A 57,671-nucleotide genomic window follows, 5' to 3' on the forward strand; every position below is an offset into this window, starting at 1 on the left:
ACAAAGACCAGCGAGAAATCGCCGGACTATCGTATCCTGTCAAACCGTGCCGAAGTAGGTGCTGCCTGGATCCGAACAGTCAAATCAACAGGTAACACCTATATCGCGCTGATGATCGATACACCTGAGCTCGCCCGCCGCATCCACGCCAATCTTGGACCGACTACCGGCCAGGATGATCCCAATACCTTCACCATCATCTGGAACCGCCCAGGAACCATACGGTAAACACTTAAGCCCGCCGAAAGGCGGGCTACACATTTCAGCATTCGTCCAGTTGCGGATTTGATCGCTCAAGCCCGCCGCGATGTTTAAATTCCGCAATGAGCATCGCGAGAAGGCCGGGGAAGCGCGCTTCAATATCTTCTTTTCGGAGCGAAGATGCGCGGCGGTTCCCGTAGTCCACCTGGCTGATCAACCCCGCGTCACGAAGTACTTTGAAGTGATGGGTGAGAGAGGCTTTAGCAACAGGAAAACCGAACGACGAACAATTTCGCTCGCTGCCATCTGGTAATGTGGCAAGCGTAGCGATTACGGTCCGACGCAGTGGGTCGGATAAAGCCGAAAACACGACACTCAGATCAAGTTCGTCACGCGAGGGTTGGGCAAGAAGCTCAGGCATTGTACACTCATATGAAAACCATAACGACTATGCAAGTCTAAGGTATGGATTGACCTGTACCTTTGCCCGCGTTAGTTAAGGTGGGCTTTGTGTCGATCTATATTACTGAAGCCTTCGCATTTTGTCCGTACGCTTGCGCTCGTCAGCGTAAGATAAAAGCGGGCAGATTATGACATCCATAACTCGTCGTTAAAGTGAGCCCTATGCCAGCACCGCAGCTCTTCACGCCATTCAAGATTCGTAATCTAGAACTTGAAAACCGCATCACTATTGCACCGATGTGCACCTATTCAGCAGTGGATGGTTGCATGACCGAATGGCATCTCATCCATTTGGGGCAACTTGCATTATCAGGGGCTGGATTGCTCACGATTGAAGCAACAGCGGTCGTTCCCGAGGGACGTATCAGCTATGCCGATGTTGGTCTTTACGACGATGCTACTGAGGCAGCCATGCGGAAAATTCTGGATGGGATCCGGAAGTGGTCGACGACCCCAATCGCAATTCAGCTTGCCCATGCTGGTCGCAAGGCCTCAACTGATCTTCCTTGGCGAGGCGGAAAGCAGATTGCAGCTGGCGCCGAGAATGGATGGCGAACCGAAGCCCCGTCAGCGGTACCGTTCAATGTAGCAGATTCTGTCCCTACTGAACTTAGCCGCGATCGTATGAGCGAGATCCGGGATGCGTTCGCTGCAGCCGCTGTCCGATCAGCGCGTATTGGAATTGATGCGGTACAGATCCATGCTGCGCACGGCTATCTTCTGCATTCGTTCCTGTCACCGCTATCTAACCAACGGACTGATGAATACGGCGGGAGCTTGGAAAACCGCATGCGTTTCCCGCTTGAAGTATTTGATGCTGTTCGAGCCGCCTTTCCGGCAGAAAAAGCAGTTTCTGTTCGCGTTTCAGCAACCGACTGGGTTGATGGTGGATGGGATATTGATGGGACGATCGCGTTTGCGAAGGAGCTCGAGTTGCGAGGTTGCGACGCCATCAATGTGTCGAGTGGAGGATTGCATGTCGAGCAGACGATCCCAGTTTCTCCGAGTTACCAGGTACCATTTGCACGCGCGTTGAAAGCGGCGGTAAAAATGCCCGTTGTTGCAGTCGGCCTGATTACTGAGCCATCTCAGGCAGAAGCAATCATTGCCACGGGTGACGCTGATCTTATCGGATTGGCACGCACTATCCTTTACGATCCACGTTGGCCTTGGCACGCAGCCGCGCTCCTTGGTGGCGAAGTCACCGCTGCACCGCAATATCTTCGGAGCCAGCCGGCAACATTAAAGTCTCTGTTCAAGAAATAAGCTGCGTTCCCCCGATCGTTCCGGCACAATGGGTGCCGGAACAAACTGATACACACTTCAAAGCACATCGAGCAGCGTCCTTAGGTCGGGGTCTGCATAATAGGACAGCTTTTGAGCTATGACTGGGCGCTGACCGGCTAGGAATAGTAGTTGCAGATGTGAGGGCAGATTGCGGACCTCATCGGGAGTAAGCAATGATCGGGCCGTGTGATGGGCTGAATAAGAAATCCCGGTCTCTTCGGCATCCAACGATCGGTTCTTGGTCTCAAATATAATTGTCTGCTGGCCAAGAAGGTCAGAGATGTGTCGCGCGCTGTCGTGGTCGTTAACGCCGAAGACCTGTAGCAGAGCAGTGTTTGAAAGAAAAGTGCCGGCGCGTTTCCCATATGTGGCGCGCAATTGATGTATATCCTGAAGAATCGGCCAGAGTTGAACACCATAGCCTGCCATAAGCCCCATCGCTCGTTCGACGGGTGCCAGATTTCCCAGGGCCGCAAATTCATCCAGCATGTAAAGCACCGGCGTCGTCGGCGTCGAGAGATCGCGCGCCATGTCTGTTAGGCTTTGTGCAATTAACAGGCGAAGCCATCTGGAATATGTAGACAATCGGTCGGGCGGAAGAACGAGAAACACCGATGCCGGCGTATCCTTCAAATCGATGAAGCTGAAATCGTTTCGATCAAGCACTGACGCCATGCGAGGACTGTCGAGAAAATGTGTGTGGCGCTGCGCAGCAGATAGTACTCCGGCTGCTTCTCGATCAGATTTTGAAAGATGACGATTTGCAGCACGAGCGATCAGTCCGTGCGCGCTGTGAGATTGCTGCATCTGCCGCAGCATTTCGAGAAAAGTATCGGGAGCTGAAGTGAGGCGTGAACGCACATTTGTGAGGGTACGCTCCCCGGCGACCGCATGACAAACCACGTAGAGAATAATGCCAGCAATCAGTGCCTTTGCTTCCTCATTCCAGTGCGGTTCCACCGATACTCCTGGCTCTTCGAAGACGAGTGCATCGGCAAGTGTGCTTGCGTCTTCTGCGAGATCGGGGCCGGTAGAATCCAGCATAGAAAGGGGATTGAATGCGGCTGAAGGCCGATCGGTAATTCCAAATGGATCAAGGACGTAAACCGCTCCGAATTTTTGCCGGGTTTGGTAGCTGATTTTGGCATTCTCACCTTTGGGATCTACGCAGATGATCGAGCGATTGGCAGTCAGCAGGTTGGGAATGACGGTACCGACGCCTTTTCCGGTCCGTGTTGGAGCGATCGTCAGAAGATGCCCGGGACCATCGTAGCGAAGCTTTTTTCCGCTTTTGACATCGCGCCCGATCAACAAGCCAGAATTGATTTGAGAAAGAGCAGCGATTTCTTTCGTACTGGCGAAACGAGCCGTACCGTGCGTTTTGCCGTTCAGACTTCCGAAATGGGTGATCAACGGATTGGTCAATAGACGGAATGCGACAGCAAGCAGAATTGCTGTCACACCGAAAACGACGATCGCGTTGGCGATTGGGTTATTTTCCAGATGGGTAACAAAAAGCAGACCGGTGGAAATGCTCCAGCAAAACAGTCCAACGATCCCAAGGAGAACGATACCGCCGATCAGTGCTTTGATGGCACGAATAGGCAGAAAAGCGAGTTGAGTGATCGCCCAGATGGGATCGCGCCGTGCCTCGTTGAGCATGGTCCTGAAAGCTACGGATGCCTGCCGAATCTGGCTCATTTCGCTAATTCTCCTGGGGTCTGGAGTGATTGCAAGTCGGGTGCTGTTCCGATCAAATCTTGAAACAGGGATCGGTCTATTTCTCGCCGCAAAAAATTGGGTAGCTCCCGGCGCAACCACTCACGCAGTCTGCGCGAGAATTCAGGATCGTCATTGCTCTCCAGTCGTTGTAGAACGAATGTTCCAATCAGCACTTTGCGGCGAGTTTCATTCGCGCGTTCCTGTTTTGAAAGCCGCAATTTGAGGGCGCTTCGCTGAGCATCAAGTTGTGCCAGTCGCTCTTCAATCGTTTTGTGCGTCATCGTGATCCTCCTGTTGCCTTTATCAGAGCGCGGAAACGGGACCGTTGTCACTCCCAAGAGTGTGGCTTTGAAAATGGCAGGCAAAAACGTCACACTGATGCGCAGGTTTGATTGAGAAGGACGACAAACGTGTCGGTATTGGGAAAGCCAGGCCAGAGGGAGAATTTTGCTAAGGGCGCACTTACGAGTTGGTCTCCACCTCGGATTAAGATCAGATGTAGCCTAAAAGCCGGGAAGAGGAAGTTCGCGTGGCGATCTATCACTTCAGCATGAAGCCGGTATCACGTGGAAAGGGTCGCAGTGCGGTTGCAGCGATCGCCTACCGCGCCGCTGCGAAGCTCTTAAATGAACGGGATGGTGTCACTCATGATTTCTCACGCAAAGAGGGTGTGCTTCATTCGCAGATCGTTCTGCCGGAACACGTGAAAGCGCCTTGGGCATACAATCGTGAAAAGCTTTGGAATAACGCAGAGTTTGCTGAGAAGCGCAAAGATGCTCGAGTCGCACGCGAATTTGAGATTGCATTGCCACACGAATTAACGGCTGCCCAACGTTTGGATGCTGCTCAGGCTATCGCGCAGGTCCTGGCAAACCGTTATGAATCTGCCGTGGATTTTGCCGTTCACGAGCCTCATCGGGAAGGCGACGTGCGCAATCACCATGTTCACCTAATGATGACCGTAAGAAAAGTTACAGCCACAGGCTTGGGTGAGAAGACTCTAATTGAACGCGAAAATAAGTGGTTGATGGCTCGCAATCGTCCAACAACCGACGTGCAAATTGCCGACCTCAGGCGTTGTTGGGAAAACATTGCAAACACACATCTTGCGGTGTCCGGATGCGGTCGGACCATTGATCATCGCTCGCACTGGGACCGCGGATACCGGATTGAGCCGACAGTTCATATTGGCGTGCACGCAACGCAGATTGAGCGCCGCGGATCTGACTTGGAACGGGCACGGCTGAGTGCAGCGTCCGTCGCACAGAATGCAACCTTGATTCGCGAACACCCCGCGCAAGTCTTGTCGATTATTACTGATGAGAAATCTGTGTTTAATCGCCAGGATATTGCAAGAACGCTGCATCGCTATCTTAATGGGGATACTAGTGAGTTTCAAAACGCGTTTGCACGCGTGTTGTCTTCGCGTGAACTTGTCGAACTTGAAGACAAATGCAGTGATCCTGATCACAGGAAATCGGCGTCGGCCGGCTACACGACGCGCGAGATGATGGACCTTGAGTCTCGCATGTTGAAAGCTTCGATGCTTATGCGTGAGTCATGCTCCTATGATGCGGAGTGGCATTCTTCGGAAGATCAAAAGGAATGTCGCGAAACGATACAGCTGTCACTGGAGCAAATGGCGGCGGTTGAACACGTCACTGGGCCTGAACAGATCGCCGTCGTGGTTGGATATGCGGGTGCGGGGAAATCGACCATGCTTGCGCAAGCGCGACGAGCTTGGGAAGGAAAGGGCTACGCAGTTCATGGGGCGGCCCTGTCTGGAAAAGCGGCTGAAGGGCTGGAGGCAGCGACTGGAATACCAAGCCGAACGCTTGCCTCCTGGGAGTACGGATGGCAGCAAGAAAGTTGCAATCTGAACCGTCGTGACGTGTTTGTCCTCGATGAGGCGGGCATGATCGGAACACGGCAAATGAGCCGTGTGATATTTGAGGCTGAATCGCGGGGTGCCAAGATCGTTCTCGTGGGAGACCACGAACAGTTACAGGCAATCGGTGCCGGTGCTCCGTTCCGAGCCATTGCTGAGGAAACGGGTTATGCGAAACTGACTGAGATCCGACGGCAGCGAGCAGACTGGCAGAAGGAAGCTTCAGTTGCATTTGCGACGCATGATACATCTACAGCGCTTGCAGCCTATAGAGATCAGGGTGCAGTTCATTTCTTTGCTGACCAAGAGACAGCCTGTAAATCAATTGTCTTGGATTATCTTGCTGATCGGTTTGAACGACCGCTAGGAACGCGCGTGGTCATGGCGCATCGGCGCGTGGATGTACGCGCAATAAACGAAGCAATCCGCTCGGCGCTGATGGAGCGTGGTGAGCTGTCGCGCGTTGAGTACTCTAGCGAAATAAAGGTCGGGAAAAAAGGCTTGTCCGAGACAGCAGAACGCAGCGAGGCGGTTGTCGAAACAAGCCTTGGCAAAAGGGGTTTTGCAGCGGGAGACAGATTTGTCTTTCTTAAGAACGACCGAAATCTCGGTGTCAGAAACGGGATGCTCGGGACCGTCTCGAGTATTCAAGCAGACCGGGCGGGAAATATTTCCGCTATGTGCGTCACCTTGGATGATCGAGCTGGCGAAATGGTTCGATTTTCTACGAAGAACTATTGCTCATTTGACCATGGCTACGCAACAACGATCCACAAAAATCAGGGTGCGACCGTAGACCGAAGTTTTGTGCTGGCTTCAGCTACGATGGATCGGCATTTGACCTATGTCGCCATGACCCGCCATCGTGAGGACGTTAAGTTATATGCTGCATTGGACGCATTCCATCGTCCAGATATGTCGCGGAAAATCGGACGCCTTGTAGAGCATGGTAAAGCTCCTTTCGAACATCGCGCGAGCGAGGAGCTCAGTTACTTCGTCACACTGGAAGAGGAGGGGATCGGACGGAATACGGTATGGGGTGTTGATCTTGAAAGGGCTATGAAACTCGTTGCACCAAAAATAGGAGATACGATTGGTCTCAAGCACCAGGGTTCTGATCCGTTGGTGCTGTCAAACGGAACGCCGACGCACCGTAATAAGTGGAAAGTGGTTACCGAGGAGGAAATGGCTTTCGATCACATGGCGCGTCGGCTGTCTCGGTCAGGCATCAAACAAAATGTTATCGACTATAACCCCGCAATTGTTGGATCCCGCCACCCGATACACCGAACTACTGCCGCAATGGCCTTGGAAATATTTGAGCGGGTGGAGCAAGCCAATCTTACGCAGACCATCCCCGCCCTACGGCATAGTCGCGAGAAAGAGCGAACTGAAAAAAAGGCGCTCTGTACACCTTCCGTGACTGGTAAAACACCTCTCGGAATGTTTGATGGCCTTAAGCTCAAAGTTCAGACAGAACCTGCTCAGGTGGACTTAATCCATTACGAGTCTTCACTGCATCAGATGGTTACTGGCGCCGACGCACGATACGTTAGCTCTCGAAAAAGCAATGATGCTTTGGCTGAACGTACGCGGCGCCTGCTGCCGCTTGAGGTAGCGGTTGATCGCTACGCACGAGCCTATAGCTCAATCGAACGTCACATCAACGAAGGTCTTCCTGTTCTCTCCACGCAAAGGCGAGAACTGCGGGATGCAGGAAATAAGCTGGACGAGTTGGGGACCGGCAAGCGAGTGCTTTTAGAGTCCGCTTTGCAGCATGATCCTGAAGCAGCGCGCAGCCTAACTGAGCTCAGTGGTCGGGAGCGCGTTACGGGCCTCGTTGCGAGTATGCGACGTGAAAACTTAGCGCGAATTGATCCGGAGATAGGGGCGCAACGCTTTATTGAGCGCTGGCAAACATTAGAAATCCAACATAGCCACCTCTGTGATTGGAGGTCGCGCGATGATCGCCGAAAGGTCGAGCGGCAGATGCATGCACTAGTGAAGAGCCTCTCTGAAAACCCTCTGATTGAGGCGGAGTTACGCACTCAAAGGCAAGCTCTGGGATTTCATTATGTCCTGGGAGGACACGAGAGCCTTTCTCAGGAGCTTCGTCAACGAATTCGTCATGTGCGAGAGCATGATCGCGATTTGGGTCTTAAGCTGTAGAGGGATTATCATGGCCGTATCAAAAGAAATAACCGCCTCGACGCAGGCCGCACCAGAGACTGGTTCAACAGATCCCGCCTTGGCCTTCGATAGTTTGCGATATACTGTGGATGCAGTTGCGCGTGATCTCAGCCGTGAAATGACAATCATCCGGAAAGGCGTCGAGGCTGCTTTCGAAGAATTCGACCGACATGGCGGTGTTCACGATTACAATACTGAAATTGCGCAGATATTAAAGCAACTGGCCCAGATTGCGAAAATCCTTCACAAGATTGAACGCATGCCTGTTCTGCACCAGGATCCGCAGACCATGGCAACTCTCATAGAGCAACGCGCCGTCAGTTTGGTTCGCAGCACAGTTTTTCAGCTAGAGCGGGAGACGGCGGATTTGAAGCAATTAAGACAAATGTTGAACTCTCAACTTATGAGCGCCCGTCATCGCGACCGCCAAAACCGAATGCTCACAGGCTTCAGTGGTATAGGCGTTATCGTTGGGATATTACTCGTTTTATTTGGTCCACAGATCGTTCCCGGAGATTTCGACGAGACGGTTGCTACAATTGTACTCAAAGAGAATGGTTGGACAGCTGGATCTCGGCTTATGCAAGCGTTTAGTCCATCAGGTTGGAGTAGCTTGGTCCGCTCGGATAAACTTGTAAGAGCTAATCACGCTTTACTTGCCGCCTGTGCCAAAACTGCTGCAAAGACCAACAAAGATCAAAAATGTATGATTAACGTTTCTGCGGGATCTATTGGTCTTTGATGCAACAATAGCGAATTCTGGTGCTAATGCTTTACTGTCCTAAAAATTGTAACAACATGGAAAACCGAGCGAGGCACAAGGCTTGAAACTTTCAACGATATTTCTCCAAGAGAAGCTCGAGTGCCCTCTGTTGTAGCATGAGCCGGTGCAACTGTTGCAAAAATGCTTCTGTGTTCTTTCTGATGTCTTAATCTTGTTGATGCCAGCGCTTTGACGATTGCGCCAACCGGCAAATGATATAATGACCAATTTACTCAACTTTAGCCAGCAAGTCCCGATAGGCAAGCCAGCGATCATGCAACGCCTATTTCGGGGACATTATGCTGGGGACTCCATCTTTCCAAAATACGATCAACCAGCGCTGGTTGAAAGCTCTTTCCGCCTCCGTCGCTCTGTTGGCTGCGATTCCAGCTCATGCGCAGACTGCGCCTGAAAAGAATGCTATAAGCCAGAACACCGTGGGCGGAACCGCTGAAGTCATAAGGTTGCAGACAATCACACTTTCAGCGGAGCGCGCGGCCAAAAACCTGCTCGATGTTCCGATGTCCATCAGTGTGATTGATCGTGATACGCTCGACCGTCATCAGGTACGTGATATCCAGGATATGGTGCGGTATGAGCCGGGTGTAAGCGTTGATCGTCAGACGTCGCTCACCAATCCTTTCGGACAGCTCAACAGTTTCAATATTCGCGGTGTTGGCGGCAACCGTGTGCAAATTCTGGTCGATGGCGCGCGCGTTCAGGAGCGCACCACCGATGGTAGCCGCGACTTTGTCGATCCGTTTAATATGAAATCGGTTGAGATCACGCGCGGGCCGAACTCTGTTCTGTGGGGTGCTGACGCATTGGGCGGCGTCGTGTTTTTCAGGACGCTTGATGCCGACGATCTTCTGGATGGTACCAAGCCATGGGCCGTCGAAACCAAGTTCAGCTATGACAGTTTCGATAAATCGTTCCGAAAGCAGATTACCGGTGCTGCCGAAGCCGGAGACTTCAAGGTTATCGGTAGTTTCGGACATATGAGCTCGTCTGAACCAGATATGGGTAAGGCACGTGCAGATGGTGGTATTTGGGGATGCCCACGTGAGTCTATTTGGCCTTGCAACAAGGCATTTCCAATGGATACCGACGCTTATAATGGCTTAATGAAACTGCAGTGGAATCCATCTGCCGATCATGAATTCAAGCTGACGGGCGAGTGGTTTGAGCGGAATACCGATGTCGATCAGAAATATGATTCGGGTGCTGCCAACCCGCTTTATGCAAGCATGCCCGCTTACTACAGTTTTTATTATCAAAACGAGAGTTGGGATCGTTCGCTGAAAATGCAGCGCGCTCGCTTTGCTTTGGATCATCGCTGGACCGTCGGTTCCTCCTGGCTGGATGAGGTGAAGTGGAACATTTCCTATTCACCGCAAAAACGCGATACTACCAGCACTCAGATCCGCAACTACTCCCTTCTGGCAACGCCGCGACGGGAAAAGCGTATTCAGATTCGCAATTATAGCGAAGACTTTCTACAGGCAGATGTTCAGCTGACATCGTCATTTGATCTTGGTCAGACAAGCCATAAATTCATCTATGGTTTTGCGGGCGATATCACCAAAAGCAATTATGATGGTGATAATATCACCACCAATCTCAACACGGGTATAACGACGGTTACGCCGCGGCAGGGTTTCAATTTCCCGAAAGTCGATACAATTCGTGCGGACTTTTATGTTCAGGACGAAATCAAGCTGCTGGATGAACGTTTGACACTGACACCCGGCTTGCGTCTGGCAACCTATTCCCTCGATCCGACCAAGGATGATGGCTATGTGTCACTCGATGGGTTTGAGCCGGAGAAGATGGATGAAACCCGTCTGATCAAGCGCCTCGGTGCGATCTATAAGCTCGACGACACCTATTCGGTATTCGCCTCCTATGGCGAGGGCTTCAAAATGCCAACTGCTCAGCAGCTCTTTGTTTCGTCCACCTCTATCGGCGCAACGAGCATGGTTGAGGTCATTCCAAACCCGAACCTGAAGCCGGAATTTGTTCGCAGTTATGAAGCTGGTCTACGCGGAGAATTTAATCGAGGCTATTTCAGCGCTTCCACATTCTATTCGGATTACAAGGACTTTATCCGTGGCTTGCAGCGGGTTCCGGGAGAAGCAGATAAATACACATCCGACAACGTGGAAAGCGTGAAGGTTTGGGGTATCGAGTTCGGCGGAGAGTACGAGGTTTACAACAATGTTTTCGCCAACGCGGCGCTTTCTTATATGCGTGGCGATCAGCGTGTGGACGCCGGGTCTCAGAAGACGCCGTTTGATGGTGCGTCGCCACTTACAACCGTTCTCGGCCTGCGTTACATCATTCCAGACTGGAAACTTGAAACCGAGTTTGTTGGAACTTTTGCATCGGGTGTGAAGCGCCGTGCCGACGAAGATGCCTTCAAACCTGCGAGCTACACGGTGTTTGATGCCTATGCGAAATGGTCTCCAACCAAGCATATTGATGTGAATTTCGGTGTCGAGAACATCTTCGACAAGCGCTATTTCCCAAATACGCTGACAGGTTATGCCAATTCGCCGGAGACGTCCTCCGTTGCCAATGTCAATCCGCTTGAGATGCAGGTTGCGCCAGGCCGTACCTTCAAGGTTGGCGCCACGATGCGTTTTTGATCGCCATTGATGATCACATGCCGGGGCAGGTTTAAAGCTGCTCCGGCTTTCTCATGTCAGTATCGGTTGATTATGTTCACTGTGCTTAAACAATTTTGGCAGCTGCTCAAATATTGCAATTCTGGCGAGGGGAAAGTCCTCGGCTGGCTGCTTCTGGCTTTGATATTCGCACTGGAGCTGGTTGGTATCTATACAGGTCTCTGGCTCATCAAATGGACCGCAGATTTTTATAATGCTCTTGAGCAACGCAATGTTTCGGATGCCGTCAATCAAATCGGGGTTTTCTGGCTCATCGTCCTGACTAATACGTGTCTTGGCCTTAGTGGCGAATATCTTCAGGGCACATTGAAAATCCGCTGGCGTGAGAAGCTTACGGAGACAGTTATTTCTGCTTGGATGGTGAACAAAGCTTATTGGCATCTGGCGATCCGCAAAGACGGACAGAAGCCTGATAATCCGGATCAGCGTATTGCCGAGGATTGCGAGCTGTTTGTTAAGCACATATTGACGGAAGGTATGGGGCTTATCACCACAATAATAGCCCTGTTTTCTTATGTTGCCGTGCTCTGGGGACTCTCAACTTATGTGCTAAGCTTTAGTGTCTTCGGCATAGATATGGCCATTTCACGTTACATGCTCTGGGCAGCCTTTCTCTATGTTTTCATTTCATCATTTGTAACTCACTTCTGTGGGCGTCGTTTGAAAGCAACCTTCGTTCAGCAACAGAAGAAAGAAGCTGACTTTCGCTTTGCTATGGCGCATGTGCGGCAGCATGCTGGCGACATTGCTATCATGAATGGCGAAGGCCGTGAGAAGCAGATCCTGGCAGATAAATTTTCTTCTGTCCGTGAGAACTGGTACCGATTGGTCTTCCGTCAGGTGCAGCTCGGCGTGTTCACATTTCCCTATCGCCACAGCATTTTCCGAATTCCAACCTTCCTTGGTTTACCGGCATATTTTGCGGGCACAGTAACATTTGGCGGACTGATGCAGCTCGGGCAAGCCTTCTCGCATGTTTCTACCAACCTCTCGTGGTTCATATTCAAGTATAAAACATTGGCCGAACTCGTATCGGCAGTCTCCCGACTGTCTGGATTCCTAAATGCGATTCAGACTGTTGGTAGTGAAGGACAATTATCAGTTGCAAGGTCTGCACATTCATCGCTGCAGTTGCGTGATGTCGCGCTGAAGACACCAGAGGGGCAGGATCTGTTGAAAATCTCGGATCTCGATATCGAACCGGGTAAAACTGTCTGGTTGCGAGGTCGTTCGGGGTTGGGAAAGACGACATTGCTTCGGCTTATTGCCGGCGCGTGGAATTTTGCGAGCGGCACTCTCCACCGCCCTGACGCGACAATGCTGGTGCTTTCACAAAAGCCCTATATGCCGAATGCACCTCTCCATGATGCCGTAGCCTATCCGCTTTTTGCGGAAAAGTTTGACCAAGCCGAAATTGCGACGGCCCTGGAAAAGGTTGGCTTGTCGAAACTCTCACTTCCCGCAGCATCGACGCAGCAGATTGCGCCGGGAACGCTCTCTGGCGGCGAGATGCAAAGGCTTGCCCTTGCTCGCGCCTTGTTAATGAAGCCAGAATGGCTCTTTCTCGATGAGGCGACGAGTGCGCTGGATAAGCTTTCTGAAACCGAGTTGCTCGATCTCCTGCGACGTGAGCTTCCCAATTCAACCATCGTTATTCTGGCTCACCGGGAGCCGGGCAATCTTTCAATCGACAGCGTGATCGATCTTGAAGCGTTTGGCGCGGCCCAAACGCGCAAGCAAGCACCTGTCCCACAAACTGCATGAGGAAATTATGAGCGAACAACCGATCCGCTTGAAACTTTTGGCCGATGCGGCTGATGTTCTGAAGACGCTGCCCTCAATGGGCAAGCTTATGATCAACTCCAAAAGTGGCGGCGCGACGCATGAGCGTATCGGTGTCGTCGAGCAGGTTGAGGTTCGTGACGGCTGGATTTATTTCTCAGGTAGCGAGCATCATTCGCGCATCGATCTTTCGGCAATTGCCTCGCTGATTGCTGATCGTAGCAGTGTAATGCAGGAGAAGGTCTATCCCCGTATCGATCTTCTTGCTGAAGATGAGAGTGTGGTCGGCAGCGTGATCGGCTTTGATGGTGCGGAACCGTTCGATCAGGCTCTGAATGGCTTTGAGTTCTCGGCTCTTCCACCCAAAGACAAAGATCGCGGTACCGGCGAAGCGCTGGAAGTCGGTGATGACGAACCCGGTTTGAAGCCTTTTGCGGCAGCTCAGCGCAATAAGGCAGAGGTGCGCATTGGGCTCGACTTGCCAGCCTTCAAGCAGGAATGGTCGGGCGAAATGCCCGACGTGCGTCCGTCCCGCGGCTTTATCAATGTGATGAAACCGGATTTTCATCTGCATCTCAAAGCGGGCCACGTTGCTTCTTGGCATGAGGTAGAAGAAGGGGATGAGTATCGCTTCTATGCTCTCAATGAGGCGGGTCAGCAAACGGGTCTCGTCGTGTCGGGCAAAAAGGATGCGTTTCGATGAGCTTAGAGCCTTTATCGGTACAAGCCGGGGCAATGGATTGATTCAATATCGCCAGAAGTTCGCACGCATCAATCGGTTATGCATGAAATGGCCAAGAAGCGCGTTGTGCTTCTCGGCGAACAGCATGATCGGCACGATATTCATCGCTGGCAGGTGAATGTTTCTGCGTCTCTTCTTGCTCTTCGCGATGAGCTTGCCGTCGGCTTTGAGATGTTTCCGAGAAGACTTCAGCCAGTGCTTGATGAGTGGGTGGCAGGCAAGCTTGAGGCCGAGCAGTTTCTGGAGAAAGCTGAATGGGGCAAGGTCTGGGGCTTTGATGCAGATCTTTATTGGCCGCTTTTCCACTTCTGCCGCGAGTTTAACGTCAAGATGCTGGCGCTTAATTGTCGCCGCGATCTCGTGACCCGTGTGGGCAAAGAAGGCTGGGAAGCGATTGCGGAAGAAGATCGTGATGGCCTGACCCCGGCACGTCCGGCGAGCCTTGCGCATCGCGAACATCTTTTGCGTCTGACCAATGGCGGGCCGCCGAGCATGCAGGGAAAACCTGCCGACGCACCTGAGTTTGACCGCTTTGTTCGTGCGCAGCAAACCTGGGATCGGGCCTTTGCCTGCAACATCGCGGCATATCTCAAAGAAAAGCCCGAAGCGCTTGTCGTCGGCATCATTGGGCGTGGGCATATGGAATATGGCTTCGGCACACCAGATCAGCTTGATGATCTGGGTATCGGAGAAGTTGGCGTTCTCTTGACCGAATATATTGGTGAGAAGTTTGAAAAGGTAAGCCAATCCGATATTGCTGACGCGGTTTTTGGATTGCAGGGATAGTAATAACGTCTTTCCCGGTCACGTGGCTGATAAGAATGATCGGTGCTTTCAAGGGTAAAAGACCAAACATTGAGGATCATGAAAATGAAAAATCAAACGAGTTGGCGCCTGTTCATGATGTTTGGTTCTTTGCTGACCGTGACGTCCTACAGTTTGCCATCTGTTGCGCAGACAGGGCCTCGCGTTACGGCACCGGCCGCACCATCTGAGGCGGAAATGCCTCAGATCACCAATCAGACTGAATGGCAAAGCGCTGTCATCCGCATCCTCCGACGCTATGGGGTTCTTCTGTCGCGCGAACTCCGCCCTCTTGAACTGGATGGTGTTTTCAAACCGAAGATCAGCTTTTATCTGGCGCCGGATGGAGCTGTCTCTGATGTCGAGCTCGTGGAAAGTTCAGGCGACGATCTCGTCGATGCTGCAGCATTGAAAGTTCCGACCGCTGGTGCAGCTTTTCCACCTTTCACGCCAGATATGCCAAGCGATAAGCCCAAGAAGCTCATTGCTCCATTTGAAGTGCATCTGAGCAAGCCAGAACCCGAAGAGCCTAAAACCAGTGATCCGGCTAAGCCGCAATAAGCGTCAGGCCACCTTTAATTCTCCAATTGGCAGACCGGTGTCGGTCATTTTGTTATCGACACCATTTTCATCGAGAAACTGCTTCATTTCGGCATAGGTCTCAAACCAGGCGCGGTTGTATTTGTCGAATAATGACTGGTCCCAGTAATCTTCCAAACGGAATTGCTTGTCACTGAAAACATCATAACTTGGGATTTTATAGGTTTCGGCAAATTCCGCAGTGCGGCTGTCATAAGTGAAATAGATCGATGGAATGCCGTTAGCGAGCGCCATCAGATTTCCGTGCAGGCGATAGCCCAGGACCAATTGCTGCTTGCGCACCAATTCCTCGTAGTCGGCAACAACATCCGAATAGAACATGCGATGCCGATAAAGGTTTTCGATTGTGTCATCGAAATACCAGTCAGCGGTCCAGCGATGCGCTTTGAGGGCGGCGATAGCCTCTTCCTTTTGTTCAGCCGTGCCGAACACCATCTTTTTTTCTTCAATTTCGCCCTGTGCCGTGAGCGTTACGTCAAAGCGTGCGGCCATTGTGCGGATCAGATCGCGATGCCGGGTCAGATACTGTTCAATATCCTGCGCGTAAGCCGGTGAAACCTCGCGCCGCACCGTAACACCAACCTGGCTCACTTCCTCAAGCGGTGGCAGTTTGATGCGCAGATGCTGATTGTTACGGCGAAACGCCGTCGGGCAACCGATGATACGGACATTCTGAATTCCGATATCGTTGAGTACCTGAGCCGTATAAGCCCCACGCACGCCAACAGAGACGGTTGAATCTGCAATCATGCGCAGAACCGCCTTTGTTTCCTCTGATAGCTGGATTTCACCGCGCACCGGCGCTTGTGCGCCAACACCAAAAGCGATGACGGGCAACTTCAATCGCTGCAAAACAGGGATCGTATCGCGCCAGTTCATATCCTTGTTTATGTAGTTTGAGCCACGCAGGATCACATAATCATATTCTTCCCGCAGCTGATCGATTTTCTCCGGTGAGAAATTGGTGATCGGCAGCTCGGAAGCTTTTTCATAATTCATCAGCTTCAGCGAAGATTCAAAAACAAAGGCGTCGCCGATATTGTGATAGTGATTGATGCTGCCCTGCACGTCGGTATGACGATACCAGCGGACATTGTCGTGATCGTACACTTCTCCTGCGGGGATCATGACGAGGGCGCGTGCCATAGGCTATTCCTTCTTTTGTAACAGATACAGGCGAGCCAGGCTCAGCTGGCCTGTGAAAGTACGGTTGTATCCACGGCAGGCTTTAGCCTGCGCGGATAGGCTTCCCGTAACTGGTGATAGAGATCGAGGTGCTCTCTTGCACAATCGACATAATGAACAGGCTTGCGAATGGATTGATGAAGACGGTTCCAGATATTCGGATCGCTCAGCACTTCAGTAAAACGATCAGCCAGATCTTCGGCGCTTCGCACGCGGAAATGCAGGCCGTCCTCGCCGTCACGAATTTTTTCGGCCATGCCGCCAATGTTCGAGCAAATGACAGGACGGCGATGATGCAATGCTTCCTGAATGACGATAGGTGAATTTTCCCACCAGATCGAAGGCATCACAACCCAGTCCACCGACTGCATAAGCCGCGGCATTTCAGCATTCTGATAGGCGCCGTAAAAGCGGACACGCGGTCCTGCTTCTTCAATGAGCTTCTGCATTCGTGCCTGAAATGCCGGCGGTTGCTTTTCGAGATTACCGCCAAAGATCATAAGGCGGGAATCCTCGCCCCATACCTGTTCGGGAACGCGTGACACCGCATCGACAAGCACGTCAATGCCCTTAAACGGGTTGATCTGCCCGAAAAAGGCAAAGCGACTGCGCCGTGGGTCCGGTCCCGTAAGCTCGCGCGGCGGCGTTGTCTGTGTGATCGCGATCCCGTTTTCGATCACTGCCATTTTCTGAGGATTTATACCCCATTCGCGATAGCGGTTTGCCAGAAACTCGCTGGGCGACACGAAAGCGTCTGCCAGTTCCAGCATCCCGCGCACGAAACGCTCGCGCTTTAAAAAGCGGGCAGGCGGTATCTGCGGGAAGCAGGCGTGACAATCAATTGGTGACGCTTCATTGCAGAGCTTCGAGGTGCCTGCTTTTACCATCTGCCCGTCATTGTTGCAGATCGAGAGGAACTCGTGAAACGTCACCAAAATGATGCGATCCGGCAATGTCTCGCGAATAGCATAAAGCGTTTCTAGGCCGAGGCCGAGTACGTGGTGAAAGTGAATTATATCCGGGTCGAAATCGCGCACAAACCGCAGCAGATCGCGGCGGATTTCGTCGGTGTTTTTGTTTGAAAGATAGAAGTGATCATACTCGTCAGCATGAAAGAGAATTTCGTCACTTGCGCGACGCATACTCATCAGTGCAGTCGTCCCATGCCGGGGGATGGGGTGTGCCGCGCGTGCCAGATAGACTGACTGCACGTCGGGAATGGTGTTTAAGCCCCTGTGCAGATTATAGGATGCAATTTCACCACCGCCGAGTGAGATCGACGGATGGGCGTGGGAAATGACCAGAACGCGGAGCTTCTCGCTCATACGGGTTCCTCCATTTGTATTTTGCGCTTGCCAGCGAGAATGGCCGACCACCGGGCGTCGAAAACCTGGCGGTCGATCCGTTCAATTAAAGCAATCGTTGAGGCCTTGTCGGTGACAGAAGTATCATCCGCACCGAGCATCTGTGCTGATGGCAGCCAATAGGAACGCAGGCCCGATTGTTTGAGCTTGAGCCCAAGGTCCAAGCCCTTTTCATGCGTGCCGAGGTAGCCTCGTGTGAAGCCTCCGGCTGAAAACAATGCTTCGCGCGGCATGATGCAGCATTCAAAAGTTGCCGTTGCCACTTCGGTCAGCGACATGCCGGATATGGCGTCGATCGGATAGCCCGCATAGCGACTGATGAGGGCGCGATCCGATTGTGGTCCTGCGACCCACGTCCCTGCCCAGCGGATTGAATCATCTTCATAGGCAAGGGTCGGAGAGAGCACACAGTCTTTATGGGTTTCATATGCATTGACCAGCTTGTTGAGCCAGCCAGCCTTTCGTGGCAGCAGGGAGCCTGCCAGAAAGACAACCTGATCGGTGGTAACAGTGCGCGCGCCGACTTCCAGCGCGTCATAAAGATCTTCCGAGCCATTGGCCGAAACAAGTCGAATGCGCAGGCGATAGAAATCAGCGAGCCGTCTGATCTGAACGCCGACGCGGTCTATGATTTCGGTTGCTGCTGCGATCACAATCGGTGCTATTCGCGTTTCAGGATCAAGAGCAAGCAGCGCAAGCAATGGCTCGATCTCTTCGACGCGCTCGTCAATCCCGATGATGATTGCTGGCCCTATTGCGTCTTCAAACGGTCCCAAATCAACCACACCGAATACTTCAGGTGCCGGGCGGGTAACGCCACGCAGCAGCGGCACCAGCTGCTGATCGACGATGTGGCGTAATGCCCAGGCGTTGGGGTCCGTTGCGCGAAGCTGCCGCACGATTGCATCGCGCGAGGTCACGCGCGTCGGCGTTAGCGGAAAGAAGGCACGCCGCCCGTCGCTGATGGATAATTCTAGGTAGAAGGGTGACGTACTGTCACCATCAAGTTCCGCAGCAAATGCCACAAAGCCATGAGCATGTCTGCTTGGATCAAGACCAGCATTGAACGGTGGTTGATTGTCAAATTCACGCGTCACATCCGGACGATCAATGCGCGTCCATGTTGTGTCGATCTGGATTTCTCCACGATGACGACGCAGTTTTACACCTTCGACGTGGCTGTCGGGATCGAGCAACCAGCCTGCAACAAGAAGGCCACTGCCTTCAACGCGGAAAACATTGTCGATGCCAATCCGGACCGGAAACGGGAGGGCCGAAACAGTGTCGGTGCCGTCAAAGCGATTGGCTGCCGAACGCAGCCTTAACAAAATATCTGTTGAGCTTCTAACGCGCGGCAGGATTGCGCGGATATGGGCCGGCGTCTCGCGGGAGCCGGACAAAAGTCTGCGATCATACACTTCTGTAAACCGCCAGCCGCGCCTGCCGCGAAACAGAATTCGCTCAATATCATTGGCTTCAACCGGCTCATTGGAGAGCAGCAGTCCGGCAAAACCGGATGCTTGTTCGTTGAGGTCAGGGCGGGCGAAAACACTGATCGCACATTCGGCGAGCGACGAATTTTTGCCGCTGATAAGCAGTCGCGTGACACTGGGTATCAAATCCTGTGCCCAGCCCTGAACGAAAATCTCGCCTTCATCGCTAGCGCCGATCAATTCGATACAGCCATCCGAACGCGCTCCTGCTTGTAAGAGAACAGTGATCGCTGAAAGCTTCTTCCGGCTGATTGGTCCTGAAATCAGGCCTTCGACGAGCTCGTCAATGACGCCGGGCAGAGCCGAACCCGACAGATCAGCAATCATTGCAACAAAATCCGCAATGGAGGCGGATCGTGAGGCAAAGTTATAGCGCCCTACCTTGGCCCGGTGCTGGAACATGATTGTTTTGAGCACGCCTCGACGCAGTACATTGGTCGGAACAATTGCCACAAAACCGTGCGTTCCGGCAGACGAAGGTTCTTTTAGCGGCCAGGTAATGAGGTTTGTTTTCACACTCATTGCCGGGTCGCCGTTCAGAAAGGCCGTAACCTGATCATTGGTCGCACTGCCAATACCCAGCACTAAAACCAGCGTGTCCTCAATCACGCTGCCGACCACCATTTCACCCTCCATCATCATGGGTGGGCGGTCTGGTGTTCTGGGCTGTTTTGGGGCTGAATTCGGACGTTCGTCTTGCACCATACGGCTTGTCCTTACGGCATCACTGCAAGCGTCAGAAGTGCGCCTGCGACAAAGCCGGTCAAAACGGCAGCCAGCACGAAAAGTACCTTGATGTCACCGCTGCTTCTCTTGCGCACGTCTTCCATGCGCTGTTCAAGGCCCGCCACCACGCCATCCATGCGCATGATATGAACATCAAGCTCGGTCATGCGCTGGTGAAGATCGGTGCGCAGCGCATCAACCGAACCGGCGATATCGAGAAGCTCTGCTGGTGCCGCATTGCCGGAACTGTCGATGGTGGGTGCCGCGCGCTGCAATGACCGCTGGTTGACCTGCAATTGCCGCTGTGCAGCCATCAGCATATCGAGTTTATCGAGAATGCGGGTCATCGGTGCTGCGATGAGCGCTTCGGCCGCTTGCTCATCAGGCTTTGGAACGCGCAGCTTTTGCTCATTGCCTGCGGCATTGGCTGCCACGACCACCAGATCGCCAGCGCGGGCTGCAGCAAATTGCGGCAGCATCACTTCGAAAGCGTGGAGCCCATCGCCAATGCCATTGCGCTTGAGGTCTGGTCGCTCTTTGTCGGCGGGTGCTTCGGCAATAGGCTTGTCGTCCAACAGAACGCGAATGATAAGCCGCTCAGTCGGATAGGACGGATCAAAGGCCCAGCCGTAAAGACGTCCTTCTTCAATAGCGTCAACGCGCCCTTTCATGGCTTCAGCCCTTTGAGCTGTCGGCGAAGCGCTCTGTGCTTCAACCGGCTTTTGTGCCACTTCGGATGGAATTTTGGTCGCGATGTTCATGATCTACCTCTCATGCTGCCTCGACACGGGCCGCGCGCAGGGATCCAATCAGATCGAGATAGCGTGCTGCGGTGGTGTCGATGGTGTCCGGGTGCCGCGCGTTTTCGCCAAGTGACTGGCGCAGGTCCGGGTTTTCCGCCATGCGTCGCATTGCTTGGGCGAGCGCCAGCGGATCATTGGGCGGAACAGTGAGACCATTGATGCCATCAGTGATCATCTCGGCCATTCCACCAATATTGCTGCAGATGACGGGACGGCTTTGTCCCTGTGCTTCCTGAATGACAAGCGGTGCGTTTTCCCACCAGATCGAAGGCATGATCGCGCAATCCACGGATTGGATGTGTTGAGCGATATCCTCGCGGCGATAAGCACCACGCCGCTGCACAACAGGAGATGTCTGGGCAAAAAGCTCATCGATTTCGCTAACAAAGCTCTCGCTCTGGAAGGGAGCTGCTCCATGAACACGGAGCTCGAAATCAAATCCCTCGGCAATCAGCAGCTTTGCGGCCTCAAGCAGAACCGTTGCACCCTTCCACGGGTTGAGATTGCCAAAATAGCCAAAGGTCGGTTTGGCCCGCTCTTGCGGAACAGCCGTTGATCTTGGACGTTCCGGCTGGCCATTGGGGATGATCTGAATGCGATCATCGGCAAGGCCCCATTCTACATAGCGCTGTTTAAGAAAAGCACTTGGGGACACAAACGCATCGACAGTGCTCAGCAGCGATTTGATGTGCCGCTCACGAAGCACAAATTTATCCAGCGCAATATCTTTGAAACAAGCGTGGCAGCGGTCTGGACTTGCCCCATGACAAAGCTCTTTGCCGGTGGTACGAACCATCAGCCCGTCATGATGACAGATGGGGTAATAATCGTGCAGCGTCAGGACGATCCGGCAATCGGGCAGTGTGCGGCGCACGATATGGGGGAATTCTGCGCCCAAAAGCAGCAGATGATGCAGGTGCACAATGTCGGGCCTGAAGTCACGCAGCAGTTCAACAATATCCGGCACAATGCCGTATAGGTCGATCTGGCTCATATAGAAGCGATCAAAGTGCCCGGACCACAGCAGAATTTCATCGCCGCCATCGCCGATGCTCTGAAAGCTCGTGCCCGGGCGCGCTTCGCGATGCACCTTGTTGGTTGCACCTAGAAACATCGCTTCACATCCTGCCCGCTGATAGGCGCGGAACAGATCATGGGCGAAAATTTCCGTTCCGCCCGGGTGCAGCGATGGATGGTTGTGGGCTGCGATGAGTACACGCGGGGCCATCAGACACCACCTCCGCGCGAGGCAATGAAGATATCCTGATAGTGATCGGCTTCAATGCCGCGCCAATGCCCAAAGGACTTTGTTTGTAGCTCCAGTTTGGCACCTATAAGCGCACGGTCCAGAAAGCCGTTTTCAAAGCCGACCGCCGCAAGGGGCGGAAGTTCCGGCACAAACCAGCATGGGCCGGTTCCGTGACGTTCAAAGGAGAGGCGCTTGTCGCGCTTGCCGTGCCGGTCGCGAGCGGCGATGTCGTCTACGACAAAGGCAGTCATGAACAGTTTGCCACCAGGCGCCAGGACGCGCGAAATCTGTTCCAGATAGGATTTTACCTCGTCAGGCGGTAAATGCGTGACCACAGAGGTCATGATGACGAAGTCGAAGCTCTTATCCGCAAAAGGCAATGTGAGGGTCAGACCGCTCACGCTTCCTTTTGGATTATAAAGATCATGGGCAATGTCGAGATGACGGAACTCGAAATTGGGATAGCGCGCAGTGATGTTCTGGCGGCACCAGTTAACGCCACCGACCACAGGATCAATACCGGCATAGCGTGTCTTCGCCGTGTCGAGATATTGCGTCAGTGGTACGGCCATGCGGCCAATCCCCGAACCGATATCCAACACGCGTGAATCAGGCCTCAGCCCGCCCTTGCGGATGAAATGACCAAGGAACTCGGCACCCACGGCGCGATAATCGCCGTCTCCGACGAACACGCTGTTCGGGTCGGGTGAGGGCAGAAACCGGTTCTTCAAAACAGATTGTATCAGCCAGTCAATCTGTTCTTCGGGTATTGCTGGTTTGGCTTCAGGTTCTGGCTGTTTCAGCATTACCACTTCCGTCAAGCGGCGCTCCTTTCAGATTTGGCCACGATCACATTTGAGGGCATTGAGAGCTGCATCTCGTCGTGTTGCGGGGCCATCAATTCACTGATTTCTTCGTTCCAGCGCTGTGTGTGCAGCCAGGAATTATATTGGCTGGCAAGGCCGCGCATATAATCCGCGCTGCGGCGGATTGAGCGGCGCTCGAAATGGTAGAGGGCAACGCTCGGCTCGTAGTAAATCTGGAAACCGAGCTGGCGAATTTTCAGGCACAGGTCGCTGTCTTCGTAATCGCCGATGACGTAGTCTTCACTGTAACCGCCCACGAGGTCAAAGATGTCTTTGCGGGTAATCAGGCACGCGCCGGTAACGCCAGGCACATCACGCCCACGGCGCGCAGGCGCATAATTGCCCGGCATACCTTTGTGGTAGTGATGATTGAGCCAGATGCCCTGTCGATCGCGGGCAAAGTAAAGCCCGGCATGTTGCAGAGAGCCATCTTCAAACAAAAGGCGCGGACCGATTGCACCGAGCTTAGGCTCGTCGAATAGCGGCTGGATCAGCTGCTGCAACCAACCATGTTCGGAAGGCACCACATCCGAATTGAGCATAACAATTGTTGTGCCTGTCGCGATGCTTGCGCCCGCATTGCAGGCGCGCGCATAGCCGCCATTGCGGTTCATGATTGCAAGCTTGAACGGCATATCATGCAGGATGTTGAGGCCGCCAAGCATATGCTCCGTGTCATCCTGAATTTCAGGTGAATCGAGCACGAAGATAAATTCAGCATTGGCGATCACCCACGGATCAGTTGCCATCGATGAAAACTGAAACCGCAGGAAATCGAGATTGCGGTAAAGCGGGATGACGATCGAGGCCAAAGGAGAAGCAGGCGTCTCGCCAAATTCTTTGACTTCCGTGATGCGCACCGTTGCGCCGATCTTCTTTTCAACTTCTGTGAGTGCGGGCGCGAGAATCTGTTCAAAAACATGCGGTCGCGCCTGTTGTGGCGGGACGGAACGCAAGATCCGCATTCGCTGCGCGGATGGTTCAAAAGGTTGTGGCGCAGGCACCAGTGGTGCGGTGCTGCCCGACGTAAGTCGCATCTGAAAACGCGGCTGCAGCAATGGGCCAAGGTTTTTTGCCGATGGCAACCACGCAACAAAGCCTGTCACGTCCCTTTGTGGAGCATCCTCACGCTTGGTAGTTTTACCTGCAAACTTATGGAAATAAGGCTTGAGCGACTGAGCGCTGCCGCCTTCAGGTAAATATTCGATATCGGCTAGCATGGCCGAAGGATCATGCATCCAGCCACCGACGATCAGGCCCCCATCCAATGCCAGCGCCAGATCGATTTCGGCTGCCGGCTGAGAAGCAGATTGTGCAATTTGACGGACAGGCAGCGGCGAGCGCGTCTGTAAATCAATGGCAACGGCGGTTCCTGCCGCATTGATTTTGCCCAGTTGGCGAACCAGAAACTCCCGCAAAGCACCGTTACTCTGCCATTTGCTCCACCATTTGGTGAAATCGTTCTGTTCTGCCGTTCGGGTTGCCATCTTGCGCACCGCGACACCCTTCTGCCCGCTTAGTACAAGCAGGAGCGATGAAGGCAGATCCTGCGGAGCTTCAACCAGAAGATGGCAGGCCTGCCAGGCATTGCGGCCCTGCTGACCAAGCACAAATCGCGGCGGGATGACCATGACGCTGCCCGGCGTTATGCCGTAAATGGCAGAGATTTCGCCGAGCATCGGATCAACGGCTGTTTCGAGAAGATGATGCCCGGAAACAGGTTCACCACAATGCTGTGCTTCCCGGGGTTCCGGCGTTAACGCGAAAGTCAGCTCGCGCACGAGGGATGCGAATGCCTGATTTCGCGTCAGCCGGAACGTGCTGCGCCAGGTTGTGAGGATATTGGTCAGAAGCTTGATATGGCCGGGCAAAGTGAGATCACCGACGACATGATTGACGTCGAATGCTGCAAGCTCATTGGCCGGATAAAGGATTGCTTGTGCCGTAGGTCCCAATGAACCTGCACTCAGCGATAATTCTATTGGTTCGGTTCCGGTCCGCATGGCCCAGAACATACGCATCCCACCATTTTCCAGCGGAATGCCAACACTGAGCAGTGGGACGGGCTGCACAGGCGTTTCCAGCGTGCATTTGTTTGTGGAGCGAGCCGGGCCGGGAACATCCCAGATGACCACAGCCACGTCGGCGCATAGACGGCAAATGGAGAGATTCTCGGTTTTGCTTTCAGTGTCCGCCGAATGGTCGAGGTTCAATGTGAGCGCCCTTTCATTCTTGTTGGAAATGCAGGGCCTGAAGCAGCGCTAACGAGGCTGGGTCGGGCCAAAAGTCGAGATTGAAAAGAATTAAAGAAGGAACATGCCCGGCGGGAGGATGCCGGGCACGCACTCAATCGTTTAATCAGTGGACAGTGAAATACTGGTCGGGATGAGCCTGTATATCTTCTGCACTGGTGTTCACGAGGGTAACGGTGTCGCCATTGCCAAGGTCGACAACGACATTGCCACCAACCTGTGTGACACGGTCTGCGAGGTCATCCGCCGAATTGACATCAAGGCCATTGATGCCCTGCTGGATCTGAAGGATGTCTTCGCCTGGGTTGAAGTCAAGGATGACGTCGTTTCCGCCGCCGCCATTGAACAAGAAGACGTCGCTACCGGCACCGCCGATAAGGATGTCGTCTCCAGCACCGCCATCGAGGATGTCGTTGCCGTCGCCGCCCAAGAGAACGTCATTCCCTTCGCCGCCGAAGAGAAGATCCGAGCCTGCACCGCCTTGAAGAACATCGTCTCCAGCGCCGCCAAACAGCACATCGTTCCCATCGCCGCCGCTTAGGACGTCGTTTCCTGCATCACCGAACAGAATGTCATTTCCGTTTCCGCCGAAAAGGAGGTCATCACCATTTCCGCCGAAGAGGATGTCATTCCCGTCATCGCCGAAGATGGTGTCATTGCCATCACCTCCGAATACGAGATCATCACCGCCATGGGCGCGGATGAAATCGTCAAAGCGGGAACCGAACAACACGTCGTCGTAGGCGCCGCCTTCTAAAGTGGCCATCTGCTTCTCCTTGTGTTCCTGTATGGGTTACAAAAAGGCCGGGAATAAACCGACCATCATGCTTGTAGTAGTTTGCGCCGCATCAATAAGGATTGCAACACTATTAATTGTTGCAATTTTGGCATCCGTAAGTAACAAATTATTACGAATAATTTATATTACATTTTTGTAAACACAAATATGATGTATATTTAATATCAATATAATTTCTATTTATATTATATTTAAATCCAATTTACTTCAAAATTTGAACTGGATCGATTCGAATAGAAAAATTAATATATTTCAATATGATGAAGCCGCGCACGTTGGAACATGCGCGGCGCAGGTATTTTCAGTGTATTCAACCTATGGATGAGTTATATTATAGAATACTCTTTCGTTACGTTTGACGACTATCCGGCTGTTGTTGTGTTAAGCACGCAGCCGGATGCAGTTTAATCTTCGCGGAATGCGCGATTGAGACTGTCGGTAATCGGCGACACGAGATAGTCGATTGCGCGGCGGTCTTTGTGAACGATAATGATTTCTGCAGGCATACCGGGATAAAGCCGTGCAGTTGGATTGGCGACAATCGCCTCAGGCGTAATTTCAGCGCGGGCGACGAAATAAGCCGTATCTGTCTTTTCGTCGAGCGACTGGTCGGCGGCGATATAGGTCAGTCTGCCGTCGAGCGGTGGCATTGAGCGCTGGTTGTAAGCTGTCAGTTTGATCTGCGCGCTTGCCCCCACAGAAATACTATCGATGTCGCGTGGGCTGATCTTCATTTCCACCACCATGGGTTCGTTTTCCGGTACGATATCCATGATCGGTTCACCCGGAGCCACAACGCCGCCAGGCGTCCGCAGTCGGATATTGGCAACAATGCCCTGTTGTGGTGAATTTACTTCGACACGACGCATGACATCCTTGGCCGCCACGATCCTTTCTTGCACATCGGACAATTCGACCTGACTTGATGTAATCTCGCCAGCAATTTCTGACTGAAGGTCGCTTTCAATCGCGCTCAGTGCAAATTCGGCACCGGCTTTTGCCTGTCCAGCCTTTGCCTTGTCGCCAGCATATTCACCACGATCACCGGAAAGCTGGCTCAAACGTGTATCGATTTCAGTGAGCTTTGATTTCTGCGCGAAGCCTTTCTCAACAAGACTTGCGATGGCATTGCGCTGTTCAGTGATCAGTTCGATCTGGCGATCAGTTGCGGAAATCTGTGAAGTCGAAGCCTTTTCCTGCTCGGTATATTGCTCAATGGTTTTTTGCTGAATGTCGATTTTGCTCAGCTTCTGGGCGAGGCGCTTCTGAAAGAAGATGTTCTCCGCGCGAACGGCGTTTTCAGCATTCTCGCCACCTTCAGCAAACTTTTCAGGAAAGGTGATTTCCTTTGCACCAGACTGCTCTGCACGCAGGCGCGCAAGTTTTGCAATCAGACCGATCCGACGGCTTTCGAGTGATTGAAGTTCGGATCGCGCCTTTGTTGCATCGAGCCGGACTAACGGCTGACCAACTTTGACGACATCGCCTTCCTGCACCAGTAGCCGATCAAGAATGCCGCCTTCGAGATGGCTGATCGTTTTGCGTTTGGAATCAACAATAACCGTACCCAGTGCCACAGCCGCACTGCCAAGATTGGCGGAATAGGCCCAGGCAAAAAAGCCGCCAAAGGCAACGCCGATTGTTGCAAGCCCAGCGATAATCAGCCCGCGCAGCGGCGATTTCATATCTTCCTGTTCGATATCATGCGCCCATTCTGGCTTAACAGAGCCAAATCGAGTCAACGACTTGTTGTCGGATGATTCTGCACGCGGGGCGAGCAGGCTGGAAACACGACGCGGAATAACGGATTTGCCCATCATGCGCTTGCTGCTCCCATTTTAGGGCCAGTCGTGGCCGGGGTGAGTGTGGAGACCACATCGGTTCGTGGGCCGAATTGCGAAATCCGACCGTTTTCGAGCACAAGCAGCTTGTCTGCGACCTGCATGATAGACGGGCGGTGTGCGATCATGATAACAATGGCACCGTCGTCGCGCGCGTGTTCGATAGCACGCATTAGGGCGCGTTCGCCAACCGCATCAAGGTTCGAGTTCGGCTCGTCTAATACGATGATGCGCGGACGGTTATAGAGGCAGCGTGCCAATCCGATTCGCTGGCGCTGACCGCCCGAAAGTGTCAGTCGTCCGTCACCAACAGGCGTATCATAGCCAAGTGGCATACGCCCGATCATCTCGTGCACATCAGCAAGGCGTGCGGCTTCCAATACGCGCTGCGGATCGCTGTCACCCATGCGGGCGATGTTGTCTTTGATCGTGCCGTCGAGTAGCGATACCGATTGCGGCAGATAGCCGGCAATTTCGCCAAAAGAGCCGCGTTCCCAGAGATAGACATTGTTGCCATCCAGGAAAACACCGCCGGACGTTGGCTTAACGATACCGATCAGCAAGCGAGCAAGCGTAGACTTCCCAGCAGCCGAGGGGCCGACGACGCCAAGCACTTCGCCCGGTGAGATCGAAAATGAAATGCCTTTGATGATCGGCACATCGACGCCGGGTGCCGCATAGATCAGCTTGTCGACAACCAGATCACCGTTGGGGCGGGGGGTGGGCATTGTCTGACGCACAGCAAGGTTTTCGGAAAGCAGGGATTGAACGCGTTTCCAGCTTGCAATTGCGCTGACCCACTGACGCCAGTTCTCAACAATCCTGTCAAATGGCATCAGCAGGCGACCAATGATGATACTGGTAGCAATCATTGCGCCCGGCGTGATTTCCTGCTGCATCGCCAGAAGCGTGCCGGCGCCAAGTGAGCCGATCTGCACGATGAAGCGTGCCGTTCGCGCAATGGATGACATAGCGCGGGCTCGTGTTCCGCCCAGATCAAGCACTTCAAGCGCCTGCATCTGCATGGTGCGCCAGCGGCGTGCCAAAGCGGGCAACATGCCCATGGCTTCAATGGCTTCCGCATGACGCAGGCTGCTGCCGATTTTGGCGACAGCCTCGACATTGGCCTGATTGGCTTCCTGTATGAGATTGCGGGTCAAAAGATCTGTCAGCACGCCACAGGCGACCAGAATGATAACTGCGACCAGACCGATCAGGCCGAGCATTGGATGCAGCATGAACAGCACACCAAGGAAGATCGGCGACCAAGCCGCATCAAGCGGCGCATTGATGGCGGGTGAGGTTAGAAAGCTGCGCAGTTCAGTTAGATCGCGCAGCGTTTGGGTGGCTTTTGGCAGGCCTTGGTTGACCGATGCCTGCACGGCCGCAGTCAGCACTGCCAAGTTTAGCCGGCGAACGAGTGCGCTGCCCATGGCCTGAAACGAAAGTGCCCGAATGTATTCCAGAACGCCGAATACGAGCATCGCGCCCACGGCCAGAATCGTGAGCATGGTCAGTGTGTCCATGCTTCGGCTGTTCAGCACCCTATCATGAACCTGCAACATATAGAGGGGCACAGTGAGTTGTAGCAAATTGATACAGGCACTCAAAAGCACCGCATAAAGCAGGCCTGACAGGAAAACGCGCCGAGCCTTGAAAATAAGGCTTTTGGACGTAGTTACAGAATCGTCGAGCCTTTTTTTATCCGCTGGGCTCTTGCCAACTGGATTGTTTTCGCGAGTATCATTCATACGCGATCTGCCTTGTAATGGTCACAGGTGGCGGATATCCCTAAAAAGTGTGGTCTAGTTCTCAAGATCAGTAAAGTAATACTGCAGAGAATGTGACAGAAAAAAGTTTTTTGGCGGGGAAATGTGAAAGGAGCCAAATAAATATAACTGCAAATTTCTTCAAAATTTGAAGTAAAATTGAAAAATGGAGAGCTAAAGATGCAAAAACTTCTGCACGAGGGAGTGGAAGTCGAGACATCAGTCGATAGATTTACTTCCGTCGACTTTCCTGAAGTTACCGCCGAAAAACAGGAACACAGACATCCGGTTCATACAGTTGTAATTACCCATTTCGAGCTGGCCCGGATGATAGAAAGAGTGAATCGTCGCTTTGTAAGCCTTCTGAAAACGGAGCTTACCAAGTTGGGCGTGGAAGACGTTGGCCCAGCACAGACTTTGGTTCTGATGGCTATTGGCGATGTCGAGCTCACTGTGGGTGAACTATTGGATCGCGGGCACTATGTCGGTTCCAACATTTCCTATTATCTTAAACAACTTACAGACGGCGGGTATGTCGATCGCGTTGCCTCTCAGAGGGATAAAAGATCGGCTCGTATTCGTCTGACTGACAAGGGTGAACGGCTGTGTACGAGCTTGCGAAATGCAAGCAGAACCTACAGCCATGTGCTTGCCCGCGATGACGACGATCTTCGAAATCTCGAAATCGCATACCAGACTCTGCACCGGCTTGAGCTCGTGTGGGGCAATGCCGCGCGTTATGGCATTTGATGCTGAATCGCGGTTTTTCGACCGATAACCGGACACTTTTTGTGACATGCGTATAGCTTTTGTGCACAGGCGCGGTTTCGGCCAGTTTGCTGCGTTAGCCGAGAATCTGGCTACCAGTGGACATGATGTCAGCCTGATTTGTGAGACAGTGGACCGTCGCCTCCCAGCGGTCCGCGTCATCCGCCACCGAGTAGAATCTGGTCCTCGCCCAAATGGGGCGATGGCCAGATATCTGGAAATACCCGATCATCATACGAGGATCGGGTATCGGGTGGCTGAAACCCTGGAATCCATGGCACGTCATGGCCAAGCGCCCGACATTGTGATCGGTCACATCGGTTGGGGCAGTATGATGTTCGTCAAAGACGTACTGCCCACCACACCCGCGCTGGGTTACTGCGAATTCTTCTACCGCGCGCATGGCGCGGATGTCGGCTTTGCGCCTGATGACAGGCCGGATATGGAAACCCGAAAGCGGCTGCGCCTGCGAAATATGGCCCAGCTTGTTACGCTCGACGGTATTGATGGCGGTTTCAGCCCCACGCACTGGCAGAAGAGCCTTTACCCCAAATCTGCCCAGAAGCGGATTGCTGTCGTGCATGAGGGCGTGGATACGAAATTGTTTTATCCAGACCGGCACGCTTCAATTGAACTGCCGGGCGCGCGCGTCCTCAAGGCAGGTGAATCCCGGGTGATTACATTTGTTGCGCGCGATCTCGAGCCCTATAGAGGTTTCCCTCAGGCACTGGAAGCGGCGCAAAAAGTTATCCGGCAAAATAACGACGCGATATTCGTGTTTGTTGGCGGAGATGGAGTGAGCTACGGCACGCCGCCGCCCGGTGGTGGTTCGTGGCGCGAATATCTGCTTCGTGAAACCGAGTTGCCACCGGACCGGATTGTTTTCCCTGGCACCATTTCCCATGCGCAGCTGCGCAAACTCTACCAGATCTCGACCGCCCATATCTATCTCACCTACCCGTTTGTCCTGTCCTGGTCCGTCATTGAGGCCATGGCATGTGGTGCGCTCATCATAGGCTCTGATACGCCACCGGTGCGCGAGGTGATACGGGCAGGGAAAAACGGCCTTCTGGTACCATTTTACGATACCGACATATTGGCGGAAACGATTCTGAACGTGCTTCGAGATCCCGATGCGTGCCTGCCGATGCGTGCTGCCGCAAGAAGAACAGTGGAAACGCGCTTTCGGTTGTCGGAATGTTTACAACAGCAAAAAACCTTGATCGAAGCAGTATTAGATGGCCGATGAGTGTTATGTGGCGACAATCGGGCATACAAGGCCAAATGATATAATATAAAATCCCGTATTTCTGCGTGTTTAAGCGCTATGTTCAATATGTTTTCATATTGTTTCAAATTTTGAATTAAATAGATTCCAAATATTCGCAATATTATCATATAGTCTTCGTTATATTATTGTTGACAATACATAATCATTATTTTCTCATTGAGAGTAGAAGCCAAACCTCCCAAGTTGGCTCTTAGACAATGGATGATTATGTTGAGCACACCACTTCCAGCGATCTCGGCGCGGAAAACCCGCCGTTATGCCATCGCTTCAATGCGTGATCGTGAAGCATTGGAATCGACTTCTCTCGGCGAACTGACAGCTTTCGTTGAAGGAGACGGCAAGCGTCTGCGTCTGGCCAATACATTTCCACTCGTTGCTGTTGCTGCTTCCGATGAGGGCGCAAAAGAACTCAATGGCGTTCTGCAGCAGCTTTATCGGATGCGCACCATTCCTGAAGTCCCCGTCGTGCGCGTTGATGAGGCGTCCCCTGAAACCATACCGCTTCTCGTATCGCAGCTGCTTGAAAACAGCCTCGACCGGCTTGTCGGCCATGTGAGCAAAGTGCATGCCGAGCTTGCGATGCTGCGTCGTGAACGCGAAACGATGTTCGAAAACTATCGCGCTATCGAGGATGCCTTTCACGCCCGCAACTGGGATTCCTCTACAGAGATTTTCAGCCATGCGCCTTTGGTTGATCCAAAGGATGAAGGTTTTGCACGCTTGCTGCGTGAATCGGAAATCGAACAGCTCTTTCCAGTTTCAAGCTATGCCGTCTCGGGCTTTGCCCTGCATTTCCGCGATATGCCTGCCAATCGCAACGGACAGCTGATCGTGACGCTCGATTATGTGGAGAATGGAGAAGGCATTGCCGAATGGCTCGTGCCTTATGCCACGCTTCATTCGGAATGGAATTTCTTCTCGCTGCCTAAGGCTTGCGATGGTAGCCACCGGACCCTGCGTCTGCGAATTTCCGCGACCGGCGGTGTGCCACCAGAACTCTCGTTGGGCAATGTGATTGCCAATGAACGCTATGCGGCTCGTGCCCGCATCCCGCATGGCGATCTCGATATGCGTCCGCTGGCACTTCGTATTTTTACGGGGCTTCCGGGCGTTCGGCCAGCATCATTGCCCAACGCAATTGTGCCGACATCGCTCATCAATGGCCGCAAGGTTGATGATTATCGCCTGCCGATTGAATTGCTGCGCAATGTCGCCAATGTTTCCGTTACCCCCCTGACGCCGGATTTCCCAACCGTGCGGTTTCTTGAACATGAGGATGCAATTGGTTGTCATCCACTTGAGGAAGGTATTACGGCCGCTGCCATCCGCCGGGTTGTTGCCCCCGGTACTGTCCGGATTTCAGCGCGTGCCGTGATCGACCACCCTGAGGGGCAGCCATGCGTGGCGGGTTTGCTGCTCGTCAATCTCGCGTCCGACGTGAAGGACGAGATCGACGCGATCACAAATATGGACCGCCGGCGCGCACAGGTCTTGTTCAGTGGCTGGTCGGAAGTGGCACCCAATCGTCCGATCGATATCAATTTCATGCTCGAAGAGCCGATTGATCGCACGATGGATCTGATTGTGCTCAGCAAGGCTGCAGGTGATTCAGTCGACTTTTCCTGGTTGAAGATTTTCAACTTCCGCCTTGTCAAGCACATCGAAGCCGCAAGCCCCGTTCAGGAATTAGCCAAAGAGGTTGCGAATGTACGATAGATCGAGAGATTTGATCGTCGTTGCCATGCCGCTTTATGGCCATGCGGCGCTTGCGCTTGAAGCGCTTGAAACCCTTCTTGCCTCGGAAACGGTTTTCCGTACCCAGATCGTCGTCTCCGTCGATGGTGATCCGCGTCGCGAAGTTTTTGACAGTCTGGCGCTTTATGCGGCCGCACATCCCAATATTCATGTCATTTTCGGAGAGAATGCCGGTCCCGGTGGCGCACGCAACCGCGCGGTCGATTATATTCTCGAAGAGATGCCGGATGTGAAAGCCGTCTATTTCGTAGATGCCGATAATCGGGTGCAACCGCAAACTATCGACACGCTTTATCGCAAGCTTCTCGCGAGCAATGCCGGTTGGGTTTACACCAATATCGACACGTTTTCGGTCAATTGGCGCGCGCATTATGGCGATAGCTATTCGCGGCTTATTCACTGCATTACTGACAATATCTGCGATACCGGCTCGATGATTTCAGCGGAAGTGTTCCGCAGCGGCGTGCGCTTTGACGACGACCGGCAGAATGGTTTTGAAGACTGGGAATTCTGGCTTTCGGCCATTGAAGCGGGTTTCGTCGGAACGCCGTGCCATGACACCGGTTTCGAATATCGCCTGCGGGCCGAGAGCCGCTTCAAGGAAGCCAATCGCGACCGCTCTGGCTCCATAAATTTTCTCCGCAAACGACATAAGGCGCTGTTTCGTCGCCCGACGCTTGTGGGTTTCGAGCATGAGGAATGTCCGCGCTATGGCGTGATCCGTGCAGGTGAAGGAACAGTCAGTCTTTTTACTGATCTTAGCCTTGGCACGACTGATCTTAAATTTGATGATGCCATCCGCGCATTTTGGGGTAGCGTGTCCGAGCCGGATAATTTTCACTTCCCGCCATTTCTTGCTTCATCCAACACTGAAACTTTGAAGCTTCTGGCGCGGTCGCGGCTGTTGCCAAACATCCTGTCTCGGCTTGAGAGGCTTTCTGAACACGCGAATATCGTCTTTGTTGAGCTGACCAATGTCGAAGACGAGCGGCGTATCGATACTGAAATCATGCCTTCCGGCACGCGCCAGCCTCATGCGGATCTGATTTTCGTCTCGACGAAACTGATCAAAGACATCATCGAAAACGATGCGCTGGATTGGTTTGCGTCATTGGGTACGCAGCAATTATGGCCCACCTCGGCGCGCTTGAAAGTCCGCTTCCCTTTTCCGCGCGTCCGACAGCGCAGGGCGCTTTCCCGCCCCGAACAGTCGATGCTCAATCTGGTGACATCGATTGCGACAAGCCCGCTTAAACAAAGTGCCGCCATGCGCTGGACATGGCGTCCGCGTCGTCTGCCAGCACTTTCAGAAATGTATCAGGTGCTGCGCGATGAAATGGGCGGTGGACCAGTTCTGCCGCTTGCGCATAACATCGCAAGAAAGAAGACGGCTGCAGTTCTGGTGCCCAATGCCTCGTTTGGGGGAGCAGAGAAGGTGGCTTATGCGGCTGGTCGTGAGCTCAAGAACCAGGGGTTTGAAACGCATCTGTTCGTGCTTGGCAATGAGCGCATGGATGTGCTCGACGAGTTCGATCAATCCTTCGACTATTTGCACTTCTGGAAAGACGGTATTCCGGCGTGGGGCGACACAAACCGCTTCCTTGGGCAGGACTTCATAACCGAGGATCATCCGCTTGATTGGGGCATCCTGCGGGGGCAACTCTCCGGTTTCGATCTGGTGGTAAACAATCACGTCATGGCAGCGCATCCATTAATGGGCAAGCTGCGTTCGGAAGGCACACGCACGGCCTGTTATCTGCATGTGGTGGACGAAACCGTCTTCCGCAGGCAAGCGGGCCAGCCCTATGCGGCGATTGCTTTCGAACACGCTTATGACGCGTTTCTCACCTGTTCAGATCAGTTGAAAATCTACCTGCACAGCTTTGGCGTGCCGTTTGAGAAGGTATTCTCGGTGCCTAATGGTGCGAGCTTCTCTATTGATTCAAAGCTGCGCGCGCAGGTAACAGCGGCGCGTAAACAGATACGCAAGGGAGAGCCCTTTCGGATGCTTTATATGGGCCGCCTTGATCGCCAAAAGGGGATCGACCGGTTACATGACGCAATCGTCAAGCTCAAAGAGCAGGGCATTGTGTTTGAAGCGCAAGCCATCGGTGGAGAAATCCTTTCCGACGATCCAAGTGCATCTTGGATGACGCGTCTCAAAGATGCGGGCGTGAAGGTCTCGCCACCGGTCTTCGACGGCAGAGATATCGCAAACCATCTCGCCTGGGCAGATGTGCTTTTGATGCCGTCGCGCTGGGAAGGCGCACCGCTGATGATTGCCGAAGCCCAGCAGCTCGGCTGTGTGCCGGTTGCAACTGCGGTAGGTGCTGTCGATGAGCTGATCAATCATGGTCGCGACGGCATCTTAATCCGCAATGGCAATGATGCGCAGATCGTGGCCGATATGACGCGCATTCTCACCATTCTCGCGCAGGATCGTGAAGCCCTGATGCGTACAGCTGAAGGCGCATTGGCGTCAGCCGCCCACCGCACCTGGAGCGCTGCTTTCTCCGAATTTACCGATTGGGCCAATGAAATAAGCCCGGTCTATCCGAAATCCCGGTCCTCCCAGCCGGACGTTGCAGACGATACGAGCACGATTGCCGTTTTCCCCGGCCGTGCAGTTGCCTGATTATACCAGAAAGGTCGACCTATGAGCCGCCCAACCAACCCAAGAATTCTTGTCACCGGCATTCCGAGCCATCTGACACGTCTCATTGATCGCGCAGACAAAGCGCAGGTCTATTATTCAGAAAAGCAGAAGGACTCAGAATCCAGGGATAATTTTATCCAGGAACTGAAAAACATCTCCAATACCGGAAATTATCTGATCGGCGAGGGCGCGATGACGGCTCTTCTGCCGTCAGCCAAGCATATTCCGTTCTGGCATCTCTATAATTGCGTGAACAATGGAACAGGTGTCGAGGAGATCAATAAGGAGTTCGATATCTGCGTCTTCACATGCGCAAACCTTCTGCGCAAAGGCCTGTCAGCAGATGCGGAAGCGCTGGTTTTATCCAAGCTCGATATGCCGGTGGTTATGCTCGGCATTGGTATCCAGAACCGCCCTGATATTGAAGGCGAAGACGGTTTGCCTGCTGGCACGAAGAAGCTTCTCGAAGTGCTTAAATCCCGCGAGCATTATTTCCTTACCCGCGGTGAAAATGCAGCCGGCTATCTTCGTGATCAGGGCTTTTCCTATGTGCGTCCGGTTGGTTGCCCGTCGCTTTATTTCCGTCCTGATAATATGCGCAAGGCCATTACGCGTCTACCGCAGGTCAAAGTAGGTGAAGGCCGCACAGTTTTCACAGGCTATATGGGTGCAGAACTTGAAACCATCGGCGACATGAATGCGCTGAGTTCGGATGACGGTCGTTCAGCCTATGTGGTTCAGGATGAGCTCTTGCATTTCGATATGCAGCTTGAATCGGACACCAATGGCCGTGCTTATGATTCAACGACTGGCGAGCTGGTAGGGCCGCTGACCTACAAAGGCTCAAGCGATCTCAAGAAGAAGCTCAGCGTTCACGCTTTCCTTGACACCAATCAATGGCGTGCCTGGTGCTCGACGATGGACTTCTCATTCGGTCGCCGCTTCCACGGAAATATCATCTCCATGCAGGCGGGCGTACCAAGCCTTATGGTCGCCGTTGATGACCGCATGCGTGAAATGCTCAATTTCTCCGGTCTGCCAAAGATCGATGCCCGTGATCTCAATGCAGCCAACGACCGGCGCGCTTTCGTGAGCGATCATATCGCAGCAATGAACATCCCTGATGTGGTTGAAAAATACTCGGCTCGCGAACGCAATTTCCGAAGCGTGCTTTCAGACATCGGCATTGGGGCATCTCACGCCTAATCCAAATCCAGCAATTTTCTTTAATTTAAGCGAAGATGGATCACCATGCGCATAATGATTACCGGCATTCCGTCCTATTTGATGCGGACCGTCGAAAGCGTTTCGGGTGCAAGCGTTAAACACCGCCCTTATTTCGAGCCCATCCGCACCAAAAAGGATGTAATCGATCAGGTCAAAAAGATTGCCAATACCGGCAATTACCTCATTGGTGAAGGCGCTGCCAATGCCGTCCGCGGCCATGATGTGACCTATGTTCCGTTCTGGCATCTGGCCAACAGCCTCAATTCACCTGACACCTATGCAAAGCTCAATGAAAGCTTTGACCTCTGCCTGTTTGCATCGGCAAATCTTTTGCGTCCCGGTTATGCTGCAACAACCGAATCCTTCGTCTTTGAAAAGCTGAACATGCCGATTGTCGTCATGGGCATCGGCATTCAGAAGAAGGAAAATCTGAAAGCCGAATTGCCGGAAGGCACGCGCCGATTTTTGGAAATTCTGCGCCGCAAGGAAAGTTTCTTCCTCACACGCGGGCATTTCACGGAAGCGTTTCTAAAAGATGCGGGCATGAAATATGTCCGTCCGACTGGCTGCCCTTCGCTCTACTATCGGCCAGAGCAGATGAAGCTATCGCTGAGCCGTCTTGCTGATCCAAGCCTTGCGGATGCGCAAAAAATCTCATTCGGCGGCTATCTCGGGAGTGTCGCCGATACGATTGTCGATGCACATGCGCTGCTCGAAAAAGACAGCGTTGCAAGCTATGTCATTCAGGACGAGGTGATCGTCTATAATATGAACATCGCAGGCGAAGATCATGCGCAAGCTTTCGATGAGGCTGCAAGCCGCATCACCGCACCTGTCGATTACAAGCACATGGAAAAGTGGCAGCGCAAAAACGAGTTGCTGGTGTTTTTCGATACGCATAAATGGCGCAGCTGGATTTCCAGCCAGGATTTCGGGTTAAGCCGTCGTTTCCACGGCACGATCATCAGTATGCAGTCGGGTGTTCCGGGGCTGATGATCGCGGTCGATGACCGAATGCGAGAAATGCTCGGCTTCGTCGGCTTTCCACATATTGATGCAAGCATCTGGAACCGTGAGCCGCAGAAGAAGGCCTATCTGCGTGACTTCCTTTCCAAGATCGATGTGCCTGCTGCCATCAATCGCTATTCGGAATGTGAAGCCAATTTCAACGGCGCACTCAAGGATATCGGGATAAGATGATGCCAAGCGGCAAGAGCATCAGGGGCAAGATGGTGACGATGTTAGCGCTTGTGGGAGCTTTGTCGTTGGCTCTCCAGCCTCAAAGCGCTCTTGCCGATACGCGCTTCGGCGTCAACCGGGTCAATATGGCCTGGCTCAAGCCAGCAGAGCGTGAGCAGATTTTCGATCAGATGGTGGATAATGGCGTGGTGGCAGTTCGGCTGTCCCTCACGCGACCAGTGGATCAGAGTATCGATGCGGTGCGTCTTGCTCATGAAAAAGGTTTGGCCATCCTGCTCGAAATCTCGCTCAATAACGCGGATTTCTATCCTGAAGGAACAAAGCCCCGATCCGGTCGCGGGCGCATCTGGGATATGTATCGGCTTTCAGATATATCGCCGGATCGCTTTCAGCAGGCGATCGCTGATGCCTTGCAAAAGATTGATGCAATTGGAGTGTCTCTGGTTGCTGTGGAACCCGGCAATGAGATCAATTGGGGTGCCTATAATGGCGATCTTGCCATTCTACCCAAGGAAAAGATGAAGACCGCACGTTCATTGGATGAGATGGAAGAACTGCCTTTGGTCGAAAAGGGTGCAGAAAAATACGTCGATCTTCTGCGCATTGTCAGGACGGAGCTTGCAAAGACCAAGCAAAGCGCCAAAGCCAAAGTTGTATCTGCTGGTTTGTCCGATATTCCTTTCATTGATGCCGACCGGCGCGGAATAGACAGCGTTGATCCAGCCGTCTTTACGGATCTTCTCAGGAAATATGGTCTCAATGATGTGGCCGACGGCTATGGCATTCACATTTATCCGGGAAGCAGCGGCACACGGGCTGCACGCGCGAAACACATCACCAGTGCGCTGTCATTCTGCGGTGGTACCGATGGCAAGCCATGCTGGATCACCGAATGGGGTTTTGCGAATACCTCCAAAGCCTGCCCGGCCAATGACAACAACCGCGAACAGCTGGTCGAGAAGGCACGCGATCGGTTTCGTCAGATGATGGATAGCGGCCAGATCGCAGCCGCTTATTATTTTGATTGGGATGCAAGCACTTACGGAGTGTGGCGTTGCGGTTCGCTGACGCCGGCAGGCCAAGCTGCAACGGTGACGAAATGAAGCTCAAGACTGTAATCATCGGTGGTTCAAACACCGTCATGCTGCCCGGCTACCTACCAACCCTTTTGGGTACGATGGCAAAACGCGGCGTGGAACTGGACATTGTTGCTGATCTTGCCGTGGGCGGCACCACGAGCGCGCTTGGCCTTTATCAGCTCAAGCAGTTTGAACAGCTCGAAGATTGCGAGCTGCTGCTGATCGAATATGCGATCAATGATGCCTTTGTTTACGGTGATGAACGGCGTCCGTTTCGCCATTGGGCACGAATTTATGAAGGGATCATTCGTTACGCGCTGGAACGCAATCCAAACCTGCGGGTCGCAACACTTGTATTTGGCGCACGCAATGGCTCGTTCCTGAATTCTGTTCCTTCAATTGATGCGGGCATCAATTATATATCGCAATGGTATGGCACCATTTCAGTCGATGTTTCGCGGATGCTGATGCAGCAATATGGCCGTGATGTCGTAAGCAATCCGGCTTTCTATCTCGATCAGGGTCATTATGCGCGCCCTGTTTCAACGACGATTGTAGCCAACTTGATCGCTGATGTTCTCGAACCAGCTTTCTCTATGCAGCATCGCCCAAGAGCGCTGCCCTTTGCTATTGATCCGGACCACTTCGCCAACGCACGCGCCTTGAGTGGCGAACAGCTTTGCAAGCGGTTGGGACGCGTGCCAATTCAATATTGCAACCGCCGCTTTTCAATTTCTGCTCTCGATCTTGGTGCAGACAGAATGCTCTTTGAGGTTGATAACGGCCAACTTCTTGCGCTTGGTTATGTTTGTGATCCCCGTATTCCGCCGCTTGATGTAGCAATCGGCGAGGAGGTCCATCGCGCCGCCATGATGAAAGGTGGCGTACGCGACGGAACCTATAAATTCCTCGTTTCGATGCTGAGCTTCGAGTTCCTGTACGGGACAAAATTGCTGGAAGCGCGCGGGAATGTATCGCTTATCATGTCCGCTGCCGATGAAGGCACCGAGCATAAGCTTCATGTTCCAAAAGACAGCACCCACCATGAAGCACTGCCTGCGGAGCCAGTTCTGCCGATCACCGGCATTCTATTTTCAGGTAATCTCAAGACGATGACGCTTGAGAAAAAGACCCCTGCCATACCGATTATCGCAGAAGCCGCTCAGTAATTAAGTTCAGTAATTTGAAGATAAATAATTAGGCCGCCCGGTTTGATAATGCCAGGGCACAGTCTCTCCACGCACTTACGGCAGTTCCCTGCGTCACATTTTCTACAACAATATGCTTTCCATCGAATACACCGGATGCAATCCAGTGACGTGCTTCTCGCTGATATACATCGATCGTAATACCCAGCTGTTCTACTTTGGCTTCTGCCAGCATATATTTTGCTCCACGAATGATGAATCTTGGGCGAAGGTCGCAATATAGACCAAATCCACGACAATCCGATGTCACGTTTGTGCTACCGGATTGTGAATGGCACTTTCAGTGCAAAACAAACTTCCATTATGGAATATTGGTTCCCAGTTGAGGAAACAAACATTCAAGAAAACGCGCGGCTGTCGGCTGCGGTTCATGATTTGCAAGGCCAGGACGCTCGTTCGCTTCGATGAACACATATTCTGGTGTTTCGGGTGATTTCACCATGAAATCAATGCCCACAACCGGAATATCAATAGCGCGTGCTGCCTTGCACGCAGCATCAACCAATGTCGGTTCCACGATAGTCGTTACATCGTGGATCGTGCCACCGGTATGAAGGTTGGCTGCTTTACGAACGGTAATTTCACGTCTGTCTGTAAGCACATCATCTAGTATCAGACCTTGCTGCTCAAGACAACGCTTTGTCTCGGCATCAATTGGAATGCGGCTTTCACCGCCCGTTGCAGCCATACGGCGGCGTGATTGAACTTCGATGAGGCGTCTGATCGTTGATTTGCCGTCGCCGATCACTCGTGGGGGACGACGCACCGCGGCGGCAACCAGCTTGTAATCGATAATCACCAGTCGCAGATCTTCACCTTCAAAACAGGCTTCGAGCAACACCTGATTGCAAACCTCTCGCGCTTGCTTGATGGCGGCACGCAAGTCTTTCATCTTGGTGACACCGACAGAAATCCCACGACCCTGTTCTCCGCGCGCGGGCTTCACAACAAGCTTCTGATGTTTTGCAAGAAAGGCTTCCAGCGTTTCATCATCTGCATCGGCTGCGATTTGCTCAGGCACGCTCAGACCGGCTTTTGCGACGGTGCGGCGGGTGACTGCCTTGTCGTCACAGATCGACATGGCGACACCTGATGTCATCTCAGACAGGCTTTCACGGCAATGGATCGAGCGTCCGCCATGGGAGAGGCGGAAGAAGCCACCTTCTGCATCGGTTATATCCACATGCACGCCGCGCCGCAGCGCTTCGTCCACAATGAGACGGGCGTAAGGATTGAGCGCATCAAGGGAGTTGATCGGCTGGGCGAAAAATTTCTCATTGATCGCGTTTTTGCGTTTGATCGCAAAAAGCGGGACGCGACGAAACTTCAGCTTCTCATAGAGGCGGATTGCATTGTCATTGTCATACAGCACCGACAGATCGACATGGTTGAGCCCACGCGCCTGAAAATGCTCGGCCAATTTGCGAACCAGCTTCTCACCAATGCCGGGCTGGCGCGCCTGCGGATGCACCGCCAGGCACCAGAGCGAACCACCCTGATCAGGATCATTGAACAGGCGTTGGTGATTAATTCCGGTGACTGTCCCGACAATTTCGCCCGTCGCATCATCTTGCGCGACGAAATAGGTGACGGCACGGTTATCGCGTTCTGATGAGAAGAAATCAGCCCGCAACTGGACCATCCCACAGGCGGCATAGACCGCATTGATGCCATCCGCGTCAATTTCCGATACTGCGCGACGAATGGTGATGCCGCGTGTGCGACGCCCACCGGCGCGGTAATTGGAAAGTTCAAGTCGATAGGTGTGCGAGGGATCGAGAAAGATTTCCTGCGGTGCCTGCGATAGAAGCACATGCGGATCGCTGACATAAAACAGGATATCGCGGCTTAAAGGAGCCTCGGCGCGCAATGCTTCGATGATCCCTTCATTGCTCTCGAACGTCTGTGCGAAAAGCAACCGCCCCCAACCGCAGTCGAGCACGATATTGCGGTTGGCGGAACGTTCATCTTCCTGCGCGTAACCGTGCAGATGCTCCTGATAAAAGCCCGCACTTTCGGGTGTGCGCAGTCGCGTGAGCCTGTGCGAGAAAGCATTTCTGCCCCTTGCTTTCTGCCGGGTCATTTCAACCTCACCTGTCTTTTTCATTTTGGGCCTCCCAACCTCATGCTTCCTGAGTTTGAAGCCACATTTCGAGCAGTCCGGCCTGCCAAAGCTCCGAGCCGCGCAAAGGGGTGATGTGTTCGGAAGGAGTTGCGAACAACCGGTCGAGATAATCGCGCTGGAAAAGCCCGCGTTCGCGTGCCTTCTGAGATGACAAAGCATCGCGCAGCATGTCTAGATAGGGGCCAGCGATATATTTGAGCTGCGGCACCGGGAAGTAACCCTTCTTGCGATCGATCACCTCGCTTGGCACAACCTTGCGGGCGACATCCTTCAGAATGCCCTTGCCGCCATCCCGCAGCTTTTCTTCTGGCGGCATACGCGCTGCAAGTTCCACGAGTTCATGGTCGAGAAACGGAACGCGGGCTTCCAGCCCCCAGGCCATCGTCATGTTATCGACGCGTTTGACGGGGTCATCGACCAGCATGATATTGCTGTCGAGACGAAGTGCGCGGTCAACGGGTGTATCAGCGCCATCGCGCAACAAATGCTCTTCGATGAGTTCACGGCTATAGTCGCGATCCGTCATCCAGTCGGGCGACAGCTGGGTTTTAAGCACATCATGCGAGCGGTCGCAGAATGCCTTGGCGTAATCGCTGACCACATCATTGGAGTCGACCAGTGGCGGATACCAGTGATAGCCCGCAAAGACCTCATCGGCACCCTGACCGGATTGCACGACCTTGATATGTTTGGAAACTTCCTTCGATAGCAGATAAAAGCCGACATTGTCGTAAGAAACCATTGGTTCTGACATGGCGGCAATCGTACCGGGAAGCGCATCCATCAAATCAGAACTCGGCACAAAAATCTTGTGATGATCGGTGCCGAAATGCTTGGCAATCAGATCGGAATAGACGAACTCATCGCCTTTTTCGCCGTTGGCTTCTTCAAAGCCGACCGAAAAGCTCATGAGACCGGTTTGGCCTGCTTCGGCAAGAAGACCGACAATCAGGCTCGAATCCACACCACCTGACAGAAGAACGCCAACCGGCACGTCAGAAATCATGCGGCGTTTGACGGCAACGCGCAGCATGTCGAGGAGCTGTTCCTGCCAGTCTTCACGGCTGATAGTGCTGTCGCCAGCCAGACGGCTATGCGGCGGCTGCCAATAGATGCGATCACGAAATTCGCCATTGGCATGATAAACACGGATCGTCGCCGCAGGCAGCTTGCGCACACCGTTATAGATGGTGCGCGGTGGTGGAACCACAGCGTGGAAGCTCATATAATTATGCAGTGCCGCGCGGTCGATTGAGGTATCGACACCGCCAGCCTTCACAAGGGCAGGCAGCGACGAGGCAAAGCGCAAAGCGCCGCTGACCTCTGCCAGATAAAGCGGTTTTATACCAAAACGGTCGCGGGCAAAGATCAGTCTGCCGGTATCGCGCTCATGGATGGCAAAGGCGAACATGCCGTAAAAGCGGGAAACACATTCCTCGCCCCAGGCGTGCCATGCCTTGATGATGACTTCTGTGTCGCCATCAGAAAAGAAGCGGTAGCCCTTGGCTTCGAGCTCAGCGCGCAATTCGCGGAAATTGTAAATGCAGCCGTTGAAGACAACGCTTATGCCAAGATCGGCGTCGATCATGGGCTGCTGGGATTTCTCCGACAGATCGAGAATTCTCAATCGCCGGTGTCCAAAGCCGACATTGCCACGCACAACGATGCCAGAAGCGTCTGGCCCTCTGGGGGCAAGAATGTCTGCCATTTTCGAGATTGCCGAAACCGACGGTGTCGCACCGTCGAACCTGACTTCTCCGCAAATTCCACACATAAAAAGGGTCAAAACCTCCATGATCAAACACAACAAGCAAGGCCGTCGCATGAGTTATGGCGGCGGCCTGCATATTGGCTAATGCACGCACGCCGGGATGGTTCCGAAATTTCTGATTTTTATGCGCTTGGTGCTTTTCTTAGCTCTTTTTCTTTGGAAAGCATGTATTTTTCGGCGGAAATCATATGTTCCAGTGCGATTTTGCGTGCATCTTCGGCCCTGTTTTCCATCAGAGCTGTCAGAAGGCGATGCTGAAAAAGCAGGCCTTCTTCGCGGGATGCGGGTGTCGGGTCGGCATAGATCGAGCGGGCAACAGGCATGTTGCGCAGCAGATTATGCGTTAGACCACACATGAAGCCCAGGAGCCGGTCCGGGGAGAGTTGTGCAAGCTGTGTATGAAAATCCAGCTCTGCCACACGCTGCTGAAACTGGTCGTCCAGATTGGTCGGAGGGCGGTCGTAAAACCGCATCGTGCTCTCCAGTTTCGTAAGATCTTCATTGCTCAATCTGCCGGCAAGTGAGGCAGCGATCTCAGGCTCCAGCAGCTTGCGCAGGGAATAAATTTCCTGAAGGCTTGGCTGGTCGAAGAAGAAATAATTGCCGAGCATTTCCATCGCATGTTGCGTAGATGGTTCAGCAACGAAAACACCGCCACCGGGACCGGTGCGGGTGAAGAGCAAGCCCTGGGTTTCGAGCGCCTTCATCGCCTCGCGCACAGTACCCTTGGCCGCCTTGAACTGGTCGATCAGGTCTTTTTCCTGTGGCAGCCGATCACCGGGTTTGAGATGGTCGGTCTGAATCACGTCTTTGATACGGTCAGCAATGACCTCAGGCCGTCGCTTTGATCTGGTCAGCGAAGCATTGTCCGATTTGCTGCGGCTGTTCCGGGCCATACCTTGCTACTCTCTTTTCATACGCGGCGCGCTGTCTATCAGCTGACGTGTATAGGCATGTTGTGGCTTCGCAAAAAGGTCCTCGGCGGTCGCTTCCTCGACGATTTCCCCATAATACATGACGGCAACGCGGTCGCTGATGGCTTCCACCACCGCAAGATCATGGCTGATGAAGAGATAGGACAGGCCGAACTGCTGTTTAAGCTCATCGAGCAGCAACAGCACCTGCGCCTGAACGGACACATCAAGCGCACTTACCGGCTCATCCAGCACGATGATTTCGGCATTTGCTGCAAGTGTGCGGGCAATGGCGATACGCTGAGCCTGCCCGCCGGAAAACTCATGCGGGTAGCGCAGAAGAGTATCTTTTGGCATCTGCACGGCATCGAGCAGTTCTTCCATACGCGTCTCGCGCTTTTGACTATCAAGTTCACCGAGCAGCTTTAAGGGTGTTTCCAGTATCTGCCGGATGGACTTGCGCGGATTAAGCGACGCCACGGGGTCCTGAAACACATATTGGATCACCTTGCCAAAAGCCTGTGGACCAGAGCGACGAAGTGCGCTGGCATCCCGTCCGGCGATTTTCATCGTGCCGTCGCTCGGCTCTGTCAGCCCCACCAGCATTCGCGCCAGGGTGCTTTTTCCTGAGCCGCTTTCGCCTACGATTGCCAATGTTTCGCCGCGCGCGAGATTGAGCGATACAGACTTGACCGCTTCAACAGCATGGCGCTGTTTGCCGAAAAATGTGCGTCCGCCACCAAAGGTTTTGCTCAGATTGTGGACACTGATTGCAGCCTGACTCATGTTGCGGCCTCCGTCTGTTTGCGACTGAACAGCTTTGCCACGCGCTCATAGAAGTCCTTGCCGTGGCCAAGTTCTGGCACGCAGGCAATCAGCCGCTTGGTATAGCTGTGTTGCGGATAGGCGAGCACCTCTCTGGCGGTCCCTGTCTCGACGATCACCCCGTCTTTCATGACGGCAACGCGATCGCAGATTTCGGAAACGACGCCAAAGTCATGAGTGATGAACAAAAGCGCCATGCCGCGTTCGCGCTGCAGATCGCGTAAAAGCTCAAGAATGCGCGCCTGTACGGTCACATCAAGTGCGGTGGTCGGCTCATCGGCGATGATGATGTCGGGATCATTTGCAAGTGCCATGGCTATGCCGACACGCTGACGCTGACCGCCTGAAAGCTGGTGCGGGTAATGATCTGCACGCTCCTTTGCATCCGGAATACCCACTTTCTCCAGCAAGGCGATGGCTTCTGCCCGGCGTTCGGATGCGCTGATCGATTTATGCGCAGCGATTGCCTCTTCCACCTGTTTGCCGATTGAGTACATCGGGTGCAGCGTGGTCAAAGGATCTTGAAATACATAGGCGACCTTGCTGCCGCGCGTGGCGGTCAGTTCGGTTTCGCTCATATCGAGTACGTCTTCGCCGTCAAGATGGATGGCGCCGTTGCGGATCAATCCAGGCGGTGAGGCCACCAGCCCCATGATGGAAAGTGCGGTGACGGTTTTGCCTGAGCCGCTTTCGCCAATCAGGCCAAGACATTCACCGCGATTAAGATGCAGGGAAACACTGTTGACCGCAGGCGTGTAGTTGCCATTGTTGACGAAGCCTGTTTCGAGCTTTTCGACCGCGAGGGCCGCATCCATCATCCTCGTCTTGGGCGCGGTTCTGTTCTTGGCGATTGCCGTTACTGAGCCGGGGCGGGCAAGGGCACCGGAGCGTAAACGGGGATCAAGCACATCGCGGATGCCGTCGCCCAGCACATTGAGGCTGATGACAATAAGAAAGATCATCAGGCCCGGCACGATGGAAACATGCGGTGCCGTGAACATCTGCGCGCGGCCTTCACCGAGCATCGAGCCAAGATCAGCCTGTGGCGGCTGCGCACCAAGACCCAGAAAGCTGAGGCCTGCCGTTTCAAGGATCATCCAGCCTGCCGTGGTTGACATGGTGATGACGATAACCGGCAATACATTGGGCAACACTTCGGTAAGCAGGATTGAAATGTGCCCTTTGCCGGAAAGCCGGGCAGCGTCCACGAATTCGCGATTGGCAAGGCCGAGTGTTGTGCCGCGCACATTACGTGCAAAGAACGGGATATTGACCACGGCAATGGCATAAAGCGCATTCATCAATCCCGGTCCCAGCGCAGCAACGATTGCAAGAGCCAGCAGGATATAGGGGAAGGCCATCAGCATATCGATGCCGCGCATCATAAGGTTGTCGGTGCGCCCGCCTGCATAGCCTGCGACGATGCCGATAGCCGAGCCGATCACGGCGGCAATCAGCGTGGCTGCAAAGCCAACCGCCACCGAGACACGTGAGCCCCAGAGAAGGCGGCTCAGAATATCGCGTCCAAGCTGGTCTGTGCCCAACAGATGACCTGCAGAGAAGACCGGTTGTAGCCGGTTTGCGGGTGCTGTCGCATCCGGGTTGGGCAATGGCAAGACTGGCACAAGTATTATCAGCACGCAGATTAGCGCAAGCAGGAAAAAGCCAAAAGCTGCCAGACGATTACTCATCAGCAGACGCCATGACGACAGACGTGCAGGAGCGGCTGGGGTGTAGGTTTCCGGAAGGGCACTCATGGGCGTATCCTCGGATCAAGCATGGTCTGAAGGACATCGGCGAGCAGATTGAACAGCACATAACTGGCTGCGACGATCAGCACGCCGCCCTGCACAAGCAGGATGTCGCGAGTCGAAATTGCCTTCACAAGCATGGCGCCGATACCGGGCCATTGAAACACGGTCTCGATATAGACTGCACCGCCCAGCACAAAGCCCGCCTGAATGCCGATGACGGGAATGACACTGACAAGGGCTGCACGAAAGGCGTGGCCGTAAATCACGCGACGCTCATTGAGCCCTTTGGCCCGTGCGGTGCGGATATAATCCTGACGCAGCACTTCAAGCATTGCGCCGCGCGTCAGCCGGGCAATCACACCAGCAGCAACGACTGCAAGCGTCGATGCAGGCAGGATCAAATGCCAGATCAGATCCTTAAGATCGCCGCCGCCATAGACTGCATACATGCCCGATGCCGGAAGGATGCGCCAATGCACCGCGAAGAGATAAATCAACAGAAGGCCAAGCCAGAATGAAGGGATCGAAATGCCTGCCAGAACGATGAAGGTGATGGTGCGATCTGCCCAGCCAAACTGACGAACGGCTGAGACAATGCCTGCGAAAAGTCCGAAGATCGAACAGAGCACGAGAGAAACGCCCGCCAGAATAAGCGTTGCCTGAAAGCGTTCCAGCACCTCATCGATAACAGGACGATTAAGCACGAAGGAGCGACCGAAATCGCCGTGCAACAGATTGCCGATCCAGATGAAATATTGCTGGACCAGTGGCTTGTCGAGGCCGAGATCGCGATTGATACGCTCGACATTTTCCGGCGTCGCATAAGAGCCGAGCAAGGCCGTGGCAGTATCGCCGGGAATTGATGCCATCACCAGAAACACGATGATGGACAGCCCGAAAAGTACGGGAACGACTGCGATGAGCCGCTTGAAGATATAGGCTGGCATTGGCCCTCCTCCGCTTCAGCTAGGGCGCATTTCTTGCAAAACCGGGTTTCGCTTCTGCTTAAAATGCGTAAGCAAAATTGCGCCAGCGGCCTCGGACCTTTGGCGCAAAGCTTTATTGTTTGGTCACATCTTTGAGATGCAGCAGGAATGACGGCTGGAGCTTGAAGCCCTGAACTGCAGCTGTTGTGACAGCATTCTGTTTCCAGTTGGCAACAAAGAGCCATGGCGCATCGTCGTGGACGATGGACTGGATCTCGCCGTAGAGCTTGCCGCGCTCTGCCTGATCGGTCGATGTGCGGGCCTTGGTCAGCAATTCATCGACTTTCGGATTGGAATAATAGCCCGAGTTAAAGCCGCCTTTGTCCGGCAGGGCTTCGGTGCGAAGCGTGAGAAATGGAACCGTGTCTGGATCATTGGTCATCCATGCCATTTCAGCCATGTCTGCTTTGCCATCGAGACCGGAATTCACACGACCAAGAAAGGTGTTCCACTCGTAGGTTTCAATCTTCACCTTGAAGCCGACGGCCTGAAGATCCGCCTGAATAGCTGCACCCATGTTAAGCGGGTCAAGCATCCCCGAGCCCCCTTCTGTCACATAGAAAGTGAGTTCAGGATTGGTAGCTCCTGCTTCCTTTAACAGCGCCTTGGCCTTTTCCGGATCGTAAGGATAAGGCTCGGTTTTATCATCAACCCAGTTGAATGCAGGTGGCACGGGACCAGCCGCGACAGTTGCAGAACCTTGCAGGACATTATCGACCAAACCTTGTTTGTTGACTGCATAATTTGCAGCCTGGCGGACTTTCTTGTCGGCGAACGGTCCGCTTTTGGTGTTGAGAATGCTGAACCAGACATGAGGTCCCGCCTGTTCTGTGACAGCGAAGTTTGCATCCTGCTTGAAGGTTGCGAGATTATCCGGCGGAACCTCAACCATGATGTCGATGCCACCTGCCATCATTTCAGCAACGCGGGTATTGGCGTCGGTGATGGGACGGAAAACAATCGCGTTCAAGGTCGGAGCCTTATCCCAATAGTCGGGATTACGCTCGACCACCACGCGCTGGCCAGACTGCCATTCTGCAAATTTGAATGGGCCAGTGCCCGACGGATGGCGACCAAATTCAGCGCTATATTGTTCGACAGCGGCTGGCGAAACGATGAGGCCGGTCGGATAGGCGAGGTTTGACAGGAAGGGCGCGAACGGCTCTTTCAGCTTGAACTCGACTGTGTTTGCATCGATGGCATTGACGCTTTCAATGGATTCAAAGTTGAAGGAGAGGGGGAACGGGCCGGTATTGTAGAACGGATGATCTTTGTTCAGCATTCGCTCGAAGTTGAATTTGACCGCTTCCGCGTTGAAATCCGAACCGTCATGGAATTTCACGCCCTGTCTAAGCTTGAATGTATAGGTTTTGCCATCGTCTGAAATGGTCCAGCTTTCAGCAAGCGCCGGCTCGATTTCCAGTGTGCCATCCTTATACCGGACCAGACCGTCATAGATGTTCACAAGGATGCGGAAATCATTGGTTGCCGTGACCGTGTGTGGGTCAAGCGATTGCGGTTCCGCAATCTGCCCGACGATCAGAACATCGGGCGGTGTCTGCGCGCCAGCGTGAAATGTCGCTGAACCCAGAACCAAAGTGGCCGCTGTCAAAACGGCGCGAAATAACCTCTTCATCAGCGGTTCCTTTCGTTTGGCCATGTATGCCTGCAAATCTGTCAGGATATAATTTATAGGGAGGAAATGACGTATATCAACAAATTATCATAATTAATTTGTGTCGCTGCGCCCGCTTTACGCTTTCGGGGATGCGCTCAAAAAAAGGCGGGATGACCCCGCCTTCAAATCCTCTGTGCCGTCTTCAGCTATTCCGTCGGGCTGTCTTCAGGCCTCAGGTCCTGCTCGGCCGTCGTCGATGTCTGATGCGTGAAGCCCTTGAGACCCTTCGTGGTTTCCTCGGCATCGCGCTTGATCTCAACCTCGCTCATTGCATAGTGAACAGTGAGCTTTGCAATCGATGTGAGCGCGCTCAAATGAATGCGTTCATAGCCATGCGAGGCATCGACACCGAAGGTCAGAAGCGCGGTGCGAACATCGTGACCGGCCTCTACCGCAGATGCCGCGTCAGAGCGATAATAGCGGAAAACGTCTTTCTGCACCGGGATATCGTGCTCGCCGCAAAGCTCATAAAGCTTCTTGGTCAGATGATAATCGAAAGGTCCGGTCTGGTCGGCCATGGCAAGTGTTACGCCAAACTCAGACGAATTCTGACCGGGCGCCGTGGTGCCATTATCGATGGCTACCAGAGAAGCAATATCCGGCACAACGGCTGCAGAAGCGCCGACGCCGACTTCTTCGCCTATGGTGAATATCCAGTACGTATCGACCGGCGTTTCGACATTGAGCCGCTGCATGGCTTCGAGCGATGCCAGCATGATTGCAACGCCTGCCTTGTCATCAAGATGGCGCGAGACGATGAAGCCATTATCGATGAATTCCGGCATGGGATCCACGGCGACAATGTCGCCAACATCGATGCCAAGCTCAATGAGGTCTTCCTTGTTTCGGGCAAGCGCATCGACGCGTAACTCGATATAGGTCCAGCCAACGGGAAGCGTATCTACTTCTTCATTGAAAGTGTGGCCGGAGGCTTTCAGCGGCAGGATCGAGCCGCGATAGGTGCCTTTGGAAGAAAATATCGAAACGCGCGCACCTTCTGCAAAGCGTGCCGACCAGTTGCCGATTGAAACAAGCTCAAGCCGCCCGTTGGATTTGAGATATTTGACCTGTGCACCAAGCGTATCGACATGTGAGACGATACCGCGCGCGGGCTTTCTCGATTTGCCGCTGCGGCGTGCCCGGATCGCCCCGCGCCGCGTCAGGATGACTTCAAGGCCGAGGCGCTCCAGTTCACGTGCAACGAAATGCACTGCCTCATCTGTGAAACCGGTTGGACTTGGGATTGCCAGGAGCGCGCCCAGTTTTTCGAGGAGATAATTTTGATCAATCGCAATATTTGTCATGGTCAGGTAATCTACGGCCCCGATAATTAACGTCAACCTTGCGGGCAGATTTAAAGTTAAATCCCGATTGGAACTGAGTTCTGCAACGTCTACGCGTGAGCTTTTTCTAAAGTTTATTTTAAGGATGGTCTAATTTCGAGATAATTTCAGCATGTTAAGCATTGGCTTCCAGCCTTGAGTTGTGTAATTTCGCGCAAACAACGGGGGGCGTTGATTTGCTGCTTGGGGACATTCATCCTGATGATAAAGCTGCGTACCAACGGGGATCGGTGGTTTGTTGCGCTCGTCGCTTGTTTAGGCATCGCCATAACAATTCTTTTAGGTCAGCTGGAACTGGTTCGGCTCGCTTATATTCGCCTTAACGAATACAGGGACAATCTCTTATCCCATTCGATAAATGTCACACAATCTGGCAGAAATACACTTGCAGTGGTGAATAGCACCATGCAGGAATTTTGCTCGGATGAAAATCTGACCGAGCTGCGACTGCTGGCATATAAGGCGCATTATCTGCGCGATATTGGCCGCGTTTTGAACAATCGCATTGTTTGTACTGCTTTATGGGGGCGTCTGTCTCCGCCAGCGGATCTGCCGAAATGGGATCGTGAGGTGGAGGGCGGGCATCGATTATGGGCAAATGCCGAAAAGATCGGAAAACACCAGACAAAGGTGGAAATGATCATGCAAGGCTCGGCGATTGTTTTTACGTCGCCCGTTGCTTTTGCCCTGTACGAACGTACGGAACCTAACCTCAGCGCGTTGGTTGTTAGCCGCGACAGCAAATATATTTACCGAGCGTTTGGCGATACGAGAAAGATAGCGGAACGGCCGCCGGAAAAGCTGCCATGGTATGATCTGCGCACGCATCGGCTGGTTTCGAAATGTGCCGATGACATCGATGTCTGTGTGACGGCATCCATGACCAATGTCAGCGTTTTCCAGCAATCGCCGGGCGTATTGATGGCACTCGCAGTCTTCGGTGCATTGGCCGGTGGCGGACTGGGAGCAGCAGGGGTTCAATGGCGTAGGGGCCATGCATCGCTCGCGCAGCAGATCAAACGTTCCATTGCGGAAGGCCGTGTCGATGTCGTCTTTCAGCCATTGGTGCGGTTGCGTGACGGACAAGTGATTGGAGCGGAAGTGCTTGCTCGTCTGTCAGACGAAGATGGTGTGCCAATTCCGCCGGATGTTTTCATTCCGATTGCGGAGAAGCAGGGCGATATCAAGAATATTACGCGGATTGTCGTGCGCAAAGCGCTTGATCAAATGAACATGCGCTTACATGCAAATGAAGATCTTTATCTGAGCCTCAATCTTGCGGTCGATGATGTTATTGATCCGAACACGCTCGTCTTTCTGGACCAGGAGGTCAAGCGCCATGGGCTTTCTTCGCTCAGAGTTATGCTTGAGATCACGGAGCGCTCGACAGCTAACCATGAACGCCTGATTGAAGCGATGAAATCATTTCGCGCAAAGGGCTATGAATTTTTCATCGATGATTTCGGCACTGGCTATTCCAATCTCGCCTATCTCGCAAAACTGCCGATCAGCGGGATCAAGATAGATCGCATGTTCACGCAAGCGATCGGAACCGAGGCTGTCAGTGCCGAAATTGTCGAGAACATTTGCAATATCGCACGGCGGCTCGAGTTGAAGCTGGTGGTTGAAGGCGTGGAGACGCGAGAACAGGCGGATTATGTGCGGGCTTTACATCCGGATGCCATAGGGCAAGGTTGGCTTTTTGGCCGTCCTGTTCCCGCCGCTACGTTCGATCATGGCAACAATGCAATAATAAGTTGACTCTTATAGTCATATATTACAGTAAATGCTAACTCTGCTGCTATAGGCAGGTCAGGGGACTGTGTATCCGGTCTGGAGAGGATCGGTGCTATGGCATTTAGCTATTCCGAATGAGCTTCGTTTGATGTGGAATCTGCAACGCCTTTTCCAGAACCATGCGCGGGAGCTGCATCGCTTTTTCCGGCGCAGAGGGCACAATGCAGAGACGGCGGCCGATCTGACGCAAGATACGTTTGTGCGAGTGATGTCGGCAACACCATCAGCCAATGAACATAATCCGCGCGCCTATCTGCATCAGGTAGCACGCAACCTGTCCATTGATCTCTACCGCCGCGAGCGCATCGTTGAATATGTCGATATGCCTGACGAAGAATGGCGCCGCGTTGCCGATACGACACCTACGCCAGAAACTATCGTCTATGACCGACAGCGCCTCTTGATTATTGAAAAGGCGCTGCTTGAGTTGCCTGAACAAACACGCCGTGCGTTTGAACTGCATCGTCTCGATGAAAAGACGATTGCTGAAGTGGCCAGCGAACTGGGGCTTTCCGTCTCGCGAACATGGACATTGATCAAGCGTGGTTACGTGCATCTGAGAGCGTGTTTGAATGAAGATCCGGCTGGCAGTCTTTAAAAGAGAAAATTCCCTCCCTTCATTCGTTATACTCAATAGGACATAATTTGAGAGAAGCAGTTCGGCGGTGAGAAACGGCTGAATTAAAGAGGCTGATGCTGCATGGATGTCGAATTATCGGAAAGCGAAAAGCTGTTCGAAGAAGCATTGGATATTGTCATCCGCATTCAGGATGATCCGGATAATCCTGTGGCCCAAGAGCTGGTCAACCGCTGGCGTGCGCGTGGACCGGAACACGAAACCGCCTGGCGTGAGGCGATGGAAATTTATGGCATGACGGGTAAAGTCATGCATGATCAGCGCCGTACGGCAGCTCCGAAAATATCCCGCCGTTCGATCCTCACGGTCGGAGCAGCTGGGCTTTCCGTTGTTGCAGTCGGGGCACTTTTTGGGCCGCAGCTGATGTTGCAGGCACAAGCGGATTACATGACCGCTTCCGCTCAGTTGCAGGATGTACCGCTGCCGGATGGCAGTCGTGCAATGCTTGGTCCTGATAGTGCGATCCAACTACGATTTAGCCCGAATGAGCGCCGCGTCGAGCTTCTTGCTGGAATGGCATTTTTCGATGTGAAGCCCGATCCTGTACGTCCATTCAGTGTGCAGACCGGAAAGCTTACCGCGACCGCACTTGGTACTGCTTTCGATGTGAGCAATGACGCGGGTTATCTCTCGGTTTCGGTGGGTCATGGTTTGGTCGCCGTCAGGCCGACCGGTGTGAACGACACTGTGACACCACTTGGGCAGGGCGATTGGCTGTCGTTCAATGTGCAAAGCCATGACTTCGAGCGTGGTAATCGTGACGTTTCCCAAATTGCAGCCTGGCGTCAGGGAATGCTGGTGGCCGAGCGCGATACGATTGCGTCAGTTGTCGCGCGCATTGCACGCTGGCAATCAGGCCGGGTGCTGCTGGCTCAATCGAGCTTTGGCACACAACGCATTAGTGGTGTGTTCGATCTCAACCAACCGATTGCCGCGCTGGAAGCAGTGGTTGAACCTTATGGCGGAAAAGTTCGGCAGATATCGCCTTGGCTGACGGTCATTTCGTCAATCTGATATTTTTTTGATGCAAGGGGAGAAAATCCTAAAGCCCCGCTCGTTGTAAGCATCAGGGTCGGACGTTAGCTGCTGCCATACAACCGCCTTTTCACCAAAAGATGGAGTGGTTGGACATGGGGCGTCGGGTTAATAAAAGTGTTGTGCAGCGCTTGGGGACGAAAATTCTGACAGCAGCACTTCTGGGTTCTACATGCGTTTATGCCTTATCCCTTTCGACAGCTTTTCAAGCGCAAGCGCAGACTGCTCGGCAGGTTTCTTTCAATATTCCCGCAGGCTCACTGTCTTCAGCACTCGCCAATTTCGGTCGGCAGGCTGGAATGCAGGTGACCTATCAGCCGCAGATCGCTTCCGCTAAACAGGCTCCCGCCGTTTCGGGCATGATGACGCCACAAGATGCACTTTCGCGTCTGCTTGCGGGATCTGGTATTTCCCATCGTTTCACGGGTAGCAACACAGTTGCGTTGGCCGCGCAACCGGCGGCCGCGCAGGCACCATTGACCCCTGACGGCACCACACTGCTTGATACGATTACCGTCACCGGCGGTGCGGGCGTGGTGGGGGCAGAAGCACCGTATCAAACGGCAGCACCGACCAATTATATCTCGTCCGAAACCATTGAGCGTTTCCGCGGCTCAAGCCCTGCCGATATTTTCCGCGGTACGCCGGGGGTGATGTCCGGTGAAGCGCGTAACGGTGCGGGCTCGGTCGATGTCAATATTCGCGGTATGCAGGGCATGGGGCGTGTTGCAACCACGATTGATGGCGCTGAAAACAGCGTGACCGTTTATCAGGGCTATCAAGGTCTTTCCAATCGTACTTACATTGATCCCGATCTGATTGCGGGCCTTGATATCAACAAAGGCTCGGACGCATCCTCGCGTGGTATCGCGGGCAACGTCGCCATTCGAACACTCGATGCTGATGATATCGTCAAGGAAGGCGATAACTGGGGTATGCGTGTGAAAGGTGAATATGGCTCGAATTCCTCATCACCGCATGCGGGCGCCAAGGGTGGGTATGCATGGCCCTATTCGCCGAGTGACGTCCCGGAAGTCGTTGGGTCGCCCGACGGTATGAACCGTCCTTCTTTCCTTACACCGACCAATGGCTCTGCCAGTATTGTCGCTGCGATCAAGGAAGAGAATTACGATTTCTTTGCGGGCTATGCTTATCGCAAGCGCGGCAATTATCATGCGGGCAAGCATGGCCCGTCAGCCGATCCGGTGAATATCGGCCCTGCCAGGACCTGCAATACATCGGGTTCTTGGTGTCAGAACTGGCCTGAATATGTCGAAAACGGCGGCCTTACGAATTATCGTGCTGGCGAAGAAGTCCTCAATACGCAGCTTGAGACCAAATCCTTCTTGACGAAAGCGACGCTGCGCTTTGATGGCGGTCATACGCTGAAGCTGGGCTATACTGGTTTTCGTGGGGAGGCTGGCGATCTTCTTGCATCCCGTTTCACAGGGGACAGAAATCAACCTGTTCAGCAGGAGCTGACATCTGGTTCCAAGCTCGATACCGGCACCCTGCGCTATTATTGGAACCCGGATGACAATGAACTCATTGATCTGAAAGCAAATCTTTGGGTTACAAAACTGGAACTGCGTAATCCACGTCGCGGTAACATGATACCGACATTGGAATCTCTCGGCCTTTCGCCGAATTTCCGCACTGGATCGAATACGATCATGTGGGGCGGCGATGTTGCCAATACGTCGAAGTTTTCGTTTGGCGACTATGGCGATCTCGACCTAAATTATGGTGTGTCTTATCTCAGGGAAGATACGCGTCCGAGTGCTTATACTAACGAACTTGAGGGCTGGCTAAACCTGCGTGACGCTTATCGTGACGAACTTGGCGTCTTCACCAAAGCAGCCTACAAGCCAGTCGACTGGCTGACATTGAATGCTGGCCTGCGTTATTCGCATTACTGGTCACATGACCGCCGCACTGAGGCCAACTCTGCTGTACAGCTAAACCCGGAACCCAACCGCGATTCAGGTGGTTTCAGTCCATCGGTCGGCGTGACGGTCGAACCTTTCGATGGCAGCCAACTTTATGTCAATTATTCCAACGCGCTACGCTATCCGAGCCTGTTTGAATCGGTTTCAGCCTTCACCGTCATTCCCAATGCCGGATTGCGGCCAGAGCGTTCCAGCAAC

44 protein-coding genes (2 of these 44 running past the window's edge) are annotated in these 57,671 nt (G+C 53.3%); 22 read left to right on the top strand and 22 right to left on the bottom strand.

What is annotated here, in order from left to right; translation table 11 throughout:
• A protein-coding gene (locus KMS41_11895) for a DUF736 domain-containing protein (GenBank protein QWK79638.1) crosses the window boundary here: on the top strand, positions 1-228 show its 3' portion. The gene continues 99 nt to the left of window position 1, outside the view; only the last 228 of its 327 coding nucleotides appear in the window; its start codon lies beyond the left edge, outside the window; the stop codon is at positions 226-228.
• A gap of 34 nt (positions 229-262) precedes the next feature.
• Here the strand turns inward: KMS41_11895 and KMS41_11900 are convergent, their stop codons facing one another.
• Positions 263-622, bottom strand: coding sequence for a helix-turn-helix domain-containing protein (locus KMS41_11900; protein QWK79639.1), 360 nt, complete (start codon positions 620-622; stop codon positions 263-265).
• Between the two features lie 203 nt (positions 623-825).
• Here KMS41_11900 and KMS41_11905 point away from each other — a divergent pair, with 203 nt between their 5' ends.
• Positions 826-1,929: an NADH:flavin oxidoreductase/NADH oxidase gene (locus KMS41_11905; GenBank protein QWK79640.1), complete on the top strand. Its 1,104-nt coding sequence runs from the start codon at positions 826-828 to the stop codon at positions 1,927-1,929.
• A gap of 57 nt (positions 1,930-1,986) precedes the next feature.
• Here KMS41_11905 and KMS41_11910 read toward each other — a convergent pair whose 3' ends face one another.
• Both KMS41_11910 and KMS41_11915 read right to left on the bottom strand, forming a co-directional pair.
• A complete protein-coding gene (locus tag KMS41_11910) occupies positions 1,987-3,651 on the bottom strand; it encodes a type IV secretory system conjugative DNA transfer family protein (protein ID QWK79641.1) in 1,665 nt (554 codons plus the stop codon).
• On the bottom strand, positions 3,648-3,953 hold the full coding sequence (locus KMS41_11915) for a mobilization protein (protein ID QWK79642.1): 306 nt from the start codon (positions 3,951-3,953) through the stop codon (positions 3,648-3,650). The genes KMS41_11910 and KMS41_11915 overlap by 4 nt, the downstream gene beginning before the upstream one ends.
• Positions 3,954-4,201: 248 nt before the next feature.
• Here KMS41_11915 and traA point away from each other — a divergent pair, with 248 nt between their 5' ends.
• The 7 genes from traA (at position 4,202) to KMS41_11950 (ending at position 15,089) form a co-directional block, all read left to right on the top strand.
• A complete protein-coding gene (gene traA, locus KMS41_11920) occupies positions 4,202-7,729 on the top strand; it encodes a Ti-type conjugative transfer relaxase TraA (GenBank protein ID QWK79643.1) in 3,528 nt (1,175 codons plus the stop codon).
• A 10-nt stretch (positions 7,730-7,739) separates the two neighbouring features.
• Positions 7,740-8,492 carry a hypothetical protein gene (locus tag KMS41_11925; protein ID QWK79644.1) on the top strand — a complete coding sequence of 251 codons (753 nt, stop codon included), beginning with the start codon at positions 7,740-7,742 and terminating at the stop codon, positions 8,490-8,492.
• A gap of 320 nt (positions 8,493-8,812) precedes the next feature.
• A complete protein-coding gene (locus KMS41_11930) occupies positions 8,813-11,161 on the top strand; it encodes a TonB-dependent hemoglobin/transferrin/lactoferrin family receptor (protein ID QWK79645.1) in 2,349 nt (782 codons plus the stop codon).
• A gap of 81 nt (positions 11,162-11,242) precedes the next feature.
• Positions 11,243-12,964: an ABC transporter ATP-binding protein/permease gene (locus KMS41_11935; protein QWK79646.1), complete on the top strand. Its 1,722-nt coding sequence runs from the start codon at positions 11,243-11,245 to the stop codon at positions 12,962-12,964.
• 7 nt (positions 12,965-12,971) lie between these two features.
• A complete protein-coding gene (locus tag KMS41_11940; GenBank protein QWK79647.1) occupies positions 12,972-13,685 on the top strand; it encodes a hypothetical protein in 714 nt (237 codons plus the stop codon).
• A gap of 78 nt (positions 13,686-13,763) precedes the next feature.
• A complete protein-coding gene (locus KMS41_11945) occupies positions 13,764-14,510 on the top strand; it encodes a ChaN family lipoprotein (protein ID QWK79648.1) in 747 nt (248 codons plus the stop codon).
• Between the two features lie 84 nt (positions 14,511-14,594).
• Entirely contained in the window at positions 14,595-15,089 is a 495-nt protein-coding gene (locus KMS41_11950) for an energy transducer TonB (protein QWK79649.1), read from the top strand.
• Between the two features lie 3 nt (positions 15,090-15,092).
• Here the strand turns inward: KMS41_11950 and KMS41_11955 are convergent, their stop codons facing one another.
• The 10 genes from KMS41_11955 to KMS41_12000 all read right to left on the bottom strand — a co-directional run bounded on the left by KMS41_11955 (position 15,093) and on the right by KMS41_12000 (position 29,457).
• Positions 15,093-16,274 carry a polysaccharide pyruvyl transferase family protein gene (locus KMS41_11955; GenBank protein ID QWK79650.1) on the bottom strand — a complete coding sequence of 394 codons (1,182 nt, stop codon included), beginning with the start codon at positions 16,272-16,274 and terminating at the stop codon, positions 15,093-15,095.
• A gap of 41 nt (positions 16,275-16,315) precedes the next feature.
• A complete protein-coding gene (locus tag KMS41_11960) occupies positions 16,316-17,638 on the bottom strand; it encodes a glycosyltransferase family 4 protein (protein QWK79651.1) in 1,323 nt (440 codons plus the stop codon).
• Positions 17,635-19,875: a hypothetical protein gene (locus KMS41_11965; protein ID QWK79652.1), complete on the bottom strand. Its 2,241-nt coding sequence runs from the start codon at positions 19,873-19,875 to the stop codon at positions 17,635-17,637. The genes KMS41_11960 and KMS41_11965 overlap by 4 nt, the downstream gene beginning before the upstream one ends.
• 11 nt (positions 19,876-19,886) lie before the next feature.
• Positions 19,887-20,657: a hypothetical protein gene (locus KMS41_11970; GenBank protein ID QWK79653.1), complete on the bottom strand. Its 771-nt coding sequence runs from the start codon at positions 20,655-20,657 to the stop codon at positions 19,887-19,889.
• 10 nt (positions 20,658-20,667) lie between these two features.
• On the bottom strand, positions 20,668-21,927 hold the full coding sequence (locus KMS41_11975; GenBank protein ID QWK79654.1) for a glycosyltransferase family 4 protein: 1,260 nt from the start codon (positions 21,925-21,927) through the stop codon (positions 20,668-20,670).
• A complete protein-coding gene (locus KMS41_11980) occupies positions 21,927-22,754 on the bottom strand; it encodes a class I SAM-dependent methyltransferase (protein ID QWK80235.1) in 828 nt (275 codons plus the stop codon). Before KMS41_11980 ends, KMS41_11975 begins: the two co-directional genes overlap by 1 nt.
• Before the next feature lie 11 nt (positions 22,755-22,765).
• The gene (locus KMS41_11985; GenBank protein ID QWK79655.1) at positions 22,766-25,027 is read right to left on the bottom strand and encodes a glycosyltransferase family 2 protein; all 2,262 of its coding nucleotides are present in this window, start codon (positions 25,025-25,027) and stop codon (positions 22,766-22,768) included.
• Positions 25,028-25,172: 145 nt separating this feature from the next.
• Entirely contained in the window at positions 25,173-25,832 is a 660-nt protein-coding gene (locus KMS41_11990) for a calcium-binding protein (protein QWK79656.1), read from the bottom strand.
• Positions 25,833-26,269: 437 nt separating this feature from the next.
• A complete protein-coding gene (locus KMS41_11995) occupies positions 26,270-27,685 on the bottom strand; it encodes an HlyD family type I secretion periplasmic adaptor subunit (protein ID QWK79657.1) in 1,416 nt (471 codons plus the stop codon).
• Positions 27,682-29,457 carry a type I secretion system permease/ATPase gene (locus KMS41_12000; protein ID QWK79658.1) on the bottom strand — a complete coding sequence of 592 codons (1,776 nt, stop codon included), beginning with the start codon at positions 29,455-29,457 and terminating at the stop codon, positions 27,682-27,684. Before KMS41_12000 ends, KMS41_11995 begins: the two co-directional genes overlap by 4 nt.
• Positions 29,458-29,655: 198 nt before the next feature.
• Here KMS41_12000 and KMS41_12005 point away from each other — a divergent pair, with 198 nt between their 5' ends.
• The 8 genes from KMS41_12005 (at position 29,656) to KMS41_12040 (ending at position 40,620) form a co-directional block, all read left to right on the top strand.
• A complete protein-coding gene (locus KMS41_12005; protein ID QWK79659.1) occupies positions 29,656-30,225 on the top strand; it encodes a MarR family transcriptional regulator in 570 nt (189 codons plus the stop codon).
• 46 nt (positions 30,226-30,271) lie between these two features.
• A complete protein-coding gene (locus tag KMS41_12010; protein QWK79660.1) occupies positions 30,272-31,492 on the top strand; it encodes a glycosyltransferase family 4 protein in 1,221 nt (406 codons plus the stop codon).
• A gap of 249 nt (positions 31,493-31,741) precedes the next feature.
• Positions 31,742-33,250, top strand: a complete 1,509-nt coding sequence (locus KMS41_12015; protein QWK79661.1) for a hypothetical protein — start codon at positions 31,742-31,744, stop codon at positions 33,248-33,250.
• A complete protein-coding gene (locus KMS41_12020) occupies positions 33,240-35,924 on the top strand; it encodes a glycosyltransferase (GenBank protein QWK79662.1) in 2,685 nt (894 codons plus the stop codon). Before KMS41_12015 ends, KMS41_12020 begins: the two co-directional genes overlap by 11 nt.
• A 21-nt stretch (positions 35,925-35,945) precedes the next feature.
• The gene (locus KMS41_12025) at positions 35,946-37,151 is read left to right on the top strand and encodes a polysaccharide pyruvyl transferase family protein (GenBank protein QWK79663.1); all 1,206 of its coding nucleotides are present in this window, start codon (positions 35,946-35,948) and stop codon (positions 37,149-37,151) included.
• 45 nt (positions 37,152-37,196) lie between these two features.
• Entirely contained in the window at positions 37,197-38,372 is a 1,176-nt protein-coding gene (locus KMS41_12030) for a polysaccharide pyruvyl transferase family protein (GenBank protein ID QWK79664.1), read from the top strand.
• Positions 38,369-39,475 carry a glycoside hydrolase gene (locus KMS41_12035; protein QWK79665.1) on the top strand — a complete coding sequence of 369 codons (1,107 nt, stop codon included), beginning with the start codon at positions 38,369-38,371 and terminating at the stop codon, positions 39,473-39,475. The genes KMS41_12030 and KMS41_12035 overlap by 4 nt, the downstream gene beginning before the upstream one ends.
• Positions 39,472-40,620, top strand: a complete 1,149-nt coding sequence (locus KMS41_12040; protein ID QWK79666.1) for an SGNH/GDSL hydrolase family protein — start codon at positions 39,472-39,474, stop codon at positions 40,618-40,620. The genes KMS41_12035 and KMS41_12040 overlap by 4 nt, the downstream gene beginning before the upstream one ends.
• Before the next feature lie 28 nt (positions 40,621-40,648).
• On the opposite strand, the gene KMS41_12045 is transcribed toward KMS41_12040, so the two are convergent.
• The 3 genes from KMS41_12045 to KMS41_12055 form a co-directional block, all read right to left on the bottom strand.
• Entirely contained in the window at positions 40,649-40,834 is a 186-nt protein-coding gene (locus KMS41_12045; protein QWK79667.1) for a hypothetical protein, read from the bottom strand.
• A gap of 126 nt (positions 40,835-40,960) precedes the next feature.
• Positions 40,961-42,766, bottom strand: a complete 1,806-nt coding sequence (gene ngg / locus KMS41_12050; protein ID QWK79668.1) for an N-acetylglutaminylglutamine synthetase — start codon at positions 42,764-42,766, stop codon at positions 40,961-40,963.
• 16 nt (positions 42,767-42,782) lie between these two features.
• The gene (locus KMS41_12055) at positions 42,783-44,558 is read right to left on the bottom strand and encodes an N-acetylglutaminylglutamine amidotransferase (protein QWK79669.1); all 1,776 of its coding nucleotides are present in this window, start codon (positions 44,556-44,558) and stop codon (positions 42,783-42,785) included.
• Between KMS41_12055 and KMS41_12060 the strand changes: the two genes are divergently transcribed.
• The gene (locus KMS41_12060; protein QWK80329.1) at positions 44,482-44,640 is read left to right on the top strand and encodes a hypothetical protein; all 159 of its coding nucleotides are present in this window, start codon (positions 44,482-44,484) and stop codon (positions 44,638-44,640) included. The genes KMS41_12055 and KMS41_12060 overlap by 77 nt on opposite strands.
• Positions 44,641-44,677: 37 nt before the next feature.
• Here the strand turns inward: KMS41_12060 and KMS41_12065 are convergent, their stop codons facing one another.
• The 6 genes from KMS41_12065 to KMS41_12090 all read right to left on the bottom strand — a co-directional run bounded on the left by KMS41_12065 (position 44,678) and on the right by KMS41_12090 (position 52,016).
• Positions 44,678-45,451 carry a GntR family transcriptional regulator gene (locus tag KMS41_12065; GenBank protein QWK79670.1) on the bottom strand — a complete coding sequence of 258 codons (774 nt, stop codon included), beginning with the start codon at positions 45,449-45,451 and terminating at the stop codon, positions 44,678-44,680.
• A 6-nt stretch (positions 45,452-45,457) separates the two neighbouring features.
• On the bottom strand, positions 45,458-46,255 hold the full coding sequence (locus KMS41_12070) for an ATP-binding cassette domain-containing protein (protein ID QWK79671.1): 798 nt from the start codon (positions 46,253-46,255) through the stop codon (positions 45,458-45,460).
• Positions 46,252-48,051 (bottom strand): dipeptide/oligopeptide/nickel ABC transporter permease/ATP-binding protein, encoded by a 1,800-nt coding sequence (locus KMS41_12075; protein QWK79672.1) that lies wholly within the window; start codon positions 48,049-48,051, stop codon positions 46,252-46,254. The genes KMS41_12070 and KMS41_12075 overlap by 4 nt, the downstream gene beginning before the upstream one ends.
• Positions 48,048-48,995 (bottom strand): ABC transporter permease, encoded by a 948-nt coding sequence (locus KMS41_12080; GenBank protein ID QWK79673.1) that lies wholly within the window; start codon positions 48,993-48,995, stop codon positions 48,048-48,050. The genes KMS41_12075 and KMS41_12080 overlap by 4 nt, the downstream gene beginning before the upstream one ends.
• Before the next feature lie 112 nt (positions 48,996-49,107).
• Positions 49,108-50,670, bottom strand: a complete 1,563-nt coding sequence (locus KMS41_12085; protein QWK79674.1) for an ABC transporter substrate-binding protein — start codon at positions 50,668-50,670, stop codon at positions 49,108-49,110.
• A gap of 188 nt (positions 50,671-50,858) precedes the next feature.
• Positions 50,859-52,016 (bottom strand): osmoprotectant NAGGN system M42 family peptidase, encoded by a 1,158-nt coding sequence (locus tag KMS41_12090; GenBank protein ID QWK79675.1) that lies wholly within the window; start codon positions 52,014-52,016, stop codon positions 50,859-50,861.
• A 240-nt stretch (positions 52,017-52,256) separates the two neighbouring features.
• On the opposite strand from KMS41_12090, the gene KMS41_12095 reads away from it, so the two are divergent.
• The 4 genes from KMS41_12095 to KMS41_12110 all read left to right on the top strand — a co-directional run.
• Positions 52,257-53,816, top strand: coding sequence for an EAL domain-containing protein (locus KMS41_12095; protein ID QWK79676.1), 1,560 nt, complete (start codon positions 52,257-52,259; stop codon positions 53,814-53,816).
• A gap of 124 nt (positions 53,817-53,940) precedes the next feature.
• On the top strand, positions 53,941-54,450 hold the full coding sequence (locus KMS41_12100) for an RNA polymerase sigma factor (GenBank protein ID QWK79677.1): 510 nt from the start codon (positions 53,941-53,943) through the stop codon (positions 54,448-54,450).
• 102 nt (positions 54,451-54,552) lie between these two features.
• Complete coding sequence (locus KMS41_12105) at positions 54,553-55,503, top strand: FecR domain-containing protein (GenBank protein ID QWK79678.1); 951 nt, start codon at positions 54,553-54,555, stop codon at positions 55,501-55,503.
• Positions 55,504-55,619: 116 nt separating this feature from the next.
• Positions 55,620-57,671, top strand: partial view of a TonB-dependent receptor gene (locus KMS41_12110; protein QWK79679.1) — the 5' portion only. Its footprint extends 1,572 nt past the window's final position; the window shows 2,052 of its 3,624 coding nt (coding positions 1-2,052); it begins with the start codon at positions 55,620-55,622; its stop codon lies off the right edge, out of view.

The organism is Ochrobactrum sp. BTU1, from assembly GCA_018798825.1.
GTDB lineage: Bacteria > Pseudomonadota > Alphaproteobacteria > Rhizobiales > Rhizobiaceae > Brucella.

Excerpts from the sequence above, each read along its gene's own strand:
- KMS41_11900 (QWK79639.1), bottom strand. The coding sequence starts at position 622 with ATGCCTGAGCTTCTTGCCCAACCCTCGCGTGACGAACTTGATCTGAGT.
- KMS41_11905 (QWK79640.1), top strand. The coding sequence starts at position 826 with ATGCCAGCACCGCAGCTCTTCACGCCATTCAAGATTCGTAATCTAGAA.
- KMS41_11910 (QWK79641.1), bottom strand. The coding sequence starts at position 3,651 with ATGAGCCAGATTCGGCAGGCATCCGTAGCTTTCAGGACCATGCTCAAC.
- KMS41_11915 (QWK79642.1), bottom strand. The coding sequence starts at position 3,953 with ATGACGCACAAAACGATTGAAGAGCGACTGGCACAACTTGATGCTCAG.
- KMS41_11925 (QWK79644.1), top strand. The coding sequence starts at position 7,740 with ATGGCCGTATCAAAAGAAATAACCGCCTCGACGCAGGCCGCACCAGAG.
- KMS41_11930 (QWK79645.1), top strand. The coding sequence starts at position 8,813 with ATGCTGGGGACTCCATCTTTCCAAAATACGATCAACCAGCGCTGGTTG.
- KMS41_11940 (QWK79647.1), top strand. The coding sequence starts at position 12,972 with ATGAGCGAACAACCGATCCGCTTGAAACTTTTGGCCGATGCGGCTGAT.
- KMS41_11945 (QWK79648.1), top strand. The coding sequence starts at position 13,764 with ATGCATGAAATGGCCAAGAAGCGCGTTGTGCTTCTCGGCGAACAGCAT.
- KMS41_11950 (QWK79649.1), top strand. The coding sequence starts at position 14,595 with ATGAAAAATCAAACGAGTTGGCGCCTGTTCATGATGTTTGGTTCTTTG.
- KMS41_11955 (QWK79650.1), bottom strand. The coding sequence starts at position 16,274 with ATGGCACGCGCCCTCGTCATGATCCCCGCAGGAGAAGTGTACGATCAC.
- KMS41_11960 (QWK79651.1), bottom strand. The coding sequence starts at position 17,638 with ATGAGCGAGAAGCTCCGCGTTCTGGTCATTTCCCACGCCCATCCGTCG.
- KMS41_11965 (QWK79652.1), bottom strand. The coding sequence starts at position 19,875 with ATGGTGCAAGACGAACGTCCGAATTCAGCCCCAAAACAGCCCAGAACA.
- KMS41_11970 (QWK79653.1), bottom strand. The coding sequence starts at position 20,657 with ATGAACATCGCGACCAAAATTCCATCCGAAGTGGCACAAAAGCCGGTT.
- KMS41_11975 (QWK79654.1), bottom strand. The coding sequence starts at position 21,927 with ATGGCCCCGCGTGTACTCATCGCAGCCCACAACCATCCATCGCTGCAC.
- KMS41_11980 (QWK80235.1), bottom strand. The coding sequence starts at position 22,754 with ATGCTGAAACAGCCAGAACCTGAAGCCAAACCAGCAATACCCGAAGAA.
- KMS41_11990 (QWK79656.1), bottom strand. The coding sequence starts at position 25,832 with ATGGCCACTTTAGAAGGCGGCGCCTACGACGACGTGTTGTTCGGTTCC.
- KMS41_11995 (QWK79657.1), bottom strand. The coding sequence starts at position 27,685 with ATGATGGGCAAATCCGTTATTCCGCGTCGTGTTTCCAGCCTGCTCGCC.
- KMS41_12000 (QWK79658.1), bottom strand. The coding sequence starts at position 29,457 with ATGAATGATACTCGCGAAAACAATCCAGTTGGCAAGAGCCCAGCGGAT.
- KMS41_12005 (QWK79659.1), top strand. The coding sequence starts at position 29,656 with ATGCAAAAACTTCTGCACGAGGGAGTGGAAGTCGAGACATCAGTCGAT.
- KMS41_12010 (QWK79660.1), top strand. The coding sequence starts at position 30,272 with ATGCGTATAGCTTTTGTGCACAGGCGCGGTTTCGGCCAGTTTGCTGCG.
- KMS41_12015 (QWK79661.1), top strand. The coding sequence starts at position 31,742 with ATGTTGAGCACACCACTTCCAGCGATCTCGGCGCGGAAAACCCGCCGT.
- KMS41_12020 (QWK79662.1), top strand. The coding sequence starts at position 33,240 with ATGTACGATAGATCGAGAGATTTGATCGTCGTTGCCATGCCGCTTTAT.
- KMS41_12025 (QWK79663.1), top strand. The coding sequence starts at position 35,946 with ATGAGCCGCCCAACCAACCCAAGAATTCTTGTCACCGGCATTCCGAGC.
- KMS41_12030 (QWK79664.1), top strand. The coding sequence starts at position 37,197 with ATGCGCATAATGATTACCGGCATTCCGTCCTATTTGATGCGGACCGTC.
- KMS41_12035 (QWK79665.1), top strand. The coding sequence starts at position 38,369 with ATGATGCCAAGCGGCAAGAGCATCAGGGGCAAGATGGTGACGATGTTA.
- KMS41_12040 (QWK79666.1), top strand. The coding sequence starts at position 39,472 with ATGAAGCTCAAGACTGTAATCATCGGTGGTTCAAACACCGTCATGCTG.
- KMS41_12045 (QWK79667.1), bottom strand. The coding sequence starts at position 40,834 with ATGCTGGCAGAAGCCAAAGTAGAACAGCTGGGTATTACGATCGATGTA.
- ngg (QWK79668.1), bottom strand. The coding sequence starts at position 42,766 with ATGAAAAAGACAGGTGAGGTTGAAATGACCCGGCAGAAAGCAAGGGGC.
- KMS41_12060 (QWK80329.1), top strand. The coding sequence starts at position 44,482 with ATGTCTGCCATTTTCGAGATTGCCGAAACCGACGGTGTCGCACCGTCG.
- KMS41_12055 (QWK79669.1), bottom strand. The coding sequence starts at position 44,558 with ATGTGTGGAATTTGCGGAGAAGTCAGGTTCGACGGTGCGACACCGTCG.
- KMS41_12065 (QWK79670.1), bottom strand. The coding sequence starts at position 45,451 with ATGGCCCGGAACAGCCGCAGCAAATCGGACAATGCTTCGCTGACCAGA.
- KMS41_12070 (QWK79671.1), bottom strand. The coding sequence starts at position 46,255 with ATGAGTCAGGCTGCAATCAGTGTCCACAATCTGAGCAAAACCTTTGGT.
- KMS41_12075 (QWK79672.1), bottom strand. The coding sequence starts at position 48,051 with ATGAGTGCCCTTCCGGAAACCTACACCCCAGCCGCTCCTGCACGTCTG.
- KMS41_12080 (QWK79673.1), bottom strand. The coding sequence starts at position 48,995 with ATGCCAGCCTATATCTTCAAGCGGCTCATCGCAGTCGTTCCCGTACTT.
- KMS41_12085 (QWK79674.1), bottom strand. The coding sequence starts at position 50,670 with ATGAAGAGGTTATTTCGCGCCGTTTTGACAGCGGCCACTTTGGTTCTG.
- KMS41_12090 (QWK79675.1), bottom strand. The coding sequence starts at position 52,016 with ATGACAAATATTGCGATTGATCAAAATTATCTCCTCGAAAAACTGGGC.
- KMS41_12095 (QWK79676.1), top strand. The coding sequence starts at position 52,257 with ATGATAAAGCTGCGTACCAACGGGGATCGGTGGTTTGTTGCGCTCGTC.
- KMS41_12100 (QWK79677.1), top strand. The coding sequence starts at position 53,941 with ATGTGGAATCTGCAACGCCTTTTCCAGAACCATGCGCGGGAGCTGCAT.
- KMS41_12105 (QWK79678.1), top strand. The coding sequence starts at position 54,553 with ATGGATGTCGAATTATCGGAAAGCGAAAAGCTGTTCGAAGAAGCATTG.